At 70.1% G+C, this 57,396-nt stretch carries 50 protein-coding genes (2 of these 50 running past the window's edge); 32 read left to right on the top strand and 18 right to left on the bottom strand.

What is annotated here, in order from left to right; all coding sequences use genetic code 11:
• Nucleotides 1-1,881, top strand: the 3' portion of a protein-coding gene (locus O7616_RS24530) for a radical SAM protein (RefSeq protein WP_282304156.1). Its footprint begins 246 nt before the window's first position; only the last 1,881 of its 2,127 coding nucleotides appear in the window; its start codon lies beyond the left edge, outside the window; it ends in the stop codon at nucleotides 1,879-1,881.
• Nucleotides 1,882-2,169: 288 nt separating this feature from the next.
• On the opposite strand, the gene O7616_RS24525 is transcribed toward O7616_RS24530, so the two are convergent.
• Nucleotides 2,170-3,081, bottom strand: a complete 912-nt coding sequence (locus O7616_RS24525) for a GNAT family N-acetyltransferase (protein ID WP_282304155.1) — start codon at nucleotides 3,079-3,081, stop codon at nucleotides 2,170-2,172.
• Between the two features lie 154 nt (nucleotides 3,082-3,235).
• On the opposite strand from O7616_RS24525, the gene O7616_RS24520 reads away from it, so the two are divergent.
• From O7616_RS24520 to O7616_RS24510, 3 genes are read left to right on the top strand one after another with little or no spacing between them, the layout of a single operon-like run.
• Entirely contained in the window at nucleotides 3,236-3,517 is a 282-nt protein-coding gene (locus O7616_RS24520) for a hypothetical protein (protein ID WP_282307811.1), read from the top strand.
• A complete protein-coding gene (locus O7616_RS24515; RefSeq protein WP_282307711.1) occupies nucleotides 3,409-3,996 on the top strand; it encodes a cyclase family protein in 588 nt (195 codons plus the stop codon). The genes O7616_RS24520 and O7616_RS24515 overlap by 109 nt, the downstream gene beginning before the upstream one ends.
• Nucleotides 3,997-4,009: 13 nt before the next feature.
• Nucleotides 4,010-5,635, top strand: a complete 1,626-nt coding sequence (locus O7616_RS24510; protein ID WP_282304154.1) for a thiamine pyrophosphate-binding protein — start codon at nucleotides 4,010-4,012, stop codon at nucleotides 5,633-5,635.
• 108 nt (nucleotides 5,636-5,743) lie between these two features.
• Here the strand turns inward: O7616_RS24510 and O7616_RS24505 are convergent, their stop codons facing one another.
• Complete coding sequence (locus O7616_RS24505; RefSeq protein ID WP_282307710.1) at nucleotides 5,744-6,961, bottom strand: MFS transporter; 1,218 nt, start codon at nucleotides 6,959-6,961, stop codon at nucleotides 5,744-5,746.
• A 46-nt stretch (nucleotides 6,962-7,007) separates the two neighbouring features.
• Nucleotides 7,008-7,553 (bottom strand): hypothetical protein, encoded by a 546-nt coding sequence (locus tag O7616_RS24500; RefSeq protein WP_282304152.1) that lies wholly within the window; start codon nucleotides 7,551-7,553, stop codon nucleotides 7,008-7,010.
• 125 nt (nucleotides 7,554-7,678) lie between these two features.
• Between O7616_RS24500 and O7616_RS24495 the strand changes: the two genes are divergently transcribed.
• Nucleotides 7,679-8,869 (top strand): RNA polymerase sigma factor, encoded by a 1,191-nt coding sequence (locus O7616_RS24495; RefSeq protein WP_282304151.1) that lies wholly within the window; start codon nucleotides 7,679-7,681, stop codon nucleotides 8,867-8,869.
• A gap of 218 nt (nucleotides 8,870-9,087) precedes the next feature.
• Here O7616_RS24495 and O7616_RS24490 read toward each other — a convergent pair whose 3' ends face one another.
• The gene (locus O7616_RS24490; protein ID WP_282304150.1) at nucleotides 9,088-9,978 is read right to left on the bottom strand and encodes a hypothetical protein; all 891 of its coding nucleotides are present in this window, start codon (nucleotides 9,976-9,978) and stop codon (nucleotides 9,088-9,090) included.
• Between the two features lie 500 nt (nucleotides 9,979-10,478).
• On the opposite strand from O7616_RS24490, the gene O7616_RS24485 reads away from it, so the two are divergent.
• Nucleotides 10,479-12,953, top strand: a complete 2,475-nt coding sequence (locus tag O7616_RS24485; RefSeq protein WP_282304149.1) for a M14 family metallopeptidase — start codon at nucleotides 10,479-10,481, stop codon at nucleotides 12,951-12,953.
• Between the two features lie 116 nt (nucleotides 12,954-13,069).
• Here O7616_RS24485 and O7616_RS24480 read toward each other — a convergent pair whose 3' ends face one another.
• On the bottom strand, nucleotides 13,070-13,423 hold the full coding sequence (locus tag O7616_RS24480) for a VOC family protein (protein WP_282304148.1): 354 nt from the start codon (nucleotides 13,421-13,423) through the stop codon (nucleotides 13,070-13,072).
• 153 nt (nucleotides 13,424-13,576) lie between these two features.
• Here O7616_RS24480 and O7616_RS24475 point away from each other — a divergent pair, with 153 nt between their 5' ends.
• Together O7616_RS24475 and O7616_RS24470 are read left to right on the top strand one after the other, a co-directional pair.
• Complete coding sequence (locus tag O7616_RS24475) at nucleotides 13,577-14,218, top strand: GNAT family N-acetyltransferase (RefSeq protein ID WP_282304147.1); 642 nt, start codon at nucleotides 13,577-13,579, stop codon at nucleotides 14,216-14,218.
• A gap of 136 nt (nucleotides 14,219-14,354) precedes the next feature.
• Entirely contained in the window at nucleotides 14,355-14,501 is a 147-nt protein-coding gene (locus tag O7616_RS24470) for a hypothetical protein (protein WP_282258597.1), read from the top strand.
• A gap of 79 nt (nucleotides 14,502-14,580) precedes the next feature.
• Here the strand turns inward: O7616_RS24470 and O7616_RS24465 are convergent, their stop codons facing one another.
• Entirely contained in the window at nucleotides 14,581-14,997 is a 417-nt protein-coding gene (locus tag O7616_RS24465; RefSeq protein WP_282304146.1) for a hypothetical protein, read from the bottom strand.
• Nucleotides 14,998-15,135: 138 nt separating this feature from the next.
• Here O7616_RS24465 and O7616_RS24460 point away from each other — a divergent pair, with 138 nt between their 5' ends.
• The 4 genes from O7616_RS24460 to O7616_RS24445 all read left to right on the top strand — a co-directional run bounded on the left by O7616_RS24460 (nucleotide 15,136) and on the right by O7616_RS24445 (nucleotide 19,076).
• Entirely contained in the window at nucleotides 15,136-16,167 is a 1,032-nt protein-coding gene (locus O7616_RS24460; protein WP_282304145.1) for an NBR1-Ig-like domain-containing protein, read from the top strand.
• A gap of 197 nt (nucleotides 16,168-16,364) precedes the next feature.
• Nucleotides 16,365-17,228 carry a peptidoglycan-binding protein gene (locus O7616_RS24455; RefSeq protein WP_282304144.1) on the top strand — a complete coding sequence of 288 codons (864 nt, stop codon included), beginning with the start codon at nucleotides 16,365-16,367 and terminating at the stop codon, nucleotides 17,226-17,228.
• A 33-nt stretch (nucleotides 17,229-17,261) separates the two neighbouring features.
• A complete protein-coding gene (locus tag O7616_RS24450) occupies nucleotides 17,262-18,146 on the top strand; it encodes a peptidase inhibitor family I36 protein (RefSeq protein WP_282304143.1) in 885 nt (294 codons plus the stop codon).
• A 6-nt stretch (nucleotides 18,147-18,152) separates the two neighbouring features.
• Nucleotides 18,153-19,076, top strand: coding sequence for a SpoIID/LytB domain-containing protein (locus tag O7616_RS24445; RefSeq protein WP_282304142.1), 924 nt, complete (start codon nucleotides 18,153-18,155; stop codon nucleotides 19,074-19,076).
• A gap of 60 nt (nucleotides 19,077-19,136) precedes the next feature.
• On the opposite strand, the gene O7616_RS24440 is transcribed toward O7616_RS24445, so the two are convergent.
• From O7616_RS24440 to O7616_RS24430, 3 genes are all read right to left on the bottom strand, one after another.
• Nucleotides 19,137-20,792: an RICIN domain-containing protein gene (locus O7616_RS24440; RefSeq protein WP_282304141.1), complete on the bottom strand. Its 1,656-nt coding sequence runs from the start codon at nucleotides 20,790-20,792 to the stop codon at nucleotides 19,137-19,139.
• Between the two features lie 23 nt (nucleotides 20,793-20,815).
• Nucleotides 20,816-22,234 carry a family 43 glycosylhydrolase gene (locus tag O7616_RS24435; RefSeq protein ID WP_282304140.1) on the bottom strand — a complete coding sequence of 473 codons (1,419 nt, stop codon included), beginning with the start codon at nucleotides 22,232-22,234 and terminating at the stop codon, nucleotides 20,816-20,818.
• A gap of 301 nt (nucleotides 22,235-22,535) precedes the next feature.
• The gene (locus O7616_RS24430) at nucleotides 22,536-23,177 is read right to left on the bottom strand and encodes a DNA alkylation repair protein (protein WP_348773887.1); all 642 of its coding nucleotides are present in this window, start codon (nucleotides 23,175-23,177) and stop codon (nucleotides 22,536-22,538) included.
• A 151-nt stretch (nucleotides 23,178-23,328) separates the two neighbouring features.
• Here O7616_RS24430 and O7616_RS24425 point away from each other — a divergent pair, with 151 nt between their 5' ends.
• Nucleotides 23,329-23,721, top strand: a complete 393-nt coding sequence (locus O7616_RS24425; RefSeq protein ID WP_282304138.1) for a nuclear transport factor 2 family protein — start codon at nucleotides 23,329-23,331, stop codon at nucleotides 23,719-23,721.
• Between the two features lie 24 nt (nucleotides 23,722-23,745).
• Here O7616_RS24425 and O7616_RS24420 read toward each other — a convergent pair whose 3' ends face one another.
• The 5 genes from O7616_RS24420 to O7616_RS24400 form a co-directional block, all read right to left on the bottom strand.
• On the bottom strand, nucleotides 23,746-24,984 hold the full coding sequence (locus O7616_RS24420; protein ID WP_282304137.1) for an MFS transporter: 1,239 nt from the start codon (nucleotides 24,982-24,984) through the stop codon (nucleotides 23,746-23,748).
• A 67-nt stretch (nucleotides 24,985-25,051) separates the two neighbouring features.
• Nucleotides 25,052-25,798 carry an aminoglycoside phosphotransferase family protein gene (locus O7616_RS24415; protein WP_282304136.1) on the bottom strand — a complete coding sequence of 249 codons (747 nt, stop codon included), beginning with the start codon at nucleotides 25,796-25,798 and terminating at the stop codon, nucleotides 25,052-25,054.
• Nucleotides 25,799-25,900: 102 nt separating this feature from the next.
• A complete protein-coding gene (locus O7616_RS24410; protein WP_282304135.1) occupies nucleotides 25,901-26,152 on the bottom strand; it encodes a hypothetical protein in 252 nt (83 codons plus the stop codon).
• A 1,052-nt stretch (nucleotides 26,153-27,204) separates the two neighbouring features.
• Nucleotides 27,205-28,215: a hypothetical protein gene (locus tag O7616_RS24405; RefSeq protein ID WP_282304134.1), complete on the bottom strand. Its 1,011-nt coding sequence runs from the start codon at nucleotides 28,213-28,215 to the stop codon at nucleotides 27,205-27,207.
• Between the two features lie 117 nt (nucleotides 28,216-28,332).
• Nucleotides 28,333-29,127 carry an IclR family transcriptional regulator gene (locus tag O7616_RS24400; protein WP_282304133.1) on the bottom strand — a complete coding sequence of 265 codons (795 nt, stop codon included), beginning with the start codon at nucleotides 29,125-29,127 and terminating at the stop codon, nucleotides 28,333-28,335.
• A gap of 326 nt (nucleotides 29,128-29,453) precedes the next feature.
• On the opposite strand from O7616_RS24400, the gene O7616_RS24395 reads away from it, so the two are divergent.
• The 6 genes from O7616_RS24395 (at nucleotide 29,454) to O7616_RS24370 (ending at nucleotide 36,305) form a co-directional block, all read left to right on the top strand.
• Nucleotides 29,454-30,536 (top strand): sugar ABC transporter substrate-binding protein, encoded by a 1,083-nt coding sequence (locus tag O7616_RS24395; RefSeq protein ID WP_282304132.1) that lies wholly within the window; start codon nucleotides 29,454-29,456, stop codon nucleotides 30,534-30,536.
• 76 nt (nucleotides 30,537-30,612) lie between these two features.
• The gene (locus O7616_RS24390) at nucleotides 30,613-31,566 is read left to right on the top strand and encodes a sugar ABC transporter permease (RefSeq protein ID WP_282258620.1); all 954 of its coding nucleotides are present in this window, start codon (nucleotides 30,613-30,615) and stop codon (nucleotides 31,564-31,566) included.
• Nucleotides 31,563-32,393: a carbohydrate ABC transporter permease gene (locus O7616_RS24385; protein WP_282258621.1), complete on the top strand. Its 831-nt coding sequence runs from the start codon at nucleotides 31,563-31,565 to the stop codon at nucleotides 32,391-32,393. Before O7616_RS24390 ends, O7616_RS24385 begins: the two co-directional genes overlap by 4 nt.
• 8 nt (nucleotides 32,394-32,401) lie before the next feature.
• Entirely contained in the window at nucleotides 32,402-33,583 is a 1,182-nt protein-coding gene (locus O7616_RS24380) for a mandelate racemase/muconate lactonizing enzyme family protein (RefSeq protein WP_282258622.1), read from the top strand.
• Nucleotides 33,580-34,791, top strand: a complete 1,212-nt coding sequence (locus O7616_RS24375; protein WP_282304131.1) for a fumarylacetoacetate hydrolase family protein — start codon at nucleotides 33,580-33,582, stop codon at nucleotides 34,789-34,791. Before O7616_RS24380 ends, O7616_RS24375 begins: the two co-directional genes overlap by 4 nt.
• Complete coding sequence (locus O7616_RS24370; protein ID WP_282304130.1) at nucleotides 34,788-36,305, top strand: aldehyde dehydrogenase family protein; 1,518 nt, start codon at nucleotides 34,788-34,790, stop codon at nucleotides 36,303-36,305. Before O7616_RS24375 ends, O7616_RS24370 begins: the two co-directional genes overlap by 4 nt.
• Nucleotides 36,306-36,703: 398 nt before the next feature.
• Here the strand turns inward: O7616_RS24370 and O7616_RS24365 are convergent, their stop codons facing one another.
• Nucleotides 36,704-38,236, bottom strand: coding sequence for an alpha-N-arabinofuranosidase (locus O7616_RS24365; RefSeq protein WP_282304129.1), 1,533 nt, complete (start codon nucleotides 38,234-38,236; stop codon nucleotides 36,704-36,706).
• A 286-nt stretch (nucleotides 38,237-38,522) separates the two neighbouring features.
• On the opposite strand from O7616_RS24365, the gene O7616_RS24360 reads away from it, so the two are divergent.
• From O7616_RS24360 to O7616_RS24330, 7 genes are all read left to right on the top strand, one after another.
• On the top strand, nucleotides 38,523-40,934 hold the full coding sequence (locus tag O7616_RS24360) for a glycoside hydrolase family 3 N-terminal domain-containing protein (protein ID WP_282304128.1): 2,412 nt from the start codon (nucleotides 38,523-38,525) through the stop codon (nucleotides 40,932-40,934).
• A gap of 242 nt (nucleotides 40,935-41,176) precedes the next feature.
• A complete protein-coding gene (locus tag O7616_RS24355) occupies nucleotides 41,177-42,193 on the top strand; it encodes a LacI family DNA-binding transcriptional regulator (protein ID WP_282304127.1) in 1,017 nt (338 codons plus the stop codon).
• A 230-nt stretch (nucleotides 42,194-42,423) separates the two neighbouring features.
• On the top strand, nucleotides 42,424-44,559 hold the full coding sequence (locus O7616_RS24350; protein ID WP_282304126.1) for an alpha/beta hydrolase-fold protein: 2,136 nt from the start codon (nucleotides 42,424-42,426) through the stop codon (nucleotides 44,557-44,559).
• Between the two features lie 102 nt (nucleotides 44,560-44,661).
• Nucleotides 44,662-46,002, top strand: a complete 1,341-nt coding sequence (locus tag O7616_RS24345; RefSeq protein ID WP_282258631.1) for an extracellular solute-binding protein — start codon at nucleotides 44,662-44,664, stop codon at nucleotides 46,000-46,002.
• A 77-nt stretch (nucleotides 46,003-46,079) separates the two neighbouring features.
• Nucleotides 46,080-47,021 (top strand): sugar ABC transporter permease, encoded by a 942-nt coding sequence (locus O7616_RS24340; protein ID WP_282304125.1) that lies wholly within the window; start codon nucleotides 46,080-46,082, stop codon nucleotides 47,019-47,021.
• Nucleotides 47,021-47,905, top strand: a complete 885-nt coding sequence (locus O7616_RS24335) for a carbohydrate ABC transporter permease (RefSeq protein ID WP_282304124.1) — start codon at nucleotides 47,021-47,023, stop codon at nucleotides 47,903-47,905. The genes O7616_RS24340 and O7616_RS24335 overlap by 1 nt, the downstream gene beginning before the upstream one ends.
• Nucleotides 47,906-47,994: 89 nt before the next feature.
• Nucleotides 47,995-49,722, top strand: coding sequence for an IlvD/Edd family dehydratase (locus O7616_RS24330; RefSeq protein WP_282304123.1), 1,728 nt, complete (start codon nucleotides 47,995-47,997; stop codon nucleotides 49,720-49,722).
• Between the two features lie 93 nt (nucleotides 49,723-49,815).
• Here the strand turns inward: O7616_RS24330 and O7616_RS24325 are convergent, their stop codons facing one another.
• Nucleotides 49,816-50,595 (bottom strand): ABC transporter permease, encoded by a 780-nt coding sequence (locus O7616_RS24325; protein ID WP_282304122.1) that lies wholly within the window; start codon nucleotides 50,593-50,595, stop codon nucleotides 49,816-49,818.
• The gene (locus O7616_RS24320) at nucleotides 50,592-51,608 is read right to left on the bottom strand and encodes an ABC transporter substrate-binding protein (protein WP_282304121.1); all 1,017 of its coding nucleotides are present in this window, start codon (nucleotides 51,606-51,608) and stop codon (nucleotides 50,592-50,594) included. Before O7616_RS24320 ends, O7616_RS24325 begins: the two co-directional genes overlap by 4 nt.
• Nucleotides 51,609-51,913: 305 nt before the next feature.
• On the opposite strand from O7616_RS24320, the gene O7616_RS24315 reads away from it, so the two are divergent.
• Genes O7616_RS24315 through O7616_RS24305 form a run of 3 tightly spaced genes read left to right on the top strand, consistent with a single transcriptional unit; the run spans nucleotide 51,914 to nucleotide 54,203 of the window.
• On the top strand, nucleotides 51,914-52,834 hold the full coding sequence (locus O7616_RS24315; protein ID WP_282304120.1) for a DUF6282 family protein: 921 nt from the start codon (nucleotides 51,914-51,916) through the stop codon (nucleotides 52,832-52,834).
• A complete protein-coding gene (locus O7616_RS24310) occupies nucleotides 52,831-53,547 on the top strand; it encodes a PIG-L deacetylase family protein (RefSeq protein WP_282304119.1) in 717 nt (238 codons plus the stop codon). Before O7616_RS24315 ends, O7616_RS24310 begins: the two co-directional genes overlap by 4 nt.
• On the top strand, nucleotides 53,544-54,203 hold the full coding sequence (locus tag O7616_RS24305) for a 4-carboxy-4-hydroxy-2-oxoadipate aldolase/oxaloacetate decarboxylase (protein WP_282304118.1): 660 nt from the start codon (nucleotides 53,544-53,546) through the stop codon (nucleotides 54,201-54,203). Before O7616_RS24310 ends, O7616_RS24305 begins: the two co-directional genes overlap by 4 nt.
• Before the next feature lie 37 nt (nucleotides 54,204-54,240).
• Here the strand turns inward: O7616_RS24305 and O7616_RS24300 are convergent, their stop codons facing one another.
• A complete protein-coding gene (locus O7616_RS24300; protein ID WP_282304117.1) occupies nucleotides 54,241-55,695 on the bottom strand; it encodes an alkaline phosphatase PhoX in 1,455 nt (484 codons plus the stop codon).
• 214 nt (nucleotides 55,696-55,909) lie between these two features.
• On the opposite strand from O7616_RS24300, the gene O7616_RS24295 reads away from it, so the two are divergent.
• From O7616_RS24295 to O7616_RS24285, 3 genes are all read left to right on the top strand, one after another.
• Entirely contained in the window at nucleotides 55,910-56,629 is a 720-nt protein-coding gene (locus O7616_RS24295; protein WP_282304116.1) for an alpha/beta hydrolase, read from the top strand.
• 146 nt (nucleotides 56,630-56,775) lie between these two features.
• Nucleotides 56,776-57,291, top strand: a complete 516-nt coding sequence (locus O7616_RS24290) for a SigE family RNA polymerase sigma factor (RefSeq protein ID WP_282304115.1) — start codon at nucleotides 56,776-56,778, stop codon at nucleotides 57,289-57,291.
• Nucleotides 57,288-57,396: the 5' end (the start) of a hypothetical protein gene (locus O7616_RS24285; RefSeq protein ID WP_282304114.1), read on the top strand. 1,061 nt of this gene lie beyond the right edge of the window; 109 of the gene's 1,170 nt are visible here — the first part of the coding sequence; its start codon is at nucleotides 57,288-57,290; its stop codon lies off the right edge, out of view. The genes O7616_RS24290 and O7616_RS24285 overlap by 4 nt, the downstream gene beginning before the upstream one ends.

The following is a 57,396-nucleotide window of genomic DNA, read 5'->3' as shown; positions in this document are numbered from 1 at the left end:
GCGAACCTGCTCAACCTGCCCGAACCCGACCCGGAGCGGCTGCGCCGGTCGATCGGGGTGCTCCAGGACCCCACCCTGTTCTACGACTACCGGCACTACCAGGACGCCGTCGAGGGCGTGATCTCGTGGATGGACACCCTCGGCGCGGTCGGGTTCCCCGGGCAGTTCCACGCCGGCTTCCGGCTGCACCCACCGCCGATGATCTCGATCGGCTCGGTGGCCGCGCTGACCGACGAGGCGCTACTCGGCCGGCTCAACCGGCCCTTCCAGCCGTACTACGAGGACGTGCTGATCCCACGACTCGCCGCCGGCGGCAACCAGGTGATCGGGATCAGCGCCACCTACCAGTGGCAACTGCCGTTCGCGCTCTGGATCGCCCGACTCGTCCGGAAGGCGTGCCCGGACGTCTTCCTCATCGCCGGCGGCACGGAGATCTCCGACGTCTGGAAGTGCGCCAGCAAACCGGAGTACGTCTTCCAGGTGCTCGCCGACTTCGACGCGATAGTGGTCGGCGAGGGGGAGAGCGCGTACACGGAGATCCTGGACGCGGTGGCGACCGGCACCCTGCCCGCCGGGCATCCCAACGTCCGCCTGCACCCCAGGTACGGCCGCCAGCGTCAACTGCCGCTGCGCTACGAACGCCTGGCGCAGGTGCCCGTCCCGGACTTCTCCGGTTTGCCCTGGGACCTCTACCTCAGCCCGGAGAAGTTCGTCTACTACTCGCCGACCCGAGGCTGCTACTGGAACAAGTGCACGTTCTGCGACTACGGGCTGAACACCGACGGACCCACCAGCCCGTGGCGGCAGGACACCGTGGACACGATGATCGCGGACGTCACCGAGCTGTCGAAGTTCGCCAAGTTCATCTACTTCTCGGTGGACGTGCTCGCGCCCGCGACCATCCTTCGTTTCGCCGAGCGTGCCGTCGAAAAGGGGTTGGACTTCCGTTGGGGCGCCGAGATCCGGTTGGAGAAGTACTGGTCCGACGAACGGTGCGAACTGTTGCGCCGCAGCGGTTGCGTGGCCGTCTCGGTCGGCTTCGAGTCCGGGAACCAGCGCATCCTCGACCTGATCGACAAGGGCACCAAGCCGGAGCAGGTACGCCGCACCATGACCGCGATGACCAAGGCCAACATCGGCGTACAGATGATGGGCTTCACCGGCTTCCCCACCGAGACCCGCGAGGAGGCGCTGGACAGCGTCACGTTTTTGCGCGACAACCCGGACCTGTGGACCCTCGGCGGGCTCGGCGACTTCATGCTGACCCCGGGCGCGATCGTCGCGAAGGAGCCGGAGCGGTTCGGCATCACCAACGTGCGGCCGGTGGAGGGCTCCGACATCGTCCGGATGCTGACGTACGACGAGCCGGTCACCGAGGCGGCGCAGGAGGAGGTCGCCCAGGCCAAGGCCGGCCTCAACCCCGGGCACTTCCACCGTCCGTGGCTGGGCAGCACCGACACCCCGCACACCTTCTTTTACCACGACCGATACGGCACGGCGGTACGCGGCGTACTCGCCCACGACCGGGTCCGGCACGACACCGACGAGCACACCCGGTTCCTCGCCAACGGCACCTTCGTGGACCGTGACGACGAGCAGGTCTGGGAGGCGTACCGGCGGATGCGCTCCGACGACCAGGACGGCGTCCCGGGCGACCTGCCGGCGGACCGGCACCTGTTCCGCCGGGCCGACGGCCAGGTGTACGCGCTCAACCGCAGCAGCCGGCTGTTCCTGGACCTCTTCACCGCGCCGCTGACCCTCGCCGAGGCGCAGCGTCGACTCTGGATCGTCGAACCCACGGTCGCCGACCGGGTCTGGCGGACCTTCATCGGGCAGCGCCTGATCCGCCGCCACCAACTCCCGAACGAGGCGACGCGGTGACCGCGACCGCCGGATGCGGCGGGCGGGGCGATCCGCATCGGTGCGACCGTGCGGCAATGCGCCGAGCTGGGCATCTTCACCTTCGGAGCGGGCCGCCCAGCTGCGGGCCGAGGCCGACGCGGAGGCCGCTGCTCCTCCGCTGTGCGACATGATCAAGTGATGAGAAGTAGGTCAAGAACGGCCCTGCGAGCTACTTTTCATCATTTGATCATGTAGGGCCGCCGATACTCGGCTCAGGCATGCGACCACGGCACGTCGCCGTAGGCGTGCTGCCCGGCGACCGCGATGTCAGCGGACGATGACGAGGTTGGCCATGTCGACGACCGGTCGGTAGCCGAGGGCAGCGTAGATCTTGTTCGAGGTCGGGTTGGCCTGGTCGGTGAACAGGCAGACCCGCGCGCCCTCGGCCTGGAGTCGCCGGGAGACCTCGGCGACCGCGTTGCTGGCCCAACCACGCCCGCGCTGGTTCGGCGGCGTGTACACCGGGCCCACGCGTGCCACCCCGAACGACGGCGGGTTGGCACCGGTGAGGTGCACCGGCTGCCCGGTGTCGTCGACCCAGAACCACAGCCGTCCGGCGCGAAGCCGGCGCAGCAGCTCGTCGCGCTCAGGCACGTCGTGCGCGCTGGTGCCGCGCGGTCGCCTCGCCTGTTCGTCGGCGTCGCCCTGGAACGCGATGTACCACCGCGTGACCAGTTCCACGTCGTCCTCGGTCGCGACCACCAGACGGCCGGGCACGGGTGGCGGGCAGGTCAGCTCGCCGAGTTCGTGCAGCCGCATGTGCTGCGCGACCTGGGCTCGACCCCCGAGGAGCCGGGTCAGTTCGGTGGCGAACAGGTCGACTGCGGGCCGGGCCCCGTTGACCGCGAGCACCTCCTCGTCGCGCCCGTGCAACGTGTGGGCCAGCGCGACGGCCGCCTCGTCGGGCATGGGCAGCAGGTACGGCGGATAGGGGGCGTAGGGCGTCGTGCGCATTCCGGCGCCGACCACGGCGCCGGAGTCGTCGACGACCGCCAGCCACCAGTCGCGGTTCGAGTACGGAATGCCCGCATCACGCTGTGCCGACAGCCGGTGCGTGTGGGTGGTGACGATGGTGCAGCCGACCGGATCGGCACGCAGGTAGTCGTCCGCTGCGGCCAGGAACTCTTCGGGGTCGGTGAAGAACCGCAGCCGCAGCCCGGCCGTCTGGGTAGCGCTCATCCGCGTACGGTAGCGACAGCGGTGCCACATCGACGCGGAATTTCGTGTGGCCCACGGTCCGCAGACACTCACCGACCCGGATCGGTGGTTGGAGCCGTCGACACACTGCTCTCGCACGTCCAACGTGGAGGGAGCGGCGGTGTACCGTCGCCGCATGACGGTGCTGCAGGAGTTTGTCGCCGCTCTATCCAGCGGCCGGATCCAGGTTGTCGACCTCACCGCCCCGCTCTCGGACCAGACCCCGATCCTGGGTCTGCCGGAGCAGTTCGGCCAGACCTGGCCGTTCCAACTCAGCGAGATCAGCCGGTACGACGACCGTGGTCCGGCCTGGTACTGGAACACTTCTCCACCGGTGAGCACACCGGCACCCACTTCGACGCCCCGGTGCACTGGGTCACCGGTCAGCAGGGCGCGGACGTGTCGCAGGTCCCGGTGAGCCGGTTGATCGCCCCGGCGGTGGTGATCGACCACACCGCGGACGCCGCCGACGACCCGGATTTCCTGCTGGAGGTCGAGCACGTCAAGGCGTGGGAGGCCGAACACGGTGCTCTGCCCGCCGGTGGCTGGTTGCTCTACCGCACGGGATGGGACGCGTACGGCGACGACCCGGAGCGGTACGCCAACGCGGGCCGTACCCCGGGCATCTCCGTCGAGTGTGCCCGATGGCTGGCCGAGGAGTCGCCGATCCAGGGGGTCGGGGTGGAGACGGTCGGCACCGACGCGGGTGCCGCGCATTCGTTCGACCCGCCGTTCCCGTGTCACTCGTTCCTGCTCGGCCAGGAGAAGTACGGCCTGACCCAGCTCCGTAACCTGGCGCTGTTGCCGGCGACGGGCGCGGTGGTGATCGCCGGACCACTGCCGATCGTCTCCGGGTCCGGCAGCCCGTGCCGGGTCCTCGCGCTCGTCGAGCGGTAGGACCAGCCCACCGATGCGGGTAGCCGAGGTGGTCGGCCGGGTTCTCCACGCCCACGGCGCACGGTACGTCTTCGGGGTGGTCGGCAGCGGCAACTTCCACGTCACCAACGCGCTGGTGGCGGCCGGCGCCCGGTTCGTCGCGGCGGCCCACGAGGGCGGCGCGGCGAGCATGGCGGACGGGTACGCCCGCACCTCCGCGGCGGTGGGCCTGCTCTCGGTGCACCAGGGTCCGGGTGTCACCAACGCGCTGACCGGTCTCACCGAGGCCGCGAAGAGCCGTACCCCGATGGTGGTCCTGGCCCCGGAGGCGACCGCGCCCCGGTCGAACTTCTTCATCGACCTGCCGGGGCTCGCCGCCGCGGTCGGGGCCGACTTCCATCGGGTACGCGCGACGCACGCGGCCGAGGACGCGGGCGCGGCGTACCGGGCGGCCGCCCGGGGCGCGACGGTGGTGCTGGGCCTCCCGTTGGAGGTGCAGGGCTCGGCTGTCGAACCGTGGTCCGGCCCACTTCCCACGGTCGCGTCGACCCCGTCCGTCGCGCCGCAGGTCGAGCCGCTGCTGGCCGCGCTCGGGGCCGCTCGTCGGCCGGTCTTCATCGCGGGTCGGGGTGCCCGGTCGGCGCGCGAACCGTTGACCCGGCTCGCCGACGGGTGTGGGGCGCTGCTCGCGGTGTCGGCTGCCGCGAAGGGACTGTTCACCGGCGACCCGTGGTATCTCGACGTGGCCGGCGGCTTCGCCACCCCGCTCGCCGTCGAGCTGATCGGCGCGGCGGACCTGGTGGTCGCGTGGGGCAGCACGCTGAACATGTGGACCACCCGGCACGGCGAGTTGATCCCGTCCACCGCCGTCGTCGTCCAGGTGGATCAGGACCCGGCCGCGTTCGGGGTGAACCGTCCGGTCGACCTGACGGTGCTCGGCGAGGTGACCGCCGTCGCCGAGGCGCTGCTCGACCGGCTTGGCGAAGACCCGACGGGCGTCAGCGGTTGGCGCACACCGGAGCTGGCACGGCGGATCCGCGACCACGGCCGGTGGCGGACGGTCCCGTACCAGGATGAGGGCGACTCGGCGACGATCGACCCGAGGACCCTCTCGGCCGCTCTGGACGACCTGCTGCCGCCCGACCGCACGGTGGTGGTCGACTCCGGCAACTTCATGGGTTACCCGTCGATGTGGCTCGACGTGCCGGACGTGGCCGGGTTCTGCTTCACCCAGGCCTTCCAGTCGGTCGGGCTCGGCCTGGCCGGCGCGCTCGGCGCGGCGGTCGCCCGGCCGGACCGGCTCACCGTCGCCGCGCTCGGCGACGGCGGGTTCGTCATGTCCGCCACCGAGCTGGTGACCGCCGTCCGGCTCGCGCTGCCGCTCCTCGTGGTGATCTACGACGATGCTGCGTACGGTGCCGAGGTGCACCACTTCGGCCCGGACGGTCACCCGTTGGAGACCGTCACCTTCCCCGACACCGACCTGGCCGCGATAGCCCGTGGTTACGGCTGCGACGGGGTGACCGTCCGCAGCGTCGACGACCTCGGGCCGGTACGCGAGTGGCTCGCTGGTCGCCGTACCCGGCCACTCGTGGTCGACGCCAAGGTCTGCGCCGCGCGGGGGTCGTGGTGGCTGGAGGAGGCGTTCCGTGGCCACTGAGCCGTCGCCGTGTCTCGACCGGTGGGCACACGACGTGGGCCGACGCTGAGGCGACCGGGTGGGATCGAGACTCCTCCGTCGACCGGGAGAAACGACGCCGCTGACCCGTTACGCGTGCCGGGGCGCGGCGAGGTCGGTGGGGGGACGGGCGGTGGTCGGCGACGGCTCGGTGTGGCCTCGCCGCCCGTCGACGGCGAGCAGCCCGAGAGCGACAAGCGTCAGCAGGCCGCCGACGAGGGCCAGCGGGCGCGCTCCCGAGGTGGACAGAAGCGCGCCGCCGAGTAGCGAGCCGCCGCAGATGCCGGCGTTGAACGCGGTACTGACACCGGCCGACGCGATGTCGGTGCTACCCGGAGCCAGGTGCAGCATCCGGTTCTGCACGGCGGAGCCGAATGCGGCGTAACCGAGGCCGATCCCGGCCAGGAGAGCCGCCGCGCCGGGTTGGAGCGCGCCGATCGCGTACAGGCCGAACAGCGAGGCGGTGCCGATGCTCAGCGGCGTCAGCAGGGAGACGATCGGCCAGCGGTCCAGGGTCCGCGCCGCCGCCAGGGTGCCGACGACGCCGGCGGCGCCGGAGACGAACAGCAACGGCGCCAGCATCGCGTCGGCGAAGCGGCTCACGTCGAGCAGGAACGGTGTGACGTACGTCTGCAGGGTCATGAAGCCGCCGATGCCGAGCGCCGTCGCGACCAGCAAAAGGATGAAGCGTCGCCGGTCCGGTGCCGTCCCCCGCGCCGCGCCCCCGGCGGCCGGGGGATAGGAGGGGAGAAGAACGGAAACCGCTGCGGCGGTGGCCAGACCGACTGCGGCCAGCACCCCGAACGCCACCCGCCACCCGGCCTGCTGCCCGAGCCAGGTGCCCAGGGGTACGCCGAGAACCGGGGCTAGTGTCGCCCCGGCGGCGAACAGCGCCACCACCCGGCCGCGCACCGCGACGGGAAAGTGCCCGGTCACCGTCGCCGTGGCGACGGACCAGAAGAGCGCCTGCGCGAGGGCTGTCAGGAGACGGGAGCCGGCGAGGACGGCGTACGTCGGCGCGAGCGCGGCGGTGGCGTTGCCGGCGGCGAACAGAAGCATCGTGACGCCGAGCAGGTGACGCCGGGGAATCCGCTGGGTGAGCCGGGCCAACGGCACCGAGGCCAGCACGACCACGATGGCGTACCCGCTGACCAGCAGACCCACCTGCGAACGGCTGCGGTCGAGATCGGGAGCGATGTGCGTCAACAGACCGACGGGCAGCAACTCGGTGGTGATGAACGCGAACGCGCCGAGTGAGAGCGCGGCGAGCACGGCTCTGGCCCGGCGGGGCGACACCTCCGGCGTCATGGACACCCCCGTTCCTGGTCACCGTCGTCGAGGGTCCACCCCGCCCTCAGCCGGTCGGGGAGGGATCCTCCGCCCGGCGGCGTAGCTCGCGCAACACACCGTGCCGGCGCAGCGCCCACACGAGGCGCCGGACGCTGCGGTGCCGCAGGAACAGCACCGCCGCCCGGTGGATCAGCCCGACGCGATCGTCGTTCACCTGGTCGTCGACAGCCTGCCAGATCAGCTCGCGCGCTCGCGCGTTGTCCAGCACCGCCCGCAGCTCGCGCCGTACCGCAGGATCCTCGGCGGCCGAGGCGATGGCGGCAGCCTGGCCCGGTCGGTCCGCGAGGGGTTCGGCCATCGCCGCGACGAGTGGTCGGCGTACCTCGTCCCGCTCCAACAACAGCAGCACCGCGTCCCGGATCTCGGTGGTGTCGAGACCGGACCGCAGTAGGCCCAACAGGCTGCGCTCGACCTCGCGGTCGTGGTCCGGATCGGACAGCGCGGCCAGCAGCACCGCCACCTCGTCGAGGTCGACGAGCTCGCGTATCCCGCTGCGGAACTCCGGCAACTCCCAGGCAGCCTGTAGACCTTTGACGAGATTGCGATTCATGACCCGTGCGCTACCCGGAAGGGACGGACGCCGAAACCCGTCGACCGTCGGCCCTCACGCCGTACAACGTCAGCCCTCTGCGAGAGGATCATGGCTGCACCACCGACGAGGAGGCGGGTGACGACATGGATCTGGAAGACGTCTACCGCGCGGAGTACGGGCGCTGCGTCGCCACCCTGACCCGCGTGCTCGGCGACATCGACCTCGCCGAGGAGGCGGTCCAGGACGCCTTCGCCACGGCCGTGCAGAAATGGCACGTCACGCCGCCCAACCCCGGTGCCTGGATCGTGACCACCGCCCGCAACCGGGCCGTCGACAGGCTTCGCCGGGAGTCGACCCGCGAGGCCCGGCACGCCCAGGCGCTCCTGCTGAGCCACCAGGACGAGCCCCGGGAGGTGGGGCCGGTGAAGGACGATCAGCTGCGACTCATCTTCACCTGCTGCCACCCGGCGCTCGCCCCCGACGCGCGCACCGCTCTCACGCTCCGCCTGCTCGGCGGTCTACAGGTGGCGGAGATCGCCCGGGCCTACCTGATTCAGGAAGCGACAGTCGCGCAGCGGATCGTGCGTGCCAAGAGGAAGATCCGCGACGCCGCCATCCCTTACCGGGTGCCCGCCGAACACGAGTTACCGGAACGGCTGCCGCCGGTGCTCACCGTGCTCTATCTGATGTTCAACGAGGGCTACACGGCCACCGATGGGCCGCTGATCAGACCCGACCTGTGCACCGAGGCGATCCGGCTCGCCCGCGAACTGGCCGTGCTGATGCCCGACGAGCCGGAGGTCCTGGGGCTGCTCGCCCTGCTGCTGCTGACCGAGGCACGCCGTGCGGCCCGGGTCGGCCCGACCGGCGGCCTGGTGCTGCTGGCGGACCAGGACCGGTCACTGTGGGACCGGACGCTCGTCGCCGAGGGCCACGACCTGGTCCGCCGTTGCCTGCGGCTCAACCGGCCCGGGCCGTACCAGATCCAGGCCGCGATCAACGCGGTGCACACCGACGGCGTCACCACCGACTGGCGGCAGGTCCTGGCACTGTACGACCAGCTCCTCGCGCTCACGCCGACCCCGGTCGTCGCGCTCAACCGGGCGGTCGCCGTCGCCGAGGTGTACGGGCCGGCGGCGGCCCTGGCCGCGCTGGAGGAGGTGCACCTTCCCGGCTACCACCGGTTGCCCGCCACCCGCGCGGAGTTGCTGACCCGGCTCGGCCGCGACGCCGAAGCCCGGGCCGCCTACGACGAGGCCCTGGCGCTGGTCACCAACGAGACCGAACGTGCCCACCTGCGGACGCGCCGCGCACAGCTCGCCCCCACAGGCTGAGGCCGCCCGCATCCTTTTCAAAGTCCCTCGCGAGGACCCGGCGTACTCAGCCGTCGAGCATGGAGGCGATCGTGGCTGGGGCGTTCAGGGGCGCCCTGCGCGCGGCTGCCGCGTGGTCGACCACCGCGACGACGGCCGCGCCCGCCCGCTCCGCCTCGGCCCGCAGGGCGGCGACGGTCTCTCCGACATCGTGGGCCGTCTGGTCACCAGTCCGTCCTTCACGGCCGACCCCCGCTCACCGCGTCGCTGGGCGAATCCCTCTCATCGTGCCCGCGACCGACGCAGGTCGGTGGCGCTTTGCCGTGAGTGAGCGCGCAGGTGGGCTTGGTCAGACCGAAGTACGAGCCCGCGGCGATCAACAGCCCGACACCCCACACGGTGTAGGCCGGCAGGACCACCGCCAGGAACCACGCAGCGCCGTCCACGTTGTCGCCGGTGGCCCAGGCCGTCATGCCACCCACGCCGAAGTATCCGGTGAGGCCGGCACCCACGAAATACCCCGGCCCGAGTACGAGCCAACGCGGCACCCCGCGCCCGGCGAGCGGCCGGACCCAGCGCGGCCAGATCCGACCCCACCTGTGCACCAACGCCAGCGGTAGTAGGGTGCCGGCCAGGAACATCAGGACGACGAAGGTGACCAGGAACGCCCAGGGAACCTCCGGCGCCTTGCTCGACAGGAAACCGTGCAGTATTTCTGCGCCGAATCGGGCCAGACATGCCACGACCGCCGCGTAGCCGGCGAGAACGGCCCACCACGGCGTCGTCTCCCGTGACTCCGGGGAGCCGCACCCGGTACGACCGCAGCGCCGGCAGACGCCACGGGCGCGCCGTTGCTCGCGGATGGCGACGCCGATGGTCACTGCCCCGCCGACGCCACCACTGCCCTGCGCCAGCAGCGTGGCCCCGTCGACCGAGCTGACCTCCATGCCGAACACGCCGCCGAGGACCATCAGGAGAGTCAGCGGGAACATGAACGAGTAGAGCAGCAGCGACACCCCCGATATCCAGCCCAGCGCTGCCACCAGCCATCGGAGAGCGGTCCGGCGACGACGCTCGGCTCCCGACCCGACGAGCAGGACGGTCGCTGTCGCGAGCACCGAGACCGCCACCGGAAACCATCCCTCCGGCAGGAACGACTCGCCCGGTTCGGTGAATCGTGGCGCACCGCGGCTCGCCCATACGGCGTGGACAGCCGCGTATGCCGCCGTCCACGCCGCAGCGGCGTACGGCAGCCAGGCTGATCCCCGGCCCGGTCGCCAACCTGTACAGGCGCTTCTGGTCACAGAACCCACCATCGCGGTCGTCGGGTCGCGTCACGTCCCCCACGCGGGTGAGCCACGTCCCGCCCGAGCGGGAAGGCCGTCGTCGCCCAGCCCACCCGCCTCCCGGGAACTCCTCAAGGATTGCTCAAATTCGATCGGCGTACGGCGATCGGGTGGCGAACGCGCATACGCTCACCGGACCCAGCCCCGCTCACGCCCTCCCGTCCCCTCCTCGCGACGGCGATCGTCGTCGTACCCAGACTCCACCGCGCGTACGGCATGGCTGTTCCTACCGGGGGCGACGCGCACGGAGTCACCCGATCAGCGTTCAAGCAGAAGGAGGGGGAATGCGGCGCACACGACAGCGCATCGCGCTTCTCGCACTGCCCGCCCTGGTGGGAAGCATCCTCGTGGCGACCGGGCCCGCGGGTGCGGAGCCCACGGGGCCGTCGACCGCGGCCAGCCGATCCCACGTCGGCGATCCCGACGCGGTACGCCACGTGCACATCAGACTGACCGGCGCGGACATGCTGGACAAGGTGACAGCCGCCGGTTTCGACCTCGAACACGGCCTACGGCGCGTGCCGACCGGCATCGAGGGCGAGGCGGTGGTGACCGCCGAGCAGCTCACCGCACTGACGGCGATGGGCGTCGAGGTGCTCGCCGACGACGCGGGCTTCGCCTGGGCCGACGAGGCCGACGGCGGCATCGGGGCCGTCGGCGCCCGGGTGGTCGCGCCGTCGAGCCACGAGGCGACGGTCCGCGTCGTCCGCGCCGACTGGTTCACCACCAAGGGCCAGGGCTTCCTCTACGTCGAGGCGCGGACCACCGAGGGGCAGCAGGCGGAGCCGATCGTCGGCATGCAACTCGAGAACGACTCGGGCAAGGGCAGCCCGTTCGGCTTCGCCCGGACGATGAGCCGCTTCGTCGACTCGGGGCAGTACATGTTCCACCGGAACCTGTTCAAGCTCGACACCCGTCCCGACCGGATCCGGGTGACGAGTTCCACCGGCGGCGTCGCCACCGGCGTGGTCTCGAACTGGTTGGAGGACGCGCCGCCGCCGCTGACGGCGAACCCGTCCTACAAGTCGGACTTCGTGGCCGGCTACCAGCACCCGCAGCAGCTCTACAGCCGCGCCAAGGAGATCGCCCGCCAGTACCCGGACATCGCCGAGATCGTCTACCTGCCGAACCAGACGAACGGGTACCAACGCAAGGCGCAGGCCCAGATCGGCGGCACGGGGCAGTCGGCGGTCGTCGTCACCTCGGCGGCGTGGGGCCACGAGGGTGGCAACGACGTCACGGTGGACTTCGTCGACCGGCCGGGTGCGGACCTCCCGCTCGCGGTGGAGGTCGCGGGCAAGGCCGTCCGCGTCCTGCTCGCGAAGGACGCCTCCGGCGTGCCGGCGAGTACGGTGAGCGAGGTGGCGGAGGCACTGCGGACCCGCTCCCAGGGCCTGGTCGACCGGGCGCACCCGTACCGCGCGAACGAGGGCACCGGCATCGTCGCGCCGACGGCGGGCCCGGTCGCGCTGACCGACTTCCTCGACCAGAAGCGCGTCGGCGCACCGGCGGGCGAGGTGCCGCGGGGCCCGGTCACGATCCCGGTCCTGCGGATCGGCAAGCACCGCGACGGCACGAAGCCCGGCGTGCTGATCCAGGCGCAGGATCACGCCCGTGAGTGGGTGCCGGCGACGACCAGCCTGGAGTCCGCTGAGCGGCTCGTGCACAACTACCGGTCCGACCGGGAGACGAAGAAGATCGTCGAGAACACCGACGTCTTCTTCATCCTGTCCAACAACCCGGACGGCGCGAACTACAGCTTCTACAACTTCGCCTCCCAGCGTCGGAACATGACCAACCACTGCCCGGACGCGAACGCCGATCCGGGCCGACGCAACTCCTGGGGCGTCGACCTGAACCGGAACTACCGGGTCGGATCCGGCCACGACGGTTACGCCGGAGCGTCGACCAGTTGCGTCAGCGACACCTACCAGGGGCCGGAGGAGCTGTCCGAGCCCGAGTCGAGGAACATCATCTGGTTGGTGGAGAAGTACTCGAACATCAAGTTCATGATGTCGGTGCACTCCAACGGCGGTCAGCTCTTCTGGCAGCCCGGTGCGTACATCGCGGACGGTCGGATCACCACGCCACGACCGCCACTGGGCGACGAGGCGTTCTACTGGCAGTCGGCCGCCCGAATCCTGTCGCAGGTCAAGGCGCACCGGGAGACCGTCGTGACCCCGGAGAACGTCGGCGGCTCCTCCGACGTCCTCTACTCGTCGGCGGGTAACGTCCGCGAGGACCTGTACCACACGTACGGCATCTACGCGTTCGGCTGGGAGGTCGGTGGCTCCGTCTACAACCCGGCGACCGGAGACTGGCAGGGCGGTTCGTTCCAACCGGAATGGGTGGGCAACCCCGACCTCGTCAGTGGCCACGCCGAGACGATGGAGTACGCCAACGGGATCATGGAGATGTTCCGGGTGGCGGCGGACTGGGGCCGGGACCGGAAGGACCCGACGTCCCGGCTCGTCCCGGGCGCCGGGCGTTACCCCGGGCCCGTCGACGTACGCTTCGAGACCAGCGAGCCGGCCACCGTCTACTACACGACGGACGGCAGCCGACCCACACTCGATTCGCCCCGCTACGCGGCGACCGAGTTCCGTGAGCCGGGTCAGGTGTTCCACGTGACCGAGACGACGACGTTCCGCTGGTTCTCGGTCGACAGCGCCGGCAACATCGAGAGGAACTACGACCCGACGAAGAGCGGCCGGCGCGACAACTACCGGACGGCGACGATCAGGATCGTCAGCGGATAGGTCGTCAGCTGCTCGTTGCCCCGTCGGTGCGGACGCCGACGGGGCAACGGTCGCCGGTGCGCGTACACCAGGGGTGGGAGACCAGGGTCGGTCCCTCGCGGTCGTCGGGAACCGCCTCAGGAGTGGTGCGCCGCGACGTTGATGACGTTGCCGTCCGGGGCGCGGACGAAGAACCTGCGCACGCCCCACGGCTCGGTGGTCAGCGGGTGCACGACCTCGTAGCCGAGTCGCTGCGCCTCCGCGTAGGCGCCGTCCACGTCGTCCACCTGCGCGCTGATGACCGAGTCGACGGGCGCGGACGCGTCGCCGGAGACGAGCTGCACGGCCACATCGGAGTCGGGCGACGTGTAGCGGGCCACCCAGCCCAGGTTGAACTCCTCGGTGCTCAAGCCGAGGAAGTCGGTGTAGAAGCCCTTCGCGGCGCTGACGTCGGCCACCGGAAGGTTGGGCAGGATGCGGATGACTCGCACGCGGACCTCCAGCTCAGGCGATCGGGACCTCATTATCCGGACAACGCCGACGAGACCGCACGGCGCGACCGTGGCGGCGGAGCCGCATATCATCGACCCGCTTCGGAAGCGGCCGAGCCGAGACGCCGCATCGGGGACCGAGGAGCAGATCACATGCAGCGCACGCTGGCAGACATCCTGGAGGCGGCGGCGCACGGCGCCTTCCCGCCGCCGGACGGCGGGACCACTGTGGTGCCGCAGCCTTGTCGCCGCGACGCCGGAGTCATCGCCTTCACCGGCCACTCGGTGGTGTTCACCGACGAAGACCACCAATGGGTACGTCGTACGTTGGCCGCTGTCGCCTGCGACCCTCTGGCGGCCACCATGAATCCGCGTTTCCTGGCCGCGCTGCTCGACCGCACCGGGCGGTCGATGGACACGATCGACCTGCTGACCGTGGCGAGCGGCCTCGCCGGGGACCCGCCCCTGCGGCTCACCGAACTCACCGACGCCGATCATCCCCGCGAGGCCAGGGCACGTCGCCGCCGTACCGACGTGCGCCTCTGGGCAGCCGATGGTGGGGTGATCGTTATCGGCCGGGGGGTGGCCGGCCGCTGGGAGGTGGCGATCGAGGTCGACGACGAGCGTCGCCACCGGGGCCTGGGGAGGGCACTGGCGACCGCCGCGCGACACCTGGTACCGGACGGTCAGCCGCTCTGGTCCCAGCAGGCCGCCGGCAACTCGCGCAGCGTGCGCGCCTTCCAGGCGGCCGGGTTTCGACCGGTCGGAGCCGAAGCGCTGCTCCTCGGGGCGTAGGCGGCGCACCGCACATGCCGTGCCGACCACTGTGGACCCGCTGATGATCGGCGGCAGGTTTCCGCGATCACGGTCGGGGGCATCTCGGCGGGCGAGTTCCACATCCGCCAGTGATCCCCTGATCGAGGAGACCCATATGTCCGCCCAGGCCTTTCTCTACATCCTCGCCGTCATCCTGATCGTGCTCGCGGCCCTGCCGCTGCCCACCCGGGGTGTCTCGCTCGCGCTCCTGGGTGCCGCGTGCGCCCTGCTCGCGTACGCCTGGCCGGTGATCACCGCCTGACCGGGGGACGGCGTGCGGCCCGGCGGGGGGACCGCCGGGCCGCGTTCGGCCGGTCACCCGACCCGCAGTGGTACGGCGGTCAGCAGCGCACCTCGGTCTCCTTCTGCGCGACGTCCGAGATCCCGCCGAGCGCCCGGGTGCACACCGACAGGGTGTCGGCGCCCAGGGACCAGACCTCCTTGCCGCTCGAACACTGCAGGTCACGCAGGGTGCTTCCGGTCACGATCGAGGTGCAGACCTGGTACGAGCCGTGGGTCTCCCGATACTGCTGCCACACGTACGTGTACGCGTAGTTCTTGCCGCAGCCCTTGTACTGCTTGACCGAAGCGGCGGTCTGGCCGCCCACGGTGACGTACGCGGTCGCGCCGATCTGCACCGAGCCCACACAGCGCGGGTTGGTCTCGGCGTGGGCCGGTCCGGCGAACGCCAGCGTCGCGGGCACCGCCAGCCCGACCGCCGCGAGGATGCGCACACCACGTCGGGAGAGACTCTTCATCGGTGACCTCCTTCAATGCACCGGGACCGTGGAGCCCGGTGTCGTCGATGCACCACATTGATCGCGGCCATCGCCCGTTCGGTAGCCTCTGACACGCTCTGACAACGCCTGACGACGCCGTCTGACATGGGGGAGTGGATGAAGGACCAGCGTGCCGCAACGGATGGAGTTCAGGACCGATCGGCCGCCGGTAGGTTCGCCGAACAGTTGCGGGCACTGCGATCCGCGGCCGGCGACCCGTCCTTCCGCAAGATGGCCGGTCGGTCGGGCCGGATCTCGCACACGACGTTGCACGAGGCCGCTGCCGGGACCAGGTTCCCCTCCTGGGAGACCACCCGGGAGTTCGTCCGAGCCTGTGAGGCGGACGAGGCCCTATGGCGACGCAGGTGGGAGGAGGCGCAGCGACCGGCCTCGGCCCACGGCATCCCGGCCGACGATCCCGCGTCGGACGGATCCGCGTCGGCGGCCGACGTCGGAGCCGAGCCCACCGCGACCGGCGCCGAGACCGCCGGCGACCCGGAGCCGTCGACGATCCACGGGCGATCGATGACGGGTGACGCCCCGTCGTCGGCGGAGTATCCGAGCGACCTGCGGGTCGGCGACTACCCGCCGGTCGAGGAGGAGGCCGGAGCGCGGCGCAGCCGTTCACCGTGGCTGGCCGCCGCGGCGGTGGTGATGGTGGTGGCGATCGTCGCCGTCCTGGGCGTGACCCTGCGGGACCTGTCGTCGCGCGACGGCGGGGGCACCCCTGCCGCGTCGGCGTCGTCGGCCTCGTCGCCGTCACCGTCGTCGTCGGCGTTCTCGGACTCGTTGATCGCCGGTGACTCGAGCAAGTTCGTCGCGGACGTCACCATCCCCGACGGCACGCGAGTGAAGGTGAACACCACGTTCGTGAAGGTGTGGGCCCTCGCGAACGTGGGGAAGGTCGTCTGGCACAACCGTTACCTGGCGCGGACGAACCCGACCGCCGACGCCGACGGTTGCCAGGTGCCGGAACGGGTCGCGATCGGCGACACGCCGCCCGGTGAGCAGGTGATGATCAGCGTTCCGGTCACCGCTCCGAGCCGTCCCGGGAAGTGCTGGGTCAGCTGGAGGATGGTCGACGAGAACGGGCAGGAGTTCTTCCCCACCCGCCGACCGGTGTACTTCATGGTCACCGTCACGGCCTGAGCGCGCCCGCGAGCGGCGTCAGGGGGCGACCGCCGCACTGTCAGTCCCGGGCGCCCGCAAGCTGACAACACCGCATTCATCCAGGTCGGCGACGGCCTGACGAATCTGACAGGCCAACGGGGTACCGAACAGCAGGTGCCTCCTCGCACTGTGATGTCCGTCCCAACGCGACTCATCACCTACGAGGAGGATCGACAGTGCGCCGTCCCTGGTTGACCGTCGGGCTCGCCGCGCTCTGTGTGGCGGCGAGCGTCCCCGCCCACGCATCGGCCGCGACACCCGACGCCACCGCCCAGCAGGCCGTCACCACCGCGGCGCTGCCGGTGGTGAACATGGAGGCCACCGTCCTGGCCGCCCAGATCGACCCGCGCCGCGCCGACGACACGCTGACCCCGGGCGCGAAGAGTTCCGTGCTCGCCGTCGAGCAGGCGCTCCAGGCCCGGAACCTGCTCGACGCGCAGTGGGTCGACGGCTACTTCGGCACCGTCACCATCTCGGCGTACGCGGCCTACCAGCGCTCGCTCGGTTACACCGGCCTCGCCGCGAACGGGCTGCCCGGCACGACGTCGCTGACCAAGCTCGGGCAGAACCGGTACACCGTCGGCAACCCGATCGGCCCGGGTGCCAAGGTCCAGCGCGACGGGTACGTCGTCAACGCCCGTACGCAGGCGATGCTGGCCGAGGCCCAACGTCTGCTCGGGTACGCCCTGGTGCTCGAACAGGGCTCGTACAACCCCGGGGGTGATCCGACCTCGGCCGGCACCCACGACGGCGGTGGCGTGGTGGACATCGCGGTCACCGGCATGACCGCCGCCAAGCGCACCGCCGTGGCCCGAGCGCTCCGCCGGGTCGGCTTCGCCGCCTGGGTGCGCAACCCGAGTCAGGGCGACTGGCCGTGGCACATCCACGCCACGGCGATCAACGACACGGACCTGTCCAGCCCGGCGCAGCACCAGGTCGGGGACTACTACCTCGGCCTGAACGGCCTGGCCAACCAGGGCCCCGACGACGGCCCCCGGATCCCGATCAGGACCTGGGAGCAGTACCAGCGCGGGCAGTGACCCGCACCCCCTCACCGTTTCGGAAAGGACACCATGAACATCCGTAAGAGCCTCGCCGCCGCCGGCGTCGCGCTGGCCGCGACCACCTCGATCCTCAGCGTCGCATCGCCCGCGTCGGCGGCGGCCCGTGACGGGGTCTGCGACAGCGGCGAATTCTGCTACTACTACAACAGCGGCAACGCCGGATCGATCTCGGACTTCACCGGATCGCTCGCCGACTACGGCACCGAGCAGCCCACCTGCTACGACTTCAAGGGCGCCGGCGCCGGCAAGGGCCTGTGCATCAAGAACGAGGCAGCCTCGGTCTGGAACCGCAGCACCAAGACCGTACGCGTCTACTACAACAGCGGGTACGCCGGTTCGTACCAGGACTTCGCGGCCGGCGCGAAGGGGAACCTCAACGCCACGCTGAAGAACAACAACGCCTCCCACCAGTTCTCGCCGTCGGCGCGCACGAACCTGTCGTACGCCCTGTACCAGGCCAGCGGTGGCGTGGTCACCTGCGCCTTCGACGGGTACACCACCACGCCCGGGCGGCACGAGGGCATCGACATCGCCCGCAGCGTCGGGTCGGACGTGCGTGCCCTGGTCTCCGGAACGGTCACCTACGTCGCGCGGGGCAACACCGGCAGCGGCGGCCTGTCCACGATCTCCGTCTACAACTCCTCGCTCAACAAGACGGTGATCTACCTGCACACCGCGCCGAGGTCCGGGGTGGGCGTGGGCGACGCCATCAGCAAGGGCCAGATCATCGCCGACGAGTCGTGGCACGGGGTGTCCTCCAGCTCGGCCGCGCACACCCACGTCGAGGTCCGGGCCGGCCGGCAGACCCACGCGGCCGTCAGCGTCGGCGACCCCACCCTGGACAACGCCGACCCGACCGCGTTCTGGAACTCCCAGGGTTACAACGAGAAGTAGGACACCGTGAATCTCCGCAAGGGCCTCGCCGCCGTCGGCGCCGTCCTCGCCATGTCCACCTCCATCCTGAGTGTCGCCTCGCCGGCAGCGGCAGCCGCACGGGACGGAACCTGCGACAGCGGCGAGTTCTGCTACTACTACAACAGCAACCAGGCCGGTTCGGTCTCCGACTTCACCGACTCCCTGGACGACTACGGCACGACCCAACCGACCTGCTACGAATTCAAGGGCGCGGGCAACGGCAAGGGCCTGTGCGTGAAGAACAACGCCGCGTCGGTGTGGAACCGGACCGGTAAGACCGTGCGGGTCTACTTCAACAGCAACTTCGCCGGTGCGAGCCAGGACTTCGCGTCCGGGGCGAAAGGCAACCTCAACGCCACGCTGAAGAACAACAACGCCTCGCACGAACTGCTGAGCGGACCGACGGGATGCAGCACCGACGGCACCAACAGCAAGCTGCCGAGCACCATCCTGGTCTACCGGGTCGGGCTCGGCCGCGTCGACCGGGTCGACTTCAAGACGTACGTCAAGAACGTCCTCCCGAACGAGTGGATCACGAGCTGGCCGAACGCCTCGCTGGACGCCGGTGCCGTGGCCGTCAAGAGCTACGCCTGGTACTGGGCGTTGCACTCGACCCGCAAGACTCCCGGCGGACAGTGCTACGACGTCCGTGACGACACCGGGGACCAGGTCTATCGGCCGTCGTCGGCGCAGGCCTCGACGTCCTCAGCGGTGGACCGCACCTGGTCGACCCGGCTGACCCGGAGCGGCAACATCCTGCGGGCGCACTACTGCGCGACGACCACCGCCTGCGGTGGTTGGGTGGACGGGGACTGGCTGTCCCAGTACGGCTCCCGTGACCTCGCCAACGAGGGCCGGACCTACCAGGCGATCCTGCGCTACTACTACCGCGACGTGGTCGTCTCCTGAGGCCACCAGCCGACCGTGCCGCCCGCCGCGGATCCGCGGCGGGCGGCACGCCGGTGGGCGTCAACACCAGGTCAGCGTCGAGTTGATCCGCGTGACGTTGCTGATCGTGTTGTTGGCGCCACCGCAGGGGTTCTGGGTGATGTTGGTGCCGCTGACGGTCAGGTTCTGGAACCGGATGCCGGAGGAGATCGGGAACTCCGTCCGCGACGCGATCCTCACCTCGCCGCCACCCGTCACTGTGCCGGACACCCCGGCGATGACGACGTTGTAGCAGTTCTCCACCAGGATCGAGTTGTTCCCCGTGTTCGAGATGGTCACCCGGTCGATGACCGCGCCACCGGACTCGGACACGCAGAAGATCCCCCGGCCACCGCCGGACGCGATCACGGTCCCGACCCGGATGTTGGTCGGGTACGAGCTGCCCACCCGACCGTTGCGGTTGGCCATCCGGAACGCGGCGTAGCCGGTGCCGGCCCCGGCGTTCTGCGCGTCGACGGTGCCCACCGTGGCGTTGATCGTGTCGTTGAGCAGCAGGCCGGAGTCCCTGGTGTTCCGTGCCGTGACCGTGCCGATGGTCAGGCCGTCCACCCCGTACGTCTCCACGCCGTGGGTGCCGGTCCCCGACACGTAGACGGTGTCGATGCGGATGTTGCGCACCTTGACCGCCCGGTCCCCACCGTGGTTGTCGATGCGGATGCCCAGGCCGGAGGAGAGCCGCATGTCGATCTGCCCGAGGGTCAGGTTGTTCACGTTGCGCATGAAGATCCCGTACAGCGGCGACCCGGTCAGCGTCAGGTTCTGCACCTCTACGTCGGTGGTGCCGCGCGAGTAGACCGGCGCCTGGTCGCCCGACCCCGAGCCGGTCACGTTGATCGTGCCGCACACCGCCAGGGTCGTGTACGACGGCAGCGACAACCGCGAACCCGCGCTCACCGACCCGGAGCCGCGCACCACTACCCGCTGCTTCGACGTCCGACCCGCCGACAGCGAGTTGACCGCCGCCTGCATGGCCGACAACATGTCCGAACCCGAGTAGACGGTCGACGAGCCGTTGCGGGCGGTCCAGGTGCTCCCGTTCAGGACGGCCTCGGCGTTCGTCGACCCGCTGCCGCAGCCGGTTGTGGGTGGTGTGCTGCCGCCGCCCACGGCGACCAGCTGCCACTGCTGGTTCGGGCCGTTGAGGTCGGCGTACTGACTGACCCGGCCGCCGTCGGCGGTGGACCGCTCCCAGACCTCCAGCGCCTTGGCGGAGTGGCGGTTGATGAGCCGCACGTAGCCGCCGTCCGAGTCGAGGACCTGGAACTGCTGGTTGGTGCCGTTGGTGTCGGGCCACTGCCGGTACTCGGCACCGTCGGCGGTGTTCCACTCCCAGAGGTCGACGACCTTTCCGCTGTGCCGGGCCTTGAGGCGGTAGTAGCCGCTCCCGGAGGAGACGAACTGGAACTGCTGCCACGCGCCGTCGTTACGGGACCACTGCTGGATCACCGCGCCGTCCGCCGTCGAGGTGTCCCGGACGTCGAGCACCTTGCCGCTGTGCCGGTTGACCAGGACGTAGTAGGCGTTGGTGTCGATGGTCGCCGCCGCTGCCGGCGGCGCGGCGACCAGCACGGCGGCGGCCGCGCCGACCAGCGCGGTGATCATGGCCAGCACCAGGCCGGTACGCCCCGCACGGCGGACCGGCTCAGCGGTGGACGGCCTTCTGGTGAAGAGAGGCATGGGTTCTCCTGCCTGGTGGGTGGCTATTCGAGGTGGAAGGTGGCGGAGCCACGCTCGGCTGTCGAGCTCACCGGCTCCAGGTAGAGCAGCCCGTCGCGGTGGCGCACGTACCGCCCGGGGAAGTTCTGCGACTCCAGGGAGAGGCCGTCGCTCGCGGCCAGGCCGGGTCGCCGTTGGAAGCTGGCGTCGTTGCCGAAGAGCGACGACCCGTCGCTCCTCTCGACGTACAGCGCATAGCCCCGGTGACGCAGGTAGTAGCCGGGGAAGTTGGTCGACTCCAACGACACCGAGCCGCCGCCGGCGAGGCCGTTGACGATGCGGAACTGGGAGTCGGCCAGATTGGTGACGTTCGGCTCGATGCGGGCCCGGTAGTCGTAGTGCCGTACGAAGCTGCCGTTCAGGTCGTGTGCCCGCAGCCGGACCGGGGTGGCCCCGTCGGGCACCGGGATGCCGAAGTTCGGGGTGCCGTCAGCGTTCCAGTACAGCTTCTGCAGTCTGGTCCGCCGGTTCGGGTCGTTCAGTGGATCGCCGCTGATGTCCCGGTAGCTGCGGTCGTGGTAGACGAGGATGTCGCTCTGCCCGTCCTCGGAGACGGTGAACGAGTTGTGGCCGGGGCCGTACTGGCTGGTGGCCGCGTTGCTGGCGAACACCGGGGTGGGGCTCTTGCTCCACGAGGCGGCGTCGAGCAGGTTCGCGGTGACGGAGGCGGTCAGCATCCCCAGGCAGTAGTTGGCGTCGGTGGCGCTGGCCGAGTAGGTCAGGAAGACGCGGCCGTTGCGCTGGATCACCGCCGGCCCCTCGGCGACCCGGTAGCCGCGGGTCTCCCAGTCGTACGTCGGCACGACGAGCCGGGTCACCGTGCCGGTGATCTGCCAGGGGTTGGCGCCCATCCGGGCGAGGTAGACGTTGGAGTTGGTGGAGATGCCCGGCTCCTGCTGTGCCCAGGTCAGGTAGCGCACCCCGTTGACGACGAAGGTCGAGGCGTCGAGGCTGAAGGTGTCCCAGGGTGTCGTGATCCGGCCGCGTTCGGTCCACGACCCGTTCAGCGGATTCGCGTTGGCGTTCTCCAGCACGTACATCCGGATCCGCCACACGTCGTCGGTGCGTCCCGCGGCGAAGTAGACGTACCACCTGTTGTTTATGAAGTGGATCTCCGGCGCCCAGATGTGGGCGCCCATCTCCCCGCTGGTGTGCCGGGTCCAGATCGTCGTCTCGGCCGCCGTCGCCAGCCCCTGCAGGGTGGTCGCCCGGCGCAGCACGATCCGGTCGTACTGCGGCACTGTCGCGGTCAGGTAGTAGTAGCCGTCGGTGTGCCGGAAGATGTGCGGATCGGCCCGCTGGTTGACCAGGGGGTTGGTGTAGTTCACGGCCGGTGCGGCCTGCGCCGGCCCGCCGACCGGCAGCCCGGCCGACACGGCGAGCACCACCAACGCGGCCGCCACCACCGACCGTAGGCGTCCGGGGCGGCGGCCGGCTGGCGCGGAACGAACTGCTGGGCAGAGGACCGGACCGGTGCGGGGGAGTGGCAGCGACATCTGTCCTCCGTGCGGTTGGTGAGCGTCCGAACGACGCCACCCGGGGACGGTCGACCGACGGCATCCCGCCAGGAAGAAGCGTGAGTGGGCGAGGGAGACATGACGATGGTGTTACGTCGAGGTGGCGAACCAATGTTCGCGTTAACATCGATGTGTGTCAAGGCCTCGACGGGGCTCTACACCATCGTGCACGCGGACGAAGCCCTGCTCAGGCGTGCGCTCGACGTACCATTTCGTTGATCCAGACTGGCGCGTACGGGGATGTGCACCCCGGGGAGGTCGGGTAGTCCTTGAGCACCGCCAGGCGTTCGCCGATGTCGATCGCGCGAGCGCGGTACGCGGCGTGCTCGATCCCGATCTGGGCCAGGCAGTGGTTCATCGCCCACTGGAGGCGATCCGGCGCGTCCCTCATCTCGCTCTCGATGACGTCGAGCAGTCCCGGGAGGTCGAGGCTCTCGGGCTTCTTCGTCACGCGCTCCGTGGTCAGCGCCCAGCCGGCACTCGCGACCACCGGATCCTGATCAGCACACCAGGCCAGGCGTAGCTCCTCGGAGTGCGGGCTCTTCTTCACCACGTAGTTCACGAGCCAGTCGTGCACCTTGGGCGCGCGTGCCTCGCGCAGCATCGTGTCCAGCTCGGCACGCCCGAACGCCCTGGGGCGGCAGATCAGGATCGACAGCAGTCTCGCCGCGGTGTCGTCGGTCTTCCAGAGCCGGCACGCGAGTTCCTGTTGCGTCTTCAGCCGCTTCGCGAGCGCACGAAGCTCGCCGAGGTGCACACCGTGATCGTCACCGTGTTTCGCGTTCACCTCGCGCGTGCGGGGGTCCTCCAGTGCGGCCAGTTCGGCCATCACCTCGGCCACCACCGGGTCGGTGGGCGTCGTCGCGGTCACCAGAGCAGCTTACGTCGGAGTCGGCCCCCGGTGACCTGCGGCTTGTCGGTTCCGGGCTGCCTGTCGGTTCCGGCTGGTCCGCCGTCCGCCGAATGGCACAGTGATGTCCATGGACAGGAAGTACGTCAGCGAGTGGCTCGCCGCCTACGAGCGGGTGTGGCGGACGCCGGGCACCAACGACCTGGTCACCCTCTTCACCGAGGATGCGAGCTACCAGCAGGGGCCGTACTGGACGCCCGTCGTCGGCCTGCCGGCCATCGCGCAGATGTGGGAGAAGCAGCGCAAGGGCCCCGACGAGGTGTTCCAGATGACCAGCGACATCGTCGCGGTCGAGGGCGACACCGCGGTGTCGCGTCAGGAGGTCCGCTACGGCGACCCGGTCGACCAGGAGTACCGCGACCTGTGGATCATGCGGTTCGCCGAGGACGGGCGGTGCCGGGCGTTCGAGGAATGGCCGTTCTGGCCGGGCCTTCAGCCGACCGCATCTCCGGACGGCTCGTGACCGAGGTGTCGACGAACGGGCGGCTCACACCGGGGCCTCGACCGGCTTCGGAGCCGCGTCGAGCGGCAGGTCGCGCATCCGGCGGATCGGGGTCGACAGGTAGATGATCGGGGACAGCACGGTGAGCGCCCCGAAGAGCAGCAGGGTGGTACGAGCACCGAGTGGCCCGGCCAGGATGCCGGCCAGCAGGCCCCCGAGGGGGATGGCGCCCCAGGAGACGAACTTGACGGTGGCGATCACCCGGGACAGGAGTTCCGGTGGGCTGGCGATCATCCGGTAGGTGCGGGTGGTCACGCTGAGCACCACCGAGGAGACGGCGAGGATGATGTTGCCGGCGGCGAAGGCGAGGTAGCCGGCGGTGCCGGTGCCGAGCGGAATGATGAGCGCGCCGGGTACGCCGACGAAGGCCGCGATGATCAGGCCGCGTGCGGTGCCCACCCGGTGCGTGAACCGGGTCGTCACCGCGGCGCCGATGAGCGTGCCGAGGCCGTCGGCGGCGAGGAGCAGCCCGACCAGCAGCGGCGATGCGTGCAGCTCACGCACCAGGTAGAACGGGAAGAGCGCGAGCATCGCGCCGTTGACGAAGTTCGTCGCGGTGGCGTCCCACATGGCCGGCCCGATGATCGGGTGGCGGAGCACGTAGTGCCAGCCCTCCCGGATCATCGTGACCATCGGCGGACGCTCGGCCGGTCGCTGCACCCGCCGGGCGGGGAGGGTGCGCAGCAGCACGGCGGAGATCACGTAGCTGACGGCGTCCACGAACAGCGTCGGCACGGCACCCAGCACCTGCACCGCGAGGCCGCCCACCGAGGGCCCGCCGAGCTGGGTGACGGCGTGCGTTCCGGAGTTGAGGCTGTTGCGCGCCTGCAACTGCGTCGCGGGCACGATCTCCGGCAGGAAGGTCTGGTTGGCCACGTCGAACAGCACGTTGGCGAAGCTCACGACCAGGGCGACCGCGATCAGTTGGGTCACCGTCAGGGCGTCGAACCACCAGGCCAGGGGGACGGACGCGACGGCCAGGGCCCGGACCAGGTCCAGCGCCACCTGCATGCCGCGCAGCGGTACCCGCTGCACGACCACCCCGGCCGGCAGGCTGATCAGAAGGTACGCGAGGTAGCCGGCCGCCGTGATCAGACCCATCTCGAAAGCCGACGCGTCCAGGACGGTCAGTGCGGTCAGCGGCAGGGCCACCCCGCCGACCGCCGAGCCGAGGTGACTCGTCGTGCCGGCGCCCCACCAGCGCCAGAAAGCAGTAAGTCTCATAATGGAACTGACCATAGTGGGTGACGCGGTTCGAGGCGACCCTGCCCACACCGCTGACGTGACTCCTCTACCGATCCCGCATCCGGGATCTCAGCACGTCGAATTCGCACCCCGGCGCATCCGGATCGAAGCCGTGCCCGATCAGCCAGCGCGACGCCACCAGGCTGCGCAGTGACCACCAGGCGCGGATCACCTCCCGGTCCGCGCCGGCGCCGTAGCCGGCAAGCAGGTCGTCCAGGCGTTCCTCGTGCCCGAGCGTCAGGGTGGCGAGGTCGAACATGCCATCACCGGGGGCCGCCTCGGACCAGTCGATGACGCCGGTGACCTCGTCACCGTCGACGAACACGTGGGTGATCTGCAGATCGCCGTGGACGAAAACCGGGTTCCACGGCCGCAGCGCGACCTCGGCGATCTCGCGGTTGCGACGGATCACCTCGGCGGGCAGCACGGCGTTGGCGAGCAGCCACGCGCACTCGCTGTCGAGCTCGGCTGCCACGTCCTCGAGCCGGCGTCCCGGCCAGGGCGGCAGCGGCGCGTCGTGCAGCCTCCGTACGGCGGCACCCACCGCAGCCCACGTTGCGGGCGACGCGGGCGACGGTTCGCCGAGGAGGCCGAGCGCCCGGCCGGGCGCGGCGGCGATGGCGAGCACGGGCGGCTCGTGCCAGAGGATCGCCGGGGTCGGAATCGGTGCCATTGCCATCGCCCGTATCTCGACGTCGGCGTGCGCCGGGTTTCCATCGACCTTGAGGAACACGTCGCCGACGCGGAGCGTCGCCCGCTGCCGGTGGGCGACGACGACTTCGACCTCGTCCATACCGGCCATCCTGACGGGAACGGTCGCCGATGTCGCCGGACTTTCGCCGGTGCCCGGACGCGATGCGCCCCGTCCACGGGTGGACGGGGCGCATGGTCGGTGTCAGTCGGATTCGGACGTCGACGCGCCGGCTACCTCGATCCGGGGTGACCGGTCCGGCGGAAGGTGGGCGAGGTCGGCGATGACGACCACGTCCACTTCACCATCGACCATCTTCTGCTCGACGGTCTCCCAGGGTGCCCGGACGATTCCTTTCAACCGGTAGTCGTGTTGCCGAAGGTGCGAGAGACACACTGCGACGGCGGGCTCCGACGGCTCGATGTCCGCGGGGATCCAGATGACGGCTATCTCCATGACCTCTCCTGATCAACGTCGTGGACGCGGCTGAGTGATCAGGAGTCGTTGGGGCGGTGGTGGCCCGCGCTCCACCGGCCGGCTCGTGGCGCGCAGGTCGACGGCGGCCACGGTGAACCCTCGGGAGGGAGGCGGGATGGGCGGTGGGGGTTCGGCAGCCGACGTCGGCGCGTCGACACCGTTGGCGCCGAGGCCGCTCGGTGCGGTGGCCAGCGCCAACACGAATGCCGGTGGCCCCGGATCGGGGCGTGCGGGCGGGCCCGGCGTCGACGCCGCAGCGGCGACCACCGCCGCTCGCGCCCGGCCTCCCGGCCGGGGTCGGCCGCCGACGGTGTCGTGGAAGCCGCCGCGCGTCACCGTCGCTGGCGGAAAGTTCGACGGTGACGGTGACGGTGACGGCGACGGTGACGGCGACGACGACCGGGTCGGTCGGGCAGCCGGGGAGGTCGAGCGGGACGCCGCGCGGGCGCTGGGCGAAGCCGGCGTGGGCGCTCGAGGCGGCAACTCGGGAATCACATCGGAGGGTTCGACCGACGTCGAGGGCAGCGGAACCGCCGGTAGCGGCAGCCGGACGGACGACGGCAGGGGGACTGCCGAGGGCGACGGCAGGGGGATGTCGGACGGTAGCGGTAGCGGGACGGCCGATGGCAACGGTAGGGCGACGGCCAGGGGTGACTCGACCACGCGCGGCAGCAACGCCGAGACCATGGTGGGAGACGCGGCGGCATCCGCCGCGCGGAGACCGGGCGGGGACGGCTGATGCGCGTGGGCGGGGTCGGCACCCACTGCCGCACCGAGTGCCACCGCGCCGAGCGCCACCGCGGGCAGGCTGTGCGTCAGGCGCATCGCGTGAGGTCTGCGGGCCGTCGTGTCGCCAACCCTTCCCGGGCCGATCTCCCGGGCCGATGCCGTTGGCCGAGCAGTCGCTCCCCGCCTCCCGCCGTTCGTTCCATGCGCGGGTTCTTGCCCCCGGGGAACGCGGACTACACCTCTCGTCGATATGTGTGGCCCCGCCGTGAACGGTTTCGCCGCTCGCGGGTGAGCGGCGCGGGTCATCGTTCGGTGCGTGGTGGCGTCGGAGGCGGCTGGCGCAGGGCGTCGTCGATGATTCCCGGCATCCGTCGGGCCACCCCGGCGAGGAGGTCCGCGACCTGGACGCGCGGGTCGTCGCGGGAGTCGACCATCACCAGCCCCGCCAGCGGTGATACTCCGTCCGGTAACGCCCCGGCCGGGTCGGTCCCTGCCGCCCAGGTGCTGCGGTCGGCCAACATCCGCTGCAGGCGGGTCAACCGATCGGCCGTGAGGGCACTCTGCTCGTCATGGGTCACCAGCACCTGCCGCCGTCCACCGCTCCAGGACAGGACCGTCTCCGCCAGCGCCGGCAGCAGCGGCTCCAGCGGTGGCGGGACGGACCGGTCGTCGTTGTCGAGCCTGGACAGCACAGCTCGTACGTGGCTCGGGCTGAGCCCGCGCAGGACGTCGTGGGCCGCGGGTCCGAGGTCGCGCTCCAGCAGGGCGTCGCGGGCCTCGAAGAACCGCCGCACCGTCTGGTGCACGGGAAGCCTCCGCTTCATCCGGACACAGTCGACGAACGCGGTCAGGAAGGCGTCCCAGTCGCCTCCGGCCGAGTGCCCGGCGTCGTGCAGGGCGAGAGCGGCCGGGCGGTGCTCAGTGGCCAGGCGGGTGCCGGCCGCGTACGTCGGCTCGGCCAGCAGGAGATCGACGATCCGGGTGACGAGGAAGAACTCCTTGTCGATCACGTGGACGTGGGCGCGGCCGGTCAGCGCCGTCCGGAGCCATCCCAGGGCCTCGTCCGCACCCGAGCCGCGCAGGAACCGCCCGGACTTCAGCTCGTACGGCGAGAACCGGAAGCCCGAGCGCAGTGTGCTGATGAGCGCGACGGCCTCCTCGACGGTCAGGTCGACACTCGCGTGCGTGATCACCGGGGCGGTCGAGCGCAGCAGATTGGTGCCGGAGAACCCGGACTCGTCGCAGGCGATCTCCACGACGGCACCGACCACCGCGTCCCTGAGCGGCATGCCGCCCTGAAGTGGGGATCTCACACCCGGTTTCCCGCCATACCGACCATGGTCACCCGCGTGCCGACTCAGGACAACCCGATTGCGAGGCGCGGCCGGACCGTCGGTCAGCGATCGACAGCACCTCCGGCCGGTGGCGCGTCAGTGGGGTGAGCCGAGTAGTCGTTCGCCGTCGCCCGCGTCGGCTGACCGTGTGTATCCCAGCTCGGACGAGATCTGGTTCGCGGTCTCCAGTAGGAGGGGAAGGGCCTGCTTCAACCTGTCGAGGCTCGCGATGACCTCGATGGCGGTCATCGAGACGGCGGCGATGACCTGTCCTCGTGAGTCCCTGATGGGTGCGGCGACGCATCTGACGTAGGCGTCGTGTTCGCCGTTGTCGGTGGCCCAACCCTGCTCGCGGATGCGGGCCAGTTCGGCTTCGAGCGATCCGTGGTCGGCGAAGGTGGTGTCGGTGAACTTCTCGAACACGACGTGGGAGAGGAGACGGTCGCGCTCCCCCGACGGCAGGTAGGCCAGGATCGTCTTACCGACGGCGCTGGCGTAGATCGAGACCGCGCGCCCCACGCGGGACGGCAGTTTGACGGCGTCGAACGCCGGGCTGTCCACCTTGTCGATGTAGATGATCTCGTCGCCGGTCAGCTGTGCCAGGTGCACGGTGTGGCTGGTCTCGCGCTGCAGCGCCCGCAGGTGTGCGGCGGCGAACTGGCGTAGGTCCATCGAGCCGAGCGCGAGTTCGGACAGTTCGATGACTCCGCTACCGAGCACGTAGGTGCCCGCGCCGGTGCGGCGTACGAAGCGGGCGGCCTCCAGTGTCTGCAGGATCCGCAGGGCCGTGGACTTGTGGACGCCGAGCACGTCCGCCGCCTCGGTGAGCGACAGCGGGTGCTCCGCAGATCGACGGATGAGGTCGATCGCGCGGCGAATCGATTGCGCCAAGGCACTGTCTCCCCTCGGTGCGGCGGCGGAACGCCGTCGCTGCCATTGCGTAATGCGCAATATAGTTCACGCGATGCGCAATCGCTACTTGACACCGTTGCACATGACGCTACGATCGTTGCAATTTAATCGGTACGACGCTGATGCGTAACAGTGGAGTAACTATGGGTAATCAACGCGCTCGATTCGTTGCCGGTGCGACATGTGCCCTCGGCCTGGTTGCCGCCCTCTTGACCGGCTGCGGCTCCGACGGTGGTTCAAGTGACGGCGTCACCAAACTGACCTTCGCCGCGTCGACCTTCGGCGACCCGGGCCGCGGGCCCCAGTTGACGAAGTGGCTCGACGAGTTCAACAGCAGCCAGGACAAGGTCCAGGTGTCGGCCGCCGCCGTGCCGTACCCGACCTTCGGCCAGACGGTGCTGACCCAGATGGGCAGTGGCAAGGGGCCGGACCTGGTCCGCTTCGACATGCCCGAGTTCGAGGCCGCCTCGGACGCCGGTCTCGTCGCGCCGCTGGACAAGCTCGTCGACGCCGGCAAGTACGACCTGCTCAAGCAGCCGGACCAGTTCATGGTCCACGACGGCGTGCGGCACGGCTTCATCTTCGAGGCGTCGAACTACGCGATGTTCTACAACGCGGACCTGATCCCGACGCCGCCGTCCACCTACGAGCAGTTCGCCTCCACCGCGAAGTCGCTCACCAAGGGTGACGTCTACGGCCTGGCGTTCCGGCAGACGGAGGCCGAAGAGGCCGGCGTGTGGCAGGACATCTTCAACTACGTCTACGGCTTCGGCGGCGCGTGGTCCGACGGCAAGAACCTGACCATCAACTCGCCGGAGAACCTCAAGGGCCTGCAGGCGTACAAGGACCTCTACGACGCCAACGTCATCCCGCGTGGTGCCGACGCCGCGACCTTCCGGCGGATGTTCGCCGAGGGCAAGGTCGGCATGGAACTCAACAACGGTGGCTACGTGACCGCCACCCGCGGCCAGAACGCGAAGCTGAACTTCACCGTCGCGCCCATCCCGTTCCCGGTCCGCAAGCAGGGCGCGATCCTGGCGCCGATCGTGATCAACGAGGCGAGCGAGGGCAAGGACGAGGCGGCCACCTTCATCAAGTGGGCGTTGGAGCCGCAGAACCAGGTCAAGCTGCAGGAGATCCTCGGCGCGAGCAGCGTCGCCACCACCACGCAGCGCAGCGCCGAGTCGCTCAAGGCGACCCCGTTCCTCCCCGTCTTCGACGGGCTCACCGAGACCAGCCTGCCGCAGATCGTCCTGGGATTCGAGGCCAAGACGCCGGACATCCGCAAGGTGGTCGTGCAGAACGTGATCGCGGCGTTGCAGGGCAAGGCCGACCTGAAGTCGGCGCTGGACCGCGCCCAGCAGCAGGCGACCGAGCTGGTTCGCTGACCGGTCGACAAGGCGACGCTGCCGGCGCGACGGGCCGTGCGCCGGCAGCGTCCTCTCCCAGAAGGATCGAAATCCGATGACCGTGCTCGAGCAGACCGGGGCACCGAAGACATCCCGCCGACCCGGGGCGCGGCGTGGCCCCAGCCCACTGGGCAGCAAGTGGACGCCGTACCTGTTCCTGGCGCCCGCCGCGCTGTTCATATTCGTCTTCCAGGCGGTACCACTCGTCCAGGAGGTGTACCTCAGCTTCACCAGGACGAGGCTGCTCAACCCGACCCGCAGCGAATGGGTCGGCCTGGAGAACTTCAACCGGATCTTCGGTGACCCCGACTTCCACCGAACCCTGCTGATCACCTTCGTCTACGTCATCGCCTGCGTGGTCGGCGCCATCGGCGCCGGGCTCGGCGTGGCGCTCCTGCTCAACAGGAACTTCCGGGGCCGTGGTGTGGCTCGGGCCCTGGTGACCGTCCCCTGGGCCGCACCGGGCATCGCCGTCGCCCTCATCGCCACCTGGATGCTCAACGCGCAGTACGGGATCGTGAACCGCTTCCTCGACGCGGTCGGCCTCGGCGTGCCGGGCGGGGCCATTCTGGACAGCCCCCGCTACGCGCTCCCGGCGGTGCTCGCGACGACCATCTGGCAGCTGTTCCCCTTCACCTCGGTGGTGCTGCTCTCCGCACTGCAGTCCGTACCCCAGGAACTCAACGAGGCCGCCAGCGTGGACGGCGCCGGACGTTGGGCGACCTTCCGTGCCGTCACCTGGCAGGTCATCAAGCCGACCGTGGGGCTGCTGGCCCTGCTGATGACGATCTGGTCGCTGCGCCGCTTCGAACTCATCTGGCTGATGACCAAGGGTGGCCCGGTCGGCGCGACCGAGACGCTCGTCATCGACCTCTACTCGCAGGCGTTCGACTCCAAGGAACTCGGGTCGGCGGCGGCCATCGGAATGGTCGGCGTCGTCATCTCGCTCATCGTCATCATCGGCAGCCGACTGGTCGCGCGTGCTGTGGAGAAGGGGGACGTCCGATGAGGCGCTTCCGGTTCGGGGTCACCGCGCGGATCGTGGCCGTACTCGTCGTGCTGGGCATCGCGGTGTTCCCGCTGTACTGGATGTTCGTCACGGCGCTGTCCAGCAACGGAGACCTCTTCGCCGACCGGCCCCGGCTCACGCCGGACCTCGGCCAGTTCGGGGTGTTCGTCGACGCGCTGGCCGAGGGCAAGGCGGCCGGGTGGCTGCTGAACAGCCTGGTGATCGCCCTGGGCACGATGGTCCTCTCGGTCGGTCTGGGGATCCCGCTCGGGTACGCGCTGTCCCGGTTCTCGTTCTGGGGCAAGGCCGCGCTGACCGTCGTGCTGCTGTTCACCCAGATGCTCCCCGAGGCGCTCATGGTCGTGCCGTTGTTCGCGCTGTTCCGCCGCTTCGACCTGCTCGACTCGCTGACCGGCCTCGTCCTGGTGAACTCCGCCTTCGTCCTGCCGATCGTCGCGCTGATCCTCAAGGGCGCGATCGACGGCATCCCGAAGGAGTTGGAGGAGGCGGCCCGCGCCGACGGCGCGCGGCCCTTCACCACCCTGACCCGCATCAACGTGCCGTTGATCGCGCCGTCGATCGCGGCGACCGCGGTCATCGCCTTCTTCCACGCCTGGAACGAGTACGTCTTCGCGGTGACGTTCATCTTCAACCCGGACCTGCAACCGGCGTCCGTCGGTATCGCGAACTTCATCGGCGAACTGGGTACCCCGATCCAGACGGTGATGGCCGTCGCCTTCCTGTTCACGTTGCCGGCCGTCGCGTTCTACCTCCTGGTCCAGAAGTACGTGGTGTCCGGCATGACCGCCGGTGCGGTGAAGGGTTGAGCCGAAACATGAAGATCGTCTCCGTCGACACGGTGGTCGTCGACTTCTACCGCACCAACCTCGTCATCGTGCGGGTGCACACCGACGAGGGGATCGTCGGGCTCGGTGAGGCCACCCTGGAAGGCAAGGAACGGGCCGTCCAGGGCGCGATCGCCGAGCTGGCCGAAGCGGTCGTGGGCCTGGACCCCACCAGCATCTCGAAGAACCTCTACGAGCTGGCCCGGAACTGGTACTGGCGCGGTGGACCGGTCGTCATGACCGCGCTGAGTTCGTTCGAGATGGCCCTGTGGGACATCTCGGCGCGCGACCTCGGCGTACCGGTCTCCCGACTCCTCGGCGGCGCGACCAGGGACCGGGTGCGGGCGTACGCGAACGGCTGGTTCTCCGGGGCCGTCACGCCGGAGGACTACGCGGCGGCGGCGCGCCGGACCGTGGAGTCCGGTTTCCGCGGCCTCAAGTGGGACCCGTTCGAGAACTACGACCTCACCATCAGCACCCGGCAACTGGACCGGGTGCTCGCCCAGATCGACGCGGTACGTGCCGCGGTGGGCCGTGACGTCGAGCTGTTCGTGGAGGGGCACGGGCGCTTCGACGTCCGGCACGCCGTCATGGTGGCGAAGGAGATCGCCCAGTTCGACCCGGTGTGGTTCGAGGAGCCCTGCCCGCCGGACAACCTCGACGCCCTGGTCGACATCCGCCGGTCGTCGCCCGTGCCGATCGCGGCGGGGGAGCGGTGGTACGGCCGGCAGGGTTTCGCTCCGGCGCTGGCCCGCCAGGCTGTCGACTTCGTCCAGCCGGACGTGACGCACGCCGGCGGGATCGCCGAGCTGGCCTTCATCTCGACGCTCGCCGCGACCAGCTACGTCGGGTTCGCACCGCACAACCCCAGCGGCCCGCTCAGCACGGCCGCGACGTTGCAACTCGGGGCGACCCTGCCCAACTTCCGGTACCTGGAGATCATGGCGACGGACGTCCCCTGGCGTCCCGAGATCACCAACGAGCGTCTGGTGCTGACCGCCGACGGCGACGTGCTGATCCCGACCGGGGTCGGGCTGGGCATCGAGCTGGACCTCGCCGCGATCGAGCAGCATCCGTTCACACCGCATCCGCTGCGGATGTTCGAGGACGCCGTCTACGACATCCGTCCTCGGGACGAGCGGTCCTTCTTCAACCTGGAGAGCGGCTCATGACGGTGCCACGGCCCCGGGGAGCGGCTCCGGGCGTGGGGTGGTCCGGCACCGCCGCCGAGGCGCTGCCGGACGACGCCGGCGACAGCGTCCTCATCGGCCGCATCTGGGATCCGTCGGTCGACGGCCCGACGCCGGTGACCGTCCGCGACGGCATGGTCATCGACCTCAGCCGTCGGTTCCCGACGGTCCGGGACATCTGCGAACTGCCCGACCCCGCCGCGGTGGTCGCCGGGCTCGACGGGCCGACGGTCGGCGACTTCGGGGAGATCCTCGCCAACACCGAGGCCGCGACCCGGGACCGGACCCGGCCCTGGTTGCTCGCGCCGGTCGATCTCCAGGTGCTCAAGGCCGCCGGGGTGACCTTCCCCATCTCGATGATCGAACGCGTCATCGAGGAACGGGCCCGGGGAGACCTCGCGCTCGCGGCGGACATCCGCCACCGGATGCTCGCCGACGTCGGTGTCGACCTGCACAGCCTGACTCCGGGCTCGCCGGAGGCCGACCGGCTCAAGAGTCTGTTGGTCGCCGAGGGCATGTGGAGTCAGTACCTGGAGGTGGGGATCGGGCCGGACGCCGAGATCTTCACCAAGGGCCAGGTCCTCTCCGCCGTCGGCACCGCCGTTCCGGTCGGGGTGCTCGCCGCGTCGACCTGGAACAACCCGGAACCCGAGGTCACCCTCATCGTCGCGTCCACCGGGCGGATCGTCGGCGCCACCCTCGGCAACGACGTGAACCTACGGGACGTCGAGGGCCGTTCGGCGCTGCTGCTTCCACTGGCGAAGGACAACAACGCCTCCTGCGCCCTCGGGCCGCTGATCCGGCTCTTCGACGAGCGGTTCGGGATGGCCCAGGTACGCGAACTCGCTGTCAGCCTGCAGGTCAGCGGTGTGGACGGCTTCCTGCTGGAGGCGGTCTCGGAGATGACGCGGATGTCGCGTGACCCGGAGGAGTTGGTCCGGCAGTTGATCGGCCCACACCACCACTATCCGGACGGTGCCGCCCTGATGCTCGGCACCATGTTCGCGCCGATCCAGGACCGGGACCGCCCCGGTGAGGGCTTCACCCACAAGGTGGACGACGTGGTGCGGATCAGCTGCCCGGCACTCGGCACCCTGGTCAACCGGGTGTGGCACGCGGAGGAGTGCGAGCCCTGGCACTTCGGCGTCCGCGATCTGATGGGCAATCTGGTGAGGAGAGGACTGCTGTGAACGTGGTCATCACTGTCGACCCACGCGACGGCCGGCGGCGCTCGACGGACCTCAGCGAGACCGACGAGTCCCGGTTGGAGGTGATCGCCGACCAGGCGTCCCGAGCGGCGCAGTGGCTGTCCGGGCTGGGCAGACTCGGTAGGGCGGAGATGCTCGACCGCATCGCCGCGTCCCTGGAGGCCCGGCGCGCGGAACTGGTCGCGGCCGCCGAGGCGGAGACCGGGCTCAGCACCGCGCGGCTCGACGGGGAACTCACCCGGGCGGCACTCCAGTTCCGGATGTTCGGCGACGTGGTGCGCGACGGGGCGTACGTCGAGGCGGCCATCGACCACGCCGCCGACACCCCCCTCGGGCCCGGTCCGGACCTGCGCCGGATGCTCGTACCCCTCGGACCGGTCGCCGTCTTCGGGGCCAGCAACTTCCCGTTCGCCTTCTCGGTCGCCGGGGGTGACACCGCCGCCGCGCTCGCCGCGGGTTGTCCCGCCGTCCTGAAGGCCCACCCGTCGCACCCGCTGACGTCGCACGCCTCCGCCGACGCGATCGAGTCGGCCATCCGCGACCTGGGTGGCCCCGAGGGCGTGGTCGGCATCGTGTACGGGGAGCAGCCGGGCCGGTCGCTGGTGCGTCACCCAGCGATCCGCGCGGCCGCCCTGACGGGTTCCGTCGGGGCCGCCCGTGCCATCCAGGCCGCCATCGACGAACGGCCCGATCCGATTCCCCTCTACGCCGAGCTGAGCAGCGTGAACCCGATCGTCATCCTGCCCGGCGCGGCCGTGGACCGGAGCGACCGGATCGCCGAGGGCCTGTTCACCTCCTTCACGGCGTCCGGCGGTCAGCTGTGCACCAAGCCCGGCCTGGCGTTCGTCCCGTCCGACCCGGCCGGTGACCGGCTGGTCGACGCGCTGCGGGAGCGGGTCGGCTCGGCGGGCGGTGCGGTCCTGCTGAACGAGCGCATCCGGGACGCGTACGAGACCCAGGCGGCGGCGTTCGAACGGGCCGGGGCCCGGGTTTCGGCGCGACCCCGGGTGGACCCGGGCGAGGGCTTCATCGTCGCGCCGACGCTCCTGGAGGTCGGTCTGCCGGACCTGACGACCGAGATCGCCGACGAGTGCTTCGGCCCGCTGCTGATCGTGGTCAGGTATCGCGACGTCAGCGACCTCGACGCGGCCCTGGTGACCGTCCCGCCGTCGCTGACCGGGGCCGTCCACCGTGGACCGAGCGACGAGGCCGAGGTGGTGCGTCGGCTGGTCGACGTGTTCGCCGCCCGCGCCGGTCGCATCGTCTTCGACGGTTACCCCACCGGTGTCCGGGTGTCCTGGGCCCAGCACCACGGCGGGCCCTGGCCGTCGACGAACGCCGTACACACCTCGGTGGGCGCCACGGCGATCCGGCGGTTTCTTCGCCCGTTGGCGTGGCAGGACGCCCCGGAGTGGGTCCTCCCCGAGGAGCTTCGAGACGAGTACGCCGCCATTCCCCGTCGAGTGGACGGGAGGTTGGAAGCGGCCACCGGATAATCGCGACAGAGGTCGCTGCGGCATCGTTTTCCCGGTGGCGCCGGGTCGGTCGGCGAGCATTTCCCGCGAATTGATCCAGGATGGATTCGCGCGCCGGCCGCCCTGGTGCTGCGGAAAGGTGCCAAATTTGTTCCGTGCCCGGCCGGTAAATACATCGTTGACCGTCATCGCACTTCGTGTTTGTGTTTCTGGGCAGGGCCAGATGTTAGCGCTCGCAGAGCGGCATCTCCCGATTCCGGTGTCCGTTCACCTCACGGCCGAATGGAGACCCGGGAGCGTACCGGTCGACGCCCGGTAGACCCAGGCGCGACGCCGAACTCCCTGTGGTGGGGAAGCCCCGGCCGCGTACCCCCTGGTGAGCCCAGGGTGTACGCGGCCGGGGTGGTTCGGTCGACCGGTCAGGGGGTCACGTCGGTGGCCTGGACCCGCAGCATGGTCCAGGACGCGGGCGGGAGGGTCAGCCGGACGCCGGTGTCGACGCCGCGTGCCGTGCCGTTGGGGCGCGGCTCGGCGTGGTCCGGACCGTCGGCCGTGTTCTTGGCGTGCAGGTCGGCGCCGCCGATGGTGACGCACTCGATGACGCCGGCCAGCCGGGCTCCGGTGACGTCGACAGTCACCTCGGCCGGGGCGGTGGTGACGCGGTTGACGAGGAAGACCGTCATCTCGCCGGTGTCGTCGTCCCAGGTGGAGACCGCGTCGACCGCGTCGATCTCGCCGAAGCGGTCGGTGGACGTCGTGCTGCCCTCGCGGAGCACGTCGAGCACCGCACCCTGGGCGTGCCGGGCGGTCCGGGCGAAGGGGTGGAAGATGGTCTGTCGCCAGGCCGCGCCACCCGGTTCGGTCATGATCGGTGCGATCACGTTGACCAGTTGGGCCTGGCAGGCCGCCGTCACCCGGTCGCTGTGCCGCAGCAGGCTGATCAGCAGACCGCCGACCACGACGGCGTCGGCCACGCTGTAGTGGTCCTCCAGCAGGCGCGGGGCGACCGGCCAGTCCTCGCCGCTCGGCGGGTTGGACGGGGCCGCGGACTGGTACCAGACGTTCCACTCGTCGAACGCGATCATGATCTTCTTGGTCGACCTGCGGATCGCCCCGACGGAGTCGGCGATGGCCGTGACCGCGTCGATGTAGCGGTCCATGTCCTCGGCGGAGGCGAGGAAGCTGGCCAGATCGTCGTCGACCGGCTGGTAGTAGGCGTGCAACGAGATCAGGTCGACGTCGTCGTACGCCTCGGTGAGCACGTCCCGTTCCCAGGCGCCGAACGTCGGCATGCCGAGGTGTGACGAGCCGCAGGCGACGAGTTCGAGGTCGGGGTCGAAGCGACGCATGGCCTTCGCGGTCTGCGACGCGAGACGCCCGTACTCGGTGGCGCTGCGTTGGCCCACCTGCCACGGGCCGTCCATCTCGTTACCGAGGCACCACAGCCTGATCCCGTACGGGTCGGGAGCGCCGTTGTCGCGGCGTTGGTCGGCGAGGTGACTGCCGGCGCGGTGGTTGGCGTACTCGAGCAGGTCGACGGCCTCGGCGGTGCCGCGGGTGCCCAGGTTGACCGCCATGATCGGGTCGACGTCCGCCTTGCCGACCCAGCGCATGAACTCGTCCAGCCCGAACTCGTTGGTCTCCAGGCTGTGCCAGGCGAGGTCCAGCCGGGCGGGTCGTTCGTCGACCGGGCCGACGCCGTCCTCCCACCGGTAGGAGGAGACGAAGTTGCCGCCCGGATAGCGGACGGTGGTGACGCCCAACTCCCGTACGAGTGCGAGAACGTCGCGCCGGAAGCCGTCCGCGTCGGCCGTCGGATGTCCCGGCTCGTAGAGGCCGGTGTAGACACACCGGCCCAGGTGCTCCACGAACGAGCCGAAGAGCCGGCGGGGCACCGGTGCGACGCGTCGGCGTGGGTCGAGGCTGAGGCGGTAGGGGAGTGGACTGTCCACGCCGGTCGAGTGCTCCGGCGCTCCGTCGAGGTGGGCGTTCAGGGCTGGCTCCCTTCGTGCGGGGTCCCGCCGTCGACGTGGACGTCGCGACGCGGACCCGGGGGTGGTGGGGTCGCTGCGAGCTCTGGACAACATGATGATCGCGGATTACGTTCTTGATCGATGTAAACGTTACCGATCACGTTTACGTTTGGGAATCCATCGCCCGTCACCACGTTCCGAGCCAGCGCACAGCAGGGCCCACGAGGCGGACGGGGCAGGCCGTGGCGGTGATTGGGGTGACCAGATGACCACTGTGCAGCCGGAGACCGGGGCGACCTACGCCGACGCGACGGCGCCCGTCTCGGAACGGGTGTCCGACCTGCTGGCGCGGATGACCCGCGAGGAGAAGATCGCCCAACTGGGCAGCACCTGGGCGTTCGCGGTGCTGGAGGGCGGTCGGTTCTCCGTACGCCGAGCCCGGCCGATCCTCGGCCACGGCCTGGGGCACGTGACCCGCGTCGCCGGTGCCACCAGCCTGAAGGCCGCGCAGGTGGCGCGGGTCGCCAACGCGATCCAGCGGTACCTGGTGACCGAGACCCGACTGGGGATCCCGGCGATCGTCCACGAGGAGGTCTGCTCGGGAGTGATGGCGCGGGACGCGACGATCTTCCCGCAGGCGATCGGGGTCGCGAGCACGTGGGCTCCGGAGTTGAACGGGCAGTTGGCGGACGCCGTTCGCGCGCAGATGCGCGCCATGGGCGGCCACCAGGGGCTGTCTCCGGTCCTGGACGTGGTGCGCGACCCCCGGTGGGGTCGGACGGAGGAGACCTACGGCGAGGATCCCTATCTGGTGTCCCGGATGGGCGTCGCGTTCGTCAGGGGTCTGCAGGGCGGCGACCTGACCGACGGCGTCATCGCGACGGCCAAGCACTTCGTCGGGTACGGGGCGTCCGAGGGTGGGCTGAACTGGGCGCCCGCCCACCTGCCCCCGCGGCTGCTGCGCGAGGTCTACCTGTACCCGTTCGAGGCGGCGGTCCGCGAGGGCGGCCTGCGGTCGGTGATGGCCGGCTACCACGAGCTGGACGGGATCCCGTGCCACGCCGACGACGACCTCCTCGCCGACGTCCTCCGCCGGCAGTGGGGCTTCACCGGCAGCGTGGTGTCCGACTACTTCGCCGTCAACGACCTGCACTCGTACCACCACTTCGCGCAGGACAAGCAGCAGGCCGCGACTCTGGCCCTCGGTGCCGGTGTCGACGTCGAGCTCCCGGCCACGGACGTGTACGCGGTAGCCCTCACGCGGGCGCTGGACGCCGGTGACGTCAGCGAGGCTCGGCTCGACGAGGCGGTCGCACGCGTGCTGCGGCACAAGTTCGAACTCGGGCTCTTCGAAGCACCGTACGTGGACGAGGACGCGGTCGCCGTCGCGGTGAACGCGCAGCGGCACCGGACCGTCGCGCTGGAGATCGCCCGCCGCAGTCTCGTCCTGCTCAAGAACGACGGCGTCCTGCCGCTGCTCGCGGAGGCCGGATCGGTCGCCCTCATCGGGCCGAACGCCGACGACGCCCGACACCTGCTGGGCGACTACTCGTTCGCGGCGCACATCGAGGCGCTGACCGAGGCGCGCGAGCGGCGGGGCCTGCTCGGCGAGATGATGACCATCCCGGACGATCTGGAGATCGACGAGAGCACCGACGGGGTGCCCACGGTGCGCGACGAACTCACGGTCCGCCTGGGGGACCGGGTGCGTTACGCGCCGGGGTGCGACGTGCTCGACCCCTCCACCGCAGGGTTCGACGAGGCGGTGGCCGTGGCCGCCGCGGCGGATGTCGCCGTGCTGGTCCTGGGGGACCGTTCGGGGCTGACGCCACGGGCGACCACCGGTGAGTCCCGGGACCGTTCCAGCCTGGACCTGCCCGGTGTCCAGGAAGACCTGGTCCGCGCCGTCGTGGCCACCGGCACCCCGGTCGTGGTGGTGCTCGTCGCCGGACGACCCGTCGGCAGCGACTTCCTGCACGATCGCGCGGCGGCGGTGCTGATGGCCTGGTTGCCCGGCGAGACCGGGGCTCAGGCGATCGCCGAGGTGCTCCTCGGCGAGGTGAACCCGAGCGGGCGGCTGCCGATCTCGTATCCCCGCAGCGTGGGCCAGCTGCCCGTCTTCTACGGCCACAAGGTGTCCGGCGGCCGGTCGCACTGGCACGGCGACTACGTCGACTCACCGGTGACGCCGCGATACTGCTTCGGGCACGGCCTCGGATACTCCTCGTTCATCGTCGAGGAGGCCACGGTGCGACACCCGCAGGTGCGCGCCGGCGACTCGGTCGGTGTCGACGTGGTGGTGACCAACGCCGGCCGTCGGGCGGGCGAGGAGGTCGTGCAGCTCTACGTCCGCGATCCGCAGGCGTCGGTCACCAGACCCGTACTCGAGTTGAAGGGTTTCGTCCGGGTCTCGGCCGCCGGTGGGCAGCGGGTGGCCGTGCGGTTCGACCTGCCGACGGGCCAGCTCGGCTTCTACGACCGGCGCCTGGACTACACGGTCGAGCCCGGGCAGATCGAGGTGTACGTGGGCTTCTCGGCGCAGGATCGCACTCTGGCCGGCAGGTTCGTCATCAGCGCCGACGCGGACCGGTCGCCGACGCCGAAGGTCTTCACGGGGACGGCCGAGGTTCGCGGACTGCCCGACCGACCCGGAGAGTCGGGCGAGTGCGACAGATGAGTCCCGATACGTGCCGCCGGGCCGGCGATTCCCCTCGTCCCGACGCGGTCCGTCGGTCATCGCAGGCGGTTCGTTGTTAGCGTGCCCACGACGGCGACAAAGGACGGTGTACGGCCGCGCCGTCGTCCTGGTAGGACGGTTTGCGCGAGGGTGAACGGCTCTTGTGTTCGTAATACTTGTCGGTTACGTTGGCAACACCCTGGAAACGTAACCGATAACGATTGCAGTCCAGAGGGAGCGGCATGACCGAGGTCAATGCGCCAGTGACAATGAGTGATGTCGCTCGGGTCGCCGGCGTTTCCACCGCGACCGTTTCGCGCGTGGTCAACGGGCATTACGGCGTCAGCGCCAACACGGTGGCCCATGTCCGGTCGACGATCGAGCAACTCGGCTACGAGTCGAGTCTCGTCGCCACGAGCCTCCGGCGCAGCCGCAAGAACGTCCTCGGCCTGGTGACCCACAGCTTCCAGTCGTACACGGCGGAGGTGCTCAAGGGGGCGATGAAGGCGCTGAGCCGCTCGGGCTTCGACCTGATCGTCTACGCCAACAGCGACCTCTACGGGTCCTACTCGGAAGGCTGGGAGCGGCGGCACCTGACCCGCCTGTCCGGCACGCTGACCGACGGCTGCATCGTGGTGACGCCCTGGGGTGAGGTGCAGAGTCGCACGCCGGTGGTCGCCATCGACCCGGCGCGGGGCTCCACCGGGCCCTCGGTCATGGCCGACAACCTCGCGGGCGCCACGGTCGCCGTGGAGCATCTGCTCGCCCTGGGCCACCGGCGCATCGGCTTCATCGCGGGTCGATCCAGCCTGGAGGCGGCCTGGTCCCGCGAGGAGGGCTTCCGGGCCGCGCTGGCCGGCGCCGGCGTCCCGGTCGACCCGACGTTGATCGGCCGGGGGGACTTCAACCCCGAGTCGGCGGTGCCGCTGGCGCGGGCCCTCCTACAACAGGCCGACCCGCCGACGGCGATCTTCGCGGCGAGCGACGGGATGGCCCTCAAGGTCCTGGAGGTCGCGCGGGAGCTGGGCATCGCCGTCCCGACGGACCTGTCCGTCGTCGGGTTCGACAACATCCCGGAGTCGGCGTCGACCGCGCCCGGTCTCACCACCGTGGACCAGTCGATGTACCAGCTCGGCTACGAAGCCGCGCGCATGCTGAAGTCACTGGTGACCGGCGAGTGGGAGGGGCCACGGCGGATAGTGCTGCCGACCAGCCTCGTGGTCCGCGACTCGACCGCGCCACCGAAGAGCGCGGGATGACCGTGATGCGCATTCGCCGACGAGACCGCCCGGCACTGCCGGAGACCGTGCCACACCGAGCGATCACGTCCGGCGTGCCCTTGGCATGAGGTGAAGGAGGTGTCGACGCAGAACCACGGCTAGATCCACCAGTGAATCGAGCCGGCCAGTCGGGTCGCATCCGCTGCCGGCGCAGAGAGGAGTGGAGCGTGACAACCGAACCGTACCATGGGCGCTTACGCAGGTCGGGCGTGCGTCGGCTCGCGGCGGCCTTCACCGCCGGGGTCATCGCCGTCGCGGCGGTCCTGCTCGCACCGCAACCGGCCGCCGCGGCGGAGACCCCGTGGCTGACCGTCTCCCCCGACCGCTACGCCTCGTTCGCCGTCCCGGCCGCCTACGTCCAGGAGCACCTGGGCACGGTGTCGCAGGTCGTGGTGGAGGGCAACTTCGGCCCGTCCTCGGCCACGGCGGAGTTCGGCCTGACCCGCCGTGGCGACGTGTGGTCCGGCGTTCTCGGCGCGCTTGAGCCCGGCCTGTACCACTACCAGCTCACCGCCGACGACACCAAGAGCATCAAGGACCCGACGAACGACACCCGCGTGGCGTCCGACCCGCTGCTGAGCACCTTCTTCGTCGCGGGCGACTCGGCACGCTGGTTGGTCGACGCGCCGGCCGGCACCGGTGGTCAGGTCACGACGCTGACCTACCGGACCAAGGCCGGGCAGCGGTCGGCAGTGGTCTGGACACCACCCGGTTACGCGGCCAAGGGCCCGAAGGGTTACCCGGCGCTCTACCTGCGGTCGGGTGACGGTGTGGCGGCCACCGACTGGCTCGATCTCGGGCGGACCAAGCAGATCCTCGACAACCTCTCGGCCGCGGGCGCGATGCGACCGATGGTGGTCGTGATCACCGACGACTCCGGCGACAAGGAGCTGAAGGACCTGCGCGGGGCGGTCGCCCGCACCTACCGGGTCCTGCGCGATCCGGCACACCAGGCGGTCGCCGGAGTGTCCGACGGGGCGACGCTCGCGGTGCGGGCAGCGCTGGCCAAGCCGGGTCAGTTCGGCTACGTCGGCTGGTTCTCCGGCCGGTCCGTGCCGGACGTCGACCGGAAGGACGCCAAGGCGGTCAACCGCACCGTCAAGGTGCTGCGCCTCTACACGGGCAACGTGACCGACCCGGCGTACAACGCCACCTACCGGCTGGCGAAGGCGTTGGGCCGGGCCGACGTCAGGTTCGAGTCCGACGGGGTCAACCCGGACGGTGGCGCGAACTGGGACACCTGGCAGGAGAACCTGGTCGACTTCGTGCCGCGGCTGTTCCAGCACGTGTCGGACCGCGGGCCGAGCCCCGGTCACGGTCAGCTGAAGGGCGAGTTCAACCCGCCGCCGGCGGGCACCACCCCGACGCCCTTCGTCACCGAGGACGGCTTCGTCACCTTCGAGACGACCACCGAGTTCGCCGACGCCCAGCACGTCACGGTGTGGGCGAACATCGCTCCGGGCGGCAGTTGGTTGCGCGTGCCACTGGCCCGTGACGGTGACCGGTGGCGGGCGACGGTGGGGCCGCTTCAGCCCTGGTTCTACTACTACCGGTTGATCGTCGACCGGGTCCCGTTCAAGGACACCTCGAACCCCACGAAGGTGACCACCGAACCGATGTGGAGCACCTTCCTCATCCCGGGTCCGGAGGCCCGCCTGCTGTCGGACGTCCCCGCCGGCCAGGGCGGAAAGGTCGAGAGCATGACCTACGCCAGCACCGTGGCGGGCCAGGACCGCACGGCGCTGGTGTGGACCCCACCCGGGTACGACCCGGGCCGCGCCGAGCCGTACCCCGTCCTCTACCTCCAGCACGGCGGGGGGCAGAACTACACGGACTGGGTCGAGATGGGCCGCGCCAAGCAGATCCTCGACAACCAGTTCCTCGACGGCGACCTGGTGCCCATGGTGGTCGTGATGGGCAACGGCAACTCGTCCGACTTCAACCGCGAGTTGTTGGAGAACATCGTCCCCACGGCACGGGCCCGCTACCACGTCTCCAGCGAGTCGTCGCAGCAGGCTCTCGCCGGCCTGTCGATGGGCGGCGGGCAGGCGTTCGGGGTGCTGCGGTCGTACCCCGGTGAGTTCGCCTACGTCGCGGCGTTCTCGGCCGGGTTCGGCAGCGGCACCGGGGTCGACGTGGAGGCGATCAACAGCGGCACCAGGATGCTGCGCCTGTACGTGGGTGACCAGACCGACTTCGTGTATCCGAGCTTCATGACGTCGCTGACCACGTTGGACAACCTCGGTATCCGCTACGAGTTCGACGGGGTGACCCCCGGGCCGCACGGCTGGGACGTGTGGCAGAAGAACCTCATCGACCTGGCGCCGCGTCTGTTCAAGCGCTAGGAGCCGTCGCCGGCGACGCCACCGGGAGCAGGATTCCTGCCCCGGTGGCGCCCGCCAGCGCACGGATGCCACCGCACCGCCACCCCGAAGGGAACCACCTCAATGAAGAGAAGACGGATACTCGCCACGGTTGCCATGCTCGCGGTCGGGACCGGCCTCGTCGCGTGCTCCTCCGACGAGGGCGGAAGTGACGCGAGCAACTGCACGAACACCATCACGAAGAAGGAACTGCCGGTCGTGACGATGTGGGGTTGGTACCCCAACACCCAACTCGTCGTCGACAACTTCAACAAGCAGAACAACGAGGTGCAGGTCTGCTGGACCAACGTCGGGCAGGGCGGTGACGAGTACGACAAGTTCCAGACCGCCATCTCGGCGGGCACCGGCGCACCGGACGTGATCATGGTCGAGGCGGACCGCATCCCGACCTTCCAGATCCAGGGCGCGCTCGTCGACATCAAGAAGTACGGCTACGACGCGGTCAAGGCCAACTACAGCGAGGGTGCCTGGAAGGACGTGTCGGTCGGTGACGCGGTCTACGGCGTCCCGGTCGACGGTGGGCCGATGGGCATGATCTACCGCAAGGACATCTTCGACAAGTACAAGATCACCCCGCCGAAGACCTGGGCCGAGTACGAGCAGACCGCGCAGAAGGTGAAGGACGCCGGTGGTCCGCTGTTCGGGGACCTCGGCGCGAACGTGCCGGCGGTCCTGATGGCGCTCCAGATCCAGAAGGGCGCCTCACCCTTCACCTTCGATCCGGCGCAGCCGAAGTCGATCGGCGTGAAGCTCAACGACCAGGCGTCCAAGGACGTGCTGGACTACTGGGGTGGCCTGGTCAAGAAGGGCCTGGTCGGGACGCAGGACCAGTTCACCCCGGAATACATCTCCGGCGTGATCAACGGCAACTACGCGACCTACATCTCGGCGGCGTGGGCGCCCGGCTACCTCACCGGTGCGGGCGTCGGCAAGGGCCAGGACACCGGCAAGTTCGCGGTGGCGCCGCTGCCGCAGTGGGACCCGGCCAACCCGGTGCAGGTGAACTGGGGCGGGTCGGCGTTCTCGGTGACCAAGCAGGCCAAGAAGCCGGAGTTGGCGGCGAAGGTCGCCTACGGGCTCTACGCCGACAAGGAGTCGCTCACCGACGGCTGGACCAACCAGATCATCTTCCCGCTGAACCTGACGGCACTCAAGGACCCCGCCTTCATCGACCTGAAGGTGGCGTTCTTCGACGGCCAGCAGGCGAACAAGGAGGTCTACGTCCCCGCCGCCGACGCCTACAAGGGCGTGCAGTACGCCCCCTTCGGCCAGTACTACCTCGACGCCATGACGAAGCAGGTCAGCGAGGTCATCAAGGGCTCCATCACCGGATCGCAGGCCGCGGACCGGCTCCAGGAGGACGTGGCGAAGTACGCCAAGGAACAAGGCTTCACCGTTCAGTGACCGGACGGGTGGGCCGCGCCGTCAGCGGGCGGGCGGCCCACCCTCGACCCCTCGGCGTCCACGTCCCGGAGACCACAATGACACTCCTGACCGAGAAGCGCGCACCGGGTGCTCGCAACGAGGCACGCACAATCCGTGGCAAGGTACACCTCCGCGAGCACCTGATGGGCTGGCTCTTCGTCGGACCGTTCGGGATCGTCTTCCTGGCGTTCCTCATCGCGCCGCTCGCGTACGCGTTGTATCTCAGTCTCTTCCAAAAGAAGCTGATCGGCGGGACCAGCTTCGTCCTCTTCGACAACTACGTGAAGGCGTTCACCGACCCGAGTTTCCTGTCCGGGGCGTGGTTCGTCATCCGCTTCTCGCTCGTCTCCATTCCGGTCCAGATCGTCCTCGCGCTCGCGATGGCGCTCATCCTGGACGCGGTGACCACGCTGTTCGCTCGCTTCTCCCGCCTGATGATCTTCCTGCCGTACGCGATTCCGACAGTCATCGGAGCCGTGATGTGGGGGTTCCTCTACAGCAAGGGCTTCGGCCCGCTCACCGACATCTTCGGGTTGTTCGGCGCCACCGCCCCGGACTTCCTGAGCAGTGACCTGATCTTCTATGGCCTGCTCAACGTCGTCACCTGGCAGTGGGCCGGCTATTACATGATCATCCTGTACGCGGCGTTGCAGGGCGTCGACCCCACCCTCTACGAGGCCGCCCGGATGGACGGCGCCGGGCGGTGGCAGATCGCGACGCGGATCAAGATCCCGTTGATCGCGCCCGCGCTGATCCTGATCCTGGTCTTCTCGCTCATCGGCACCCTGCAGTTCTTCAACGAACCGCAGATCCTGCGATACCTCGCGGCGGGCACGATCAGGACGGACTTCACCCCCAACATGTACGCGTACGAGCAGGCGTTCTCGCTGGCCAACTTCAACTACGGGTCGGCGATCTCGTTCGCCCTCGGCGGCGTCGTCTTCATCTGCGTCTACGTCTTCCTGTTCTTCACCCGCAAGCGGAGGAGTTTCCTCTGATGACCGCCCCCACGAGCGCCCGCTCCGGCTCCCGTCGGCCGCAGCGCTATCTCCCCATGCAGATCCTCCTCGGCTTCCTGGTGATCTATTTCCTCGTGCCGTTCTGGTGGATCATCGTCAACAGCTCCAAGGACGCGGCCGGCCTGTTCGGCGGCGACAACACCCTGTGGTTCGCCGACCAGGTCGACTACCTCGGCAACCTGAAGCAGCTGTTCACCCACGACGGGGGCATCTACCTCAGGTGGATCCTCAACTCCACGCTGTACGCGGTCGCCGGTGGTGTCGGCGCCACGATCCTGGCGGTGATGGCCGGGTACGGGTTCGCCAAGTACCGGTTCGCGGCCCGGCGGTTCAGCTTCGCCGTCGTGCTCGGCGCGTTGATGGTCCCCGCCACCGCGCTGGTCATCCCGACCTTCATCATGTTCTCCCAGCTCGGCCTGACGAACACGGTCTGGGCGGTGATCCTCCCGTCGCTGCTCAACCCGTTCGGGGTCTACCTGATGCACGTCTACGCGCGCGACGCGGTCCCCGACGAGCTTCTGGACGCGGCCCGGGTGGACGGTGCGGGGGAGGTGCGGACGTTCCTCCAGATCGCCCTTCCGATGATGCGGCCCGCGGTGGTCACCGTGCTGCTCCTGTCGGCGGTGGCGTCCTGGAACAACTACTTCCTGCCCCTGGCGATGCTCTCCGACAACCGGCTCTTCCCGGTCACCGTCGGTCTCGGCCTGTGGCAGGGGATCGCGTCGGCGAACAACGCGGGTGGCACCTCGCTGTGGAGCCTCATCATCCTGGGCTCGCTCGTGTCGGTGATTCCGCTGATCATCGCGTTCTTCAGCCTGCAACGACACTGGCGCGGCGGACTGTCCGTCGGAGGGCTCCGCTAGGCCGGATCGGTTACACCAGCCACCGCACCACCCGCTCAACGATCGCCGCGAACCCCCGCGGCGCGCACTGATGACAGAGGAGTGTGCTGATGTCGACGACGAATCGACCGCTGCGCAGCGCGCAGTGGTTCGGTGCGGAGGGCCGCAACGGGTTCATCCATCGGTCCTGGATGCGCAACCAGGGGTTCGCGGACGACGTCTTCGACGGTCGCCCGGTGATCGGCATCGCCACCACCTGGTCGGAGCTGACCCCCTGCAACGCCCACCTGCGGGACCTGGCCGAGTCGGTGAAGCGGGGCGTGTGGGAGAGCGGCGGCCTGCCTCTGGAGTTTCCGGCGATGAGCCTGGGTGAACCCCTGATGCGGCCCACCACCATGCTCTACCGCAACCTGTTGGCGATGGAGCTGGAGGAGTCGGTCCGGGCCAACCCGCTCGACGCGGTCGTCCTGCTCTCCGGCTGCGACAAGACCACTCCCGGCCTGCTGATGGGAGCGGCGAGCGTCGACCTGCCTACTTTGATGCTGACCGGTGGCCCGATGCTCAACGGCAAGTTCCGAGGTCAGGACATCGGGTCGGGCACCGTCGTCTGGCGCTTCACCGAGGAGATGCGGGCGGGCCGGATGAGCGCGGCCGACTGCGCGGAGGCGGAGGTCGGCATGTCCCGCAGTCGGGGGCACTGCATGACCATGGGGACCGCCTCCACGATGGCCTGTGTGACCGAGGCGTTGGGCGTGCAGCTCCCGGGGGCCGCCGCCGTGCCGGCTGTCGACTCCCGGCGGTACGCGCTCGCCCACGCCGCCGGACGCCGGATCGTCGCCATGGTCGAGCAGGACCAACGGTTGTCGACGGTGCTCACCAGGGAGGCGTTCGAGAACGCGGTGCGCGTCAACGCCGCGATCGGCGGTTCGACGAACGCCGTCGTCCACCTGCTCGCGGTGGCCGGACGCCTCGGTGTCCCGCTGTCTCTGGAGGACTTCGACGCCCTCACCGCCGACGTGCCCATGCTGGTCAACCTCATGCCCTCCGGGGCGTACCTCATGGAGGACTTCGCCTACGCGGGCGGCGTCCCGGCGGTGATGGCGGAGATCGCCCCGCTGCTGCACATGGACCACGTGACCGTCAGCGGGAAGAGCGTGGCCGACAACGTCGAGGGCGTGCAGTGCTGGAACCGGGACGTCATCGCCACCATGGCGGAGCCGTTCCAGCCCGCCGGCTCGGGCACCGTGGTGCTGCGCGGGTCACTCGCGCCGTCCGGGGCGGTGCTGAAGGTCTCCGCGGCCTCCGCCCACCTGCTCACGCACACCGGGCCGGCGCTCGTCTTCGACCGGATCGAGGAGTACGTCGTCGCGGCCGACGACCCGGACCTCGACGTGACCCCGGACACGGTGATCGTGGTGCGCAACGCCGGGCCACGTGGCTATCCCGGGTTCCCGGAGGTGGGCAACGTCCCCATGCCACGACGGCTGCTCGCCGACGGCATCACCGACATGGTGCGGATCTCCGACGCCCGGATGAGCGGCACCGGGTACGGCACCTGCATCCTGCACGTGGCCCCGGAGGCGTCGGTGGGCGGCCCGCTCGCGTTGGTGCGCACCGGCGACCTGGTCCGCGTCGACGTGGCGACGCGGTCCCTGGACCTGCTCGTCGACGACGCGGAGATCGCCCAGCGCCGCGCCGCCTGGCAACCACCACCGCCGGTCGCCGACCGGGGATGGGTGCGCCTGTACAGCGAGCACGTCCTGCAGGCCGACCAGGGCGCGGATCTGGACTTCCTGGTCGGCGGCAGCGGCAGCGACGTGCCCCGGCACTCGCACTGACCACGACGCGGCCCGGCTCGGGTCGCGGGGAGGAGGGTGGCGCACCGGCGCGAGTGCGCGGGGAGGGCTCGGCGGCCGCGAGCGATCTCCGACTCAGGAGGAGATCGCTCGCGCCCACGGCACGAGGAGTCGTTCGAGCCCGGCCATCAGGTAGAAGAGCAGCGCGCCCATGAGGGCGAGCAGGATCAGCGCCGCGAACGCGAGCGGGGTGTCGGCGGACTGACCGGAGCTGGCGATCACCGCGCCCAGCCCGGCCTGTGGGTTGATCACTTCGCCGATGATCGCGCCGATGATGGCCAGTGAGGTCGCCACCTTCAGGCCGACGAAGATCTGCGGCAGGGCCCACGGGAGTCGGACCTTGAGGAAGGTCTGCCACCACGAGGCGGACAGGGAGCGGGCCAGCTCAGCGAGGTCGTTCGGTGTCGAGGTCAGGCCGGCCATGGTCGAGATCAGGATCGGAAAGAAGCAGAGCAGCACCACCATCACGATCTTGGCCTCGTAGCCGAAGCCGATCCAGACCAGGAGCAGCGGCGCGAGTGCCACCTTCGGCACCGCGTTGATGCCGGCGATCATCGGGAGGACCATCCGTTCGACGGTCCGCGACGCGGCGAGCAGGACGGCGAGCAGGAGCCCGCCCGCCGCGGCGATCCCGAACCCGATGATCGTCTCCAGGAAGGTGATCCAGGTCTGCTGGGCGAGGTGACCGGGCAGTCGCAGGAACGCGTCGACGACGTCGGGTGGTGCCGGCAGGAAGAACGGTTCGATGTCGAAGGCCCAGGTGGACAGCCACCAGAGCCCGGTCGCGAGCACCGCGCCCAGGGCGGGCAGCCCGAGGGTCTGCCAGCGTCCTCGTGCCCGGGAGTCGCCGGTCACGACTTCTTGACGAAGGTCGGGTCCATGACGGCCGACGGCGTCAGGCCCGGCGGGATCAGGTCGGCGCGTTCGAGGACGGCGATGGTCTGGGCCACCCGCGCCTCGTCCAGGAACCCGATCGGGGCTCCGTCGGTGGGACGGACGTGCGGGGTCATCGCCTCGATCTCGCCCTTGCCCGCCGCCACCGTGTAGGTGGGCTTCGCCTTGTTGAGGATCGTCGCCGCCTCGTCCGGGTGCTCGATGCTGTACGTCAAGCCCTTGAGCGCGGCCTTGGTGAACCGCTGCACGAGGTCGGGGTCGTCCTTGATCAACGACGGAGTGGTGATGATCGCGTTGCCGAACAGGTCCGGCAGGTAGTCGCTGTAGGGCAGGACCACGACGTCCTTGCGGGCGGCCGTCTGCAGAGCGCCGCGGCTGAGCAGGAACGTGCCCAGTGCGTCGACCCGACGGCTCGCCATGAGCCCGTTGAGGGCGGTGGGCTGCACGCCCTCGATCTTCACCGTCGACGGGTCGAGCCCGGCCAGCCGCGCGTACGCCGGGAAGAGCAACTCCGTCACGGAGCCGGTGCCGGTCGCCATCGTCTTGCCCCGGAGGTCCTTCGGGGTGGTGATGTCGGTGTCCTCGGTGGTCATCACCGAGATCAACGTCTGCTGGTGCACGGCGGCGACAGCCCGCCAGTCGGTGAACTCGCCCTTGCCCGCCTGGATGACGGCACCGGTCAGGTCGAGGGCCCCGAACTGGACCTGACCCGACTTGAGCGCCGTCAGGTTCTGCTGGTTGCCGGCGCCCTCCTTGATGTCGACCTCGATGCCGACCTCCGCGAAGTAGCCCTTCTCCTTGGCGACCCAGGCGAAGGCGTCCCGGCCCACCGCCCCGAACGCGGTGATGTAGGAGACCTTGTCGGTGCCGCCGTCGGGCGGGTCGCCGCCGCCGTCATCGGTGCCGCCGCAGCCACCGGCGGCGAGCGCCACGGTCAGCCAGGCCGCCACGAGCGTGTTGAAGCGCTTACCCATGGGGTGCCTCCAGCTTTCGGGCGCGCGACGGTCGGCCCAACCGTGGATCGGCCCGCCGACGCGGGATCGGCATCGATGGACGATTTTAGATCAGGCGGGCGGTGTCCGTCAGTCCCGATCCGTCGGCGGCGTTGCCACACAACGAATTCACGCGTTCGTCCATAGTGGATGCAATCTGCGCGGGGTCCGCGGGACGAGGATGATCGCCGATATGCTTACCCGCGGCGGCTCCCGGCCCGTGACCGCCGCGCGCTCGGCCGAGTGCGCCCGCACGACCTCGGTCTCAGGGCTCATCGAGGAGCGCGATGCCTGACCACCCGGTTCCCTCCGCCCGTGCGCGCGCCGTGGTCCGCGGCGCCTACGACACGCACGTGCACGTGGCCCCCGACGTGATGGCCCGGCGCATCGACGACGTCGACCTGGCACACCGCTGCGCCGAGGTCGGGCTGGCCGGCTTCGTCCTCAAGTCCCACTACGTGGCGACGGCCGAGCGGGCCGCGGTGGTTCGTAAGGTGGTGCCCGGCGTCGACGTCCTCGGCGCCGTCACCCTCAACGGCGCGATGGGCGGGATGAACCCGGTCGCGGTCGAGGTCGCCGCGCGCCAGGGTGCGCGGATCGTCTGGATGCCGACGGTGGACTCCGGAAACCAGCGGCGCAGCACCGCCACCGATCTGCCGGGTGCCACACCGGCGATGTGGGGAGCCTTCCAAGCCGACCTGCACAGCCAGGGCATCGTGCCGGACCCGGTCGAGGTCGTCGACGCCGAGGGCCGGGTCCTCGACCGCGTACGCCAGGTGCTGCGGGTGATCGCCCGGCACGACATCACGCTCGCCACCGGCCACCTCAGCGGCGCCGAGATCGCGGCCGTGGTCCGGGCCGCAGGGGAGGAGGGGGTACGCCGGATCGTGGTCACCCACCCCGAGTTCACCTCGCAGCGGCTGACGCCCGAACGGCAGCGCGAGCTGGCCGAGGCGGGCGCCCTCCTGGAGCGCTGCTTCACGACCCCGCACTCGGGCAAGGTCGACTGGGCGGACCTGTTCGCCACCATCCGGTCGGTCGGCGTGGCGCACTCCGTCCTCTCCAGCGATCTGGGGCAACCGTTCAACCCGCCGGTGGAGGACGGTCTGGCGCTCTTCGCCGACCGCCTGTTCGACGCCGGCTTCACCGAAGAGGAGGTCCACGTCATGGCGGTGGTCAACTCGCGCCGGCTGGTGACGCCGGCATGAGCGGGCGGCGGATGCTGGTGGTGGGCGCCCACTCCGCGGACTTCGTCTGGCGGGCCGCCGGAGCCATCGCGACGCACACGCGGGCCGGCGGTGAGGCCCTCGTGTTGGCGCTCTCCTACGGTGAACGAGGCGAATCCGGTGAGCTGTGGAAGGACCCGCAGCAGACGGTGGAGAACGTCAAACGACTGCGGCACGCCGAGGCGGAACGAGCCGCCGCCGCGGTCGGCGCCCGGTTCGACGCGTTCGACCTGGGCGACTACCCGCTCCGGATCCGCGACGAGGACATCGACCGGCTGGCGACGCTGATGCGCGAGTACGCCCCACACGTGGTGCTCACCCACCCCGAGCGCGACCCGTTCAACCCGGACCACCCGACGGCGCACGCCGCGGTGGCGACCGCCCGGCAGCTCACCGCCGGTGCCGGAGTGTCCAGCGGCTTCCGGACCGCCCCGCCCTCGGAGTTCCTGGCCTTCGAACCCCACCAGCCGGAACTCTGCGGGTTCGTCCCCACCGTCTTCGTCGACATCACCGAGGTGATGCCGGCCAAGCGGGAGGCGATGGCCGCGATGGCGGCTCAGGGCTACCTGCGCGAGTACTACACCCAGCGCGCCGACCATCGGGGCAACCACGCCCGCCGGGTCACCGGTGATGCCGCCATCCGGCAGGCGGAGGCGTTCCAACGGTTGATCCCGAACGTCGTGGTGGCGCTGTGAACTCCGCCCGTGACGCGGCCGACGTCGACCCCACGGTGATCGAGGCACTGTCCGCTGCCGGGGTGGCCACGGTCTACGAGGCCGCCGGTCGACGTGGCCTGATCGACGTGGACCTCGTGCGGGTGGTGCCGGGTTCCCGGGTCGCCGGCGCCGCCCGGACCGTCGTGTGTGGCCAGGGTGACAACCGGGCCGTGCACGAGGCCATGACGCTCGTGCGTCCGGGGGAGGTGCTGGTGCTCACCATGCCCGAGCCGGCTCCCGTCGCGCTGATCGGTGAGCTGCTGGCCACGCAGGCCAAGGTCGCCGGCGCGGCCGGTGTGCTGGTCGACGCGGCGGTACGGGACGTGGACGAACTCCGGGCACTCGGCCTGCCGGTCTGGGCCCGCTGGTGTCGGGTGCGCGGAGCCACCAAACGCGAGCGGGGCTCGCTCGACGTGCCGGTGTCGGTGGGCGGTGCGACGGTCGAGCCGGGGGACATCGTGGTGCTCGACGCCGACGGGGCCGTGGTGGTGCGGCGGACGAGCGCGGACGCCGTGGTCGCCGCGACGAGGAGCCGGACGGCCAGGGAGGTCGGATTGCGGGCCCGGCTGGAAGCCGGCGAGTTCAGTTACGACCTGCACGGAATGCGTACGGAGGACGAGCCCGGCGGGCGGTAGGACCGGGCGATCCGCCCGACCCCACCGCCCGATCCGGTCAGCCCAGGTACTTCTCCCACGGGCCGGTGATGGCCAGGGTGAGGCCCGGGTCCTGCATGTTGACGAAGAGCACCTTGCCGTCGGCGCTGAAGGTCGGCCCGCAGAACTCCGAGTCGTTCAGCATGTTGCGGGCGATCGCGTACGTCGGGCCGCCCGGGATGGTGCTGAGCACGTGGGAGGCGCCCTTGCCGTCCTCGGCGAGCACCAGGCTCCCCCACGGGGTGACCGTCACGTTGTCCGGGCCGTCGAAGGTGATGTCGGTGTACTTGACCGGCGTCCCCTCCTCGGAGGAGGTCTGGTGCGGGAAGTACGTCACCAGCTGGATGGTCTGGTCCTTGAAGTTGTAGAACCACACCATGCCGTCGTGCGGCGCGGCGTCGGACGGCAGGTCACCCTCCTCCCAGGCGTACGAGTTGACGACGTACACACCCTCGTCGGTGCTCCACACGCCCTCGAACTTGCGCCCGCGGGTGACCTGGCCGTCGGCGAACTGCTCGCGCACGGACGTGTGCCGCGCGTCGCGGTCCGGCACCTCGATCCACCGGACGGGGAAGGGGCGGCCCAGCTGGGCGGAGGTCAGGTAGGCGACGTCCGGCAGCACCGAACCGTCGTCCATGATGATCTGCATGGCGGCGAGGACGCCGGCGTTCGGCGCGAGGCGGGTCAGCACCCCGGGGCCGACCTTGACGCCGCGCGGCGCCGACCAGCGGTAGAAGAGTCCGTTGGGCCCGTCGGCGTCCTCGGACAGGTAGATGTGGGTGCGGTCCTTGTCGATCGCGAGGGCCTCGTGGGAGTAGCGGCCCAGGCACTTGATCGGCCGCGGGTCCGCGCTGCCGTCGGCCCAGACCTCGAAGACGTATCCGTGGTCCTTCTGATAGGTGCCGGTCCGGCCGTCCTCTTCCCACTGGTCGCCGGCGCGGTCCTCGGTCTCCTCGCAGGTCAGCCAGGTCCCCCAGGGGGTCGGTCCGCCGGCGCAGTTGGCGATGGTGCCGGAGAGGGCGACGAACTCACCCAGGTTCCGGCCCGCCCGGTCGGTCTTGATCACGGTGCAACCGCCGGCGTCGACGGCGCCCGGGTCGTACACCGTCCCCTTGACGTGCGGCACGCCGAACTCGGCGCCCGGGTCGATCTCGTGGTTCTGGATCAGGGTGTAACGGCCGTGACCGGCGTCGTAGACGGCCATGCCGTCGTGGTCGGCCGGGGTCATGCCCTGGCCACGGTCCAGCCGGGTGACGCCGGTCCGGGTGACCACCTTGTAGCTGAAGCCCTCAGGCAGGGCGAGGACGCCCTTCGGGTCGTCCACCAGCGGCGGGAACGGCACGTGGCCGGACGTGACCGGCGGGTGCGGGCGGCCCGGACTGGCCTGCGCCAGCGACGGCAGGCCGCCGGCGACGGCGAGGCCCACACCGGCGGCGGCGCCACCGGCGAGGAAGGTGCGACGAGAGGAAGGCACGTGATCAGCTCCTGGTCAGGACAAGTGCGACGACTCGGAGCCAACCCGTGCGGGCGAACAGCGACACGTCGCCGACGGGATCGGTCGGTGACATCGGGGTGAAGAAACAGGGCCGCCCGCCCTCGACGTTTCCGGGGCGCACGGTGGGTAATCAGCCGCGCCCACCCAGTCCGTACGGGGGTGCACACCCCTCACGTCGAAGGAGCCGATGGCCGTGTCAGATCAGAACATCACCGTTGTCCTCGTTCACGGCGCGTTCGCCGAATCGGCGAGCTGGAACGGTGTGATCGAGCGGCTCGGTGCTGGTTACTCAGTGGTCGCCGCCGCCAACCCGCTCCGCAGTGTCGCCGGAGACGCCGCGTACGTGCGTGACGTGATGCGGGGCATCGGCGGACCGATCCTACTCGTCGGCCACTCGTACGGCGGCATGGTCATCACCGAGGCCGCAGCGGGCGAGCCGATGGTGCGTGGGCTGGTCTACGTCAACGCGTTCGCCGCCGACACGGGTGAGTCGGCGATGACGCTGTCCGCCAAGTTCCCCGGCAGCACGCTCGCCGACACCCTGGTCTCCTACCCGGTGGCGACCGGTGGGAACGAGGTGGCGATCGCGCAGGACTCCTTCCGCCGACAGTTCGTCGCGGACGTCTCCGAGGACACCGCGGCGTTGATGGCCCGGACCCAGCGGCCGATCACCGAAGAGGCACTCGGTGGGGCACTCTCGACGTCCGAGCCGCCGTGGAAGTCGTTGCCCAGCTGGTTCGTCTTCGGCGACGCGGACCGCAACATCCCCGTCGCCGCGCACCGCTTCATGGCCGAACGCGCCGGCGCCCGGGGCACCCGCGAGGTGGCCGGCGCCTCCCACGCGATGACGATGTCCCAGCCCGGCGAGGTCGCCGAGTCCATCATCGAGGCGGTCCGGGGCGTCGGGGCCTGACACCGACGATCTCGACGTACGGCCCCTGCCGCCGGTCTCCGGTGCGGCAGGGGCCGTACGTTGTCGCTCGCCGGCACATTCTTCTCCGGCGCGACGCAACCTGGCGGTCGTCGCGACCCGTTGAGGGTGCGGAGGAGGGAGCCTCGATGGCGGATGCCGAGGGTGAGTTCGTGGAGTACGTCTCCGCGCGACTGCCGAGTCTGCATCGCACCGCGTTCCTGATGTGCGGCGACGCTCATCTGGCCGACGACGTGGTGCAGCAGACGATAACGGCGTTGTACGTGAACTGGCGTCGGGTCAGCCGGGTGGACAACGTCGACGCGTACGTGCACCGGATGCTGGTCCACAAACTCGTCGACGAGAAGCGGTTGAGCTGGGCGAAGGTACGACTGTTCGGGTCGGTGCCGGAGGCGCCGCGTACGCCTGTCGCACCGCACGACGAGGTGGCCGAGCGGGACAGCGTAGTCACCGCGCTCGCCCACCTTCCCCGCGGCCAGCGCACCGTACTGGTCCTGCGGTTCCTGTGCGACCTGTCGCTGGCCGACACGGCGGCGGCCATGGGCTGTTCCGAAGGCAACGTGAAGGCGCAGACGGCTCGGGCGCTGGCGGCGGTCCGTCAGGTGCTCGACGTCCCCGAGATGTCCGGGAGGAGTACGAGATGACCGTGGACGAGCAGCGGATCGCCGCGCTGCTGCAGTCGGCGTCGGTTCCCGAGCCACGGGTCGACGTGGCACGCGCGATCAGCGACGGCAGGCGCCGCCGTCGAC

Source organism: Micromonospora sp. WMMD964 (genome assembly GCF_029581455.1).
Lineage (GTDB): Bacteria > Actinomycetota > Actinomycetes > Mycobacteriales > Micromonosporaceae > Micromonospora.
This window is presented reverse-complemented; position numbering and strand designations above follow the sequence as displayed.

What these genes read in the sequence shown, in the direction of transcription:
- O7616_RS24475 (WP_282304147.1), top strand. Translation starts at nt 13,577, where the DNA reads ATGCAGCGCACGCTGGCAGACATCCTGGAGGCGGCGGCGCACGGCGCC.
- O7616_RS24290 (WP_282304115.1), top strand. Translation starts at nt 56,776, where the DNA reads ATGGCGGATGCCGAGGGTGAGTTCGTGGAGTACGTCTCCGCGCGACTG.
- O7616_RS24495 (WP_282304151.1), top strand. Translation starts at nt 7,679, where the DNA reads ATGGATCTGGAAGACGTCTACCGCGCGGAGTACGGGCGCTGCGTCGCC.
- O7616_RS24330 (WP_282304123.1), top strand. Translation starts at nt 47,995, where the DNA reads ATGTCGACGACGAATCGACCGCTGCGCAGCGCGCAGTGGTTCGGTGCG.
- O7616_RS24485 (WP_282304149.1), top strand. Translation starts at nt 10,479, where the DNA reads ATGCGGCGCACACGACAGCGCATCGCGCTTCTCGCACTGCCCGCCCTG.
- O7616_RS24320 (WP_282304121.1), bottom strand. Translation starts at nt 51,608, where the DNA reads ATGGGTAAGCGCTTCAACACGCTCGTGGCGGCCTGGCTGACCGTGGCG.
- O7616_RS24315 (WP_282304120.1), top strand. Translation starts at nt 51,914, where the DNA reads ATGCCTGACCACCCGGTTCCCTCCGCCCGTGCGCGCGCCGTGGTCCGC.
- O7616_RS24415 (WP_282304136.1), bottom strand. Translation starts at nt 25,798, where the DNA reads ATGGACGAGGTCGAAGTCGTCGTCGCCCACCGGCAGCGGGCGACGCTC.
- O7616_RS24410 (WP_282304135.1), bottom strand. Translation starts at nt 26,152, where the DNA reads ATGGAGATAGCCGTCATCTGGATCCCCGCGGACATCGAGCCGTCGGAG.
- O7616_RS24450 (WP_282304143.1), top strand. Translation starts at nt 17,262, where the DNA reads ATGAACATCCGTAAGAGCCTCGCCGCCGCCGGCGTCGCGCTGGCCGCG.
- O7616_RS24460 (WP_282304145.1), top strand. Translation starts at nt 15,136, where the DNA reads ATGAAGGACCAGCGTGCCGCAACGGATGGAGTTCAGGACCGATCGGCC.
- O7616_RS24390 (WP_282258620.1), top strand. Translation starts at nt 30,613, where the DNA reads ATGACCGTGCTCGAGCAGACCGGGGCACCGAAGACATCCCGCCGACCC.
- O7616_RS24440 (WP_282304141.1), bottom strand. Translation starts at nt 20,792, where the DNA reads ATGCCTCTCTTCACCAGAAGGCCGTCCACCGCTGAGCCGGTCCGCCGT.
- O7616_RS24510 (WP_282304154.1), top strand. Translation starts at nt 4,010, where the DNA reads ATGCGGGTAGCCGAGGTGGTCGGCCGGGTTCTCCACGCCCACGGCGCA.
- O7616_RS24420 (WP_282304137.1), bottom strand. Translation starts at nt 24,984, where the DNA reads ATGAGACTTACTGCTTTCTGGCGCTGGTGGGGCGCCGGCACGACGAGT.
- O7616_RS24520 (WP_282307811.1), top strand. Translation starts at nt 3,236, where the DNA reads ATGACGGTGCTGCAGGAGTTTGTCGCCGCTCTATCCAGCGGCCGGATC.
- O7616_RS24500 (WP_282304152.1), bottom strand. Translation starts at nt 7,553, where the DNA reads ATGAATCGCAATCTCGTCAAAGGTCTACAGGCTGCCTGGGAGTTGCCG.
- O7616_RS24465 (WP_282304146.1), bottom strand. Translation starts at nt 14,997, where the DNA reads ATGAAGAGTCTCTCCCGACGTGGTGTGCGCATCCTCGCGGCGGTCGGG.
- O7616_RS24375 (WP_282304131.1), top strand. Translation starts at nt 33,580, where the DNA reads ATGACGGTGCCACGGCCCCGGGGAGCGGCTCCGGGCGTGGGGTGGTCC.
- O7616_RS24430 (WP_348773887.1), bottom strand. Translation starts at nt 23,177, where the DNA reads ATGGCCGAACTGGCCGCACTGGAGGACCCCCGCACGCGCGAGGTGAAC.
- O7616_RS24355 (WP_282304127.1), top strand. Translation starts at nt 41,177, where the DNA reads ATGACCGAGGTCAATGCGCCAGTGACAATGAGTGATGTCGCTCGGGTC.
- O7616_RS24505 (WP_282307710.1), bottom strand. Translation starts at nt 6,961, where the DNA reads ATGACGCCGGAGGTGTCGCCCCGCCGGGCCAGAGCCGTGCTCGCCGCG.
- O7616_RS24340 (WP_282304125.1), top strand. Translation starts at nt 46,080, where the DNA reads ATGACACTCCTGACCGAGAAGCGCGCACCGGGTGCTCGCAACGAGGCA.
- O7616_RS24385 (WP_282258621.1), top strand. Translation starts at nt 31,563, where the DNA reads ATGAGGCGCTTCCGGTTCGGGGTCACCGCGCGGATCGTGGCCGTACTC.
- O7616_RS24425 (WP_282304138.1), top strand. Translation starts at nt 23,329, where the DNA reads ATGGACAGGAAGTACGTCAGCGAGTGGCTCGCCGCCTACGAGCGGGTG.
- O7616_RS24310 (WP_282304119.1), top strand. Translation starts at nt 52,831, where the DNA reads ATGAGCGGGCGGCGGATGCTGGTGGTGGGCGCCCACTCCGCGGACTTC.
- O7616_RS24525 (WP_282304155.1), bottom strand. Translation starts at nt 3,081, where the DNA reads ATGAGCGCTACCCAGACGGCCGGGCTGCGGCTGCGGTTCTTCACCGAC.
- O7616_RS24360 (WP_282304128.1), top strand. Translation starts at nt 38,523, where the DNA reads ATGACCACTGTGCAGCCGGAGACCGGGGCGACCTACGCCGACGCGACG.
- O7616_RS24345 (WP_282258631.1), top strand. Translation starts at nt 44,662, where the DNA reads ATGAAGAGAAGACGGATACTCGCCACGGTTGCCATGCTCGCGGTCGGG.
- O7616_RS24470 (WP_282258597.1), top strand. Translation starts at nt 14,355, where the DNA reads ATGTCCGCCCAGGCCTTTCTCTACATCCTCGCCGTCATCCTGATCGTG.
- O7616_RS24380 (WP_282258622.1), top strand. Translation starts at nt 32,402, where the DNA reads ATGAAGATCGTCTCCGTCGACACGGTGGTCGTCGACTTCTACCGCACC.
- O7616_RS24335 (WP_282304124.1), top strand. Translation starts at nt 47,021, where the DNA reads ATGACCGCCCCCACGAGCGCCCGCTCCGGCTCCCGTCGGCCGCAGCGC.